At 38.7% G+C, this 57,671-nt stretch carries 46 protein-coding genes (1 of these 46 running past the window's edge); 20 read left to right on the top strand and 26 right to left on the bottom strand.

The window, feature by feature from the left end; translation table 11 throughout:
• The 7 genes from thrA to FJ218_00850 all read left to right on the top strand — a co-directional run.
• Positions 1-2,251, top strand: partial view of a bifunctional aspartate kinase/homoserine dehydrogenase I gene (thrA, locus tag FJ218_00880; GenBank protein ID MBM4165475.1) — the 3' portion only. Its footprint begins 203 nt before the window's first position; 2,251 of the gene's 2,454 nt are visible here — the last part of the coding sequence; the start codon falls outside the window, past its left edge; the stop codon is at positions 2,249-2,251.
• Positions 2,252-2,344: 93 nt separating this feature from the next.
• Entirely contained in the window at positions 2,345-3,277 is a 933-nt protein-coding gene (locus tag FJ218_00875) for a homoserine kinase (protein MBM4165474.1), read from the top strand.
• Between the two features lie 146 nt (positions 3,278-3,423).
• Complete coding sequence (gene thrC / locus FJ218_00870) at positions 3,424-4,743, top strand: threonine synthase (GenBank protein ID MBM4165473.1); 1,320 nt, start codon at positions 3,424-3,426, stop codon at positions 4,741-4,743.
• A gap of 83 nt (positions 4,744-4,826) precedes the next feature.
• Positions 4,827-6,926, top strand: a complete 2,100-nt coding sequence (locus FJ218_00865) for a hypothetical protein (GenBank protein MBM4165472.1) — start codon at positions 4,827-4,829, stop codon at positions 6,924-6,926.
• A gap of 3 nt (positions 6,927-6,929) precedes the next feature.
• Positions 6,930-7,580 (top strand): hypothetical protein, encoded by a 651-nt coding sequence (locus FJ218_00860; protein ID MBM4165471.1) that lies wholly within the window; start codon positions 6,930-6,932, stop codon positions 7,578-7,580.
• Positions 7,581-7,635: 55 nt separating this feature from the next.
• On the top strand, positions 7,636-7,971 hold the full coding sequence (locus tag FJ218_00855) for a DUF2200 domain-containing protein (GenBank protein ID MBM4165470.1): 336 nt from the start codon (positions 7,636-7,638) through the stop codon (positions 7,969-7,971).
• Positions 7,972-8,005: 34 nt separating this feature from the next.
• A complete protein-coding gene (locus tag FJ218_00850) occupies positions 8,006-8,563 on the top strand; it encodes a DUF4256 domain-containing protein (GenBank protein ID MBM4165469.1) in 558 nt (185 codons plus the stop codon).
• A gap of 25 nt (positions 8,564-8,588) precedes the next feature.
• Here FJ218_00850 and uvrA read toward each other — a convergent pair whose 3' ends face one another.
• From uvrA to FJ218_00785, 13 genes are all read right to left on the bottom strand, one after another.
• Positions 8,589-11,585, bottom strand: a complete 2,997-nt coding sequence (gene uvrA / locus FJ218_00845) for an excinuclease ABC subunit A (protein MBM4165468.1) — start codon at positions 11,583-11,585, stop codon at positions 8,589-8,591.
• 10 nt (positions 11,586-11,595) lie between these two features.
• Positions 11,596-12,765, bottom strand: coding sequence for a glycosyltransferase family 4 protein (locus FJ218_00840; GenBank protein MBM4165467.1), 1,170 nt, complete (start codon positions 12,763-12,765; stop codon positions 11,596-11,598).
• 16 nt (positions 12,766-12,781) lie between these two features.
• Positions 12,782-13,690: a DUF58 domain-containing protein gene (locus FJ218_00835; GenBank protein MBM4165466.1), complete on the bottom strand. Its 909-nt coding sequence runs from the start codon at positions 13,688-13,690 to the stop codon at positions 12,782-12,784.
• Complete coding sequence (gene bamD, locus FJ218_00830) at positions 13,687-14,223, bottom strand: outer membrane protein assembly factor BamD (GenBank protein ID MBM4165465.1); 537 nt, start codon at positions 14,221-14,223, stop codon at positions 13,687-13,689. Before bamD ends, FJ218_00835 begins: the two co-directional genes overlap by 4 nt.
• A gap of 49 nt (positions 14,224-14,272) precedes the next feature.
• Positions 14,273-15,610, bottom strand: coding sequence for an RsmB/NOP family class I SAM-dependent RNA methyltransferase (locus tag FJ218_00825; protein MBM4165464.1), 1,338 nt, complete (start codon positions 15,608-15,610; stop codon positions 14,273-14,275).
• A 2-nt stretch (positions 15,611-15,612) separates the two neighbouring features.
• Complete coding sequence (locus tag FJ218_00820) at positions 15,613-16,548, bottom strand: peptidase T (GenBank protein ID MBM4165463.1); 936 nt, start codon at positions 16,546-16,548, stop codon at positions 15,613-15,615.
• Positions 16,549-16,756: 208 nt separating this feature from the next.
• On the bottom strand, positions 16,757-17,605 hold the full coding sequence (gene htpX, locus FJ218_00815) for a zinc metalloprotease HtpX (GenBank protein ID MBM4165462.1): 849 nt from the start codon (positions 17,603-17,605) through the stop codon (positions 16,757-16,759).
• Between the two features lie 57 nt (positions 17,606-17,662).
• Positions 17,663-18,397, bottom strand: coding sequence for a bacillithiol biosynthesis deacetylase BshB1 (bshB1, locus tag FJ218_00810; protein ID MBM4165461.1), 735 nt, complete (start codon positions 18,395-18,397; stop codon positions 17,663-17,665).
• Positions 18,398-18,512: 115 nt separating this feature from the next.
• Positions 18,513-19,154 carry an endonuclease III gene (nth, locus tag FJ218_00805; GenBank protein MBM4165460.1) on the bottom strand — a complete coding sequence of 214 codons (642 nt, stop codon included), beginning with the start codon at positions 19,152-19,154 and terminating at the stop codon, positions 18,513-18,515.
• A gap of 88 nt (positions 19,155-19,242) precedes the next feature.
• Positions 19,243-19,884: a hypothetical protein gene (locus FJ218_00800; protein ID MBM4165459.1), complete on the bottom strand. Its 642-nt coding sequence runs from the start codon at positions 19,882-19,884 to the stop codon at positions 19,243-19,245.
• Positions 19,885-20,155: 271 nt separating this feature from the next.
• Positions 20,156-21,907, bottom strand: a complete 1,752-nt coding sequence (gene polX, locus FJ218_00795; GenBank protein ID MBM4165458.1) for a DNA polymerase/3'-5' exonuclease PolX — start codon at positions 21,905-21,907, stop codon at positions 20,156-20,158.
• Between the two features lie 144 nt (positions 21,908-22,051).
• Entirely contained in the window at positions 22,052-24,388 is a 2,337-nt protein-coding gene (locus FJ218_00790; GenBank protein MBM4165457.1) for a T9SS type A sorting domain-containing protein, read from the bottom strand.
• Between the two features lie 40 nt (positions 24,389-24,428).
• Complete coding sequence (locus FJ218_00785) at positions 24,429-24,767, bottom strand: STAS domain-containing protein (protein MBM4165456.1); 339 nt, start codon at positions 24,765-24,767, stop codon at positions 24,429-24,431.
• A gap of 233 nt (positions 24,768-25,000) precedes the next feature.
• Between FJ218_00785 and FJ218_00780 the strand changes: the two genes are divergently transcribed.
• The 11 genes from FJ218_00780 to FJ218_00730 all read left to right on the top strand — a co-directional run bounded on the left by FJ218_00780 (position 25,001) and on the right by FJ218_00730 (position 34,585).
• Positions 25,001-25,753: a MotA/TolQ/ExbB proton channel family protein gene (locus tag FJ218_00780; GenBank protein ID MBM4165455.1), complete on the top strand. Its 753-nt coding sequence runs from the start codon at positions 25,001-25,003 to the stop codon at positions 25,751-25,753.
• A gap of 9 nt (positions 25,754-25,762) precedes the next feature.
• Positions 25,763-26,293 carry a biopolymer transporter ExbD gene (locus tag FJ218_00775; protein MBM4165454.1) on the top strand — a complete coding sequence of 177 codons (531 nt, stop codon included), beginning with the start codon at positions 25,763-25,765 and terminating at the stop codon, positions 26,291-26,293.
• Between the two features lie 14 nt (positions 26,294-26,307).
• The gene (locus FJ218_00770; GenBank protein MBM4165453.1) at positions 26,308-26,802 is read left to right on the top strand and encodes a biopolymer transporter ExbD; all 495 of its coding nucleotides are present in this window, start codon (positions 26,308-26,310) and stop codon (positions 26,800-26,802) included.
• Positions 26,803-26,822: 20 nt separating this feature from the next.
• Entirely contained in the window at positions 26,823-27,560 is a 738-nt protein-coding gene (locus tag FJ218_00765) for an energy transducer TonB (protein ID MBM4165452.1), read from the top strand.
• Between the two features lie 4 nt (positions 27,561-27,564).
• Entirely contained in the window at positions 27,565-27,768 is a 204-nt protein-coding gene (locus FJ218_00760) for a hypothetical protein (GenBank protein ID MBM4165451.1), read from the top strand.
• Positions 27,761-28,702, top strand: coding sequence for a hypothetical protein (locus FJ218_00755; protein MBM4165450.1), 942 nt, complete (start codon positions 27,761-27,763; stop codon positions 28,700-28,702). The genes FJ218_00760 and FJ218_00755 overlap by 8 nt, the downstream gene beginning before the upstream one ends.
• Positions 28,699-30,213, top strand: coding sequence for a tetratricopeptide repeat protein (locus FJ218_00750; protein MBM4165449.1), 1,515 nt, complete (start codon positions 28,699-28,701; stop codon positions 30,211-30,213). Before FJ218_00755 ends, FJ218_00750 begins: the two co-directional genes overlap by 4 nt.
• A gap of 2 nt (positions 30,214-30,215) precedes the next feature.
• The gene (locus tag FJ218_00745) at positions 30,216-30,476 is read left to right on the top strand and encodes a hypothetical protein (protein MBM4165448.1); all 261 of its coding nucleotides are present in this window, start codon (positions 30,216-30,218) and stop codon (positions 30,474-30,476) included.
• 150 nt (positions 30,477-30,626) lie between these two features.
• Complete coding sequence (locus tag FJ218_00740; protein ID MBM4165447.1) at positions 30,627-32,264, top strand: sodium:calcium symporter; 1,638 nt, start codon at positions 30,627-30,629, stop codon at positions 32,262-32,264.
• Between the two features lie 373 nt (positions 32,265-32,637).
• Entirely contained in the window at positions 32,638-33,840 is a 1,203-nt protein-coding gene (locus FJ218_00735; GenBank protein MBM4165446.1) for an MFS transporter, read from the top strand.
• Positions 33,841-33,919: 79 nt separating this feature from the next.
• Positions 33,920-34,585: a DUF4159 domain-containing protein gene (locus FJ218_00730; GenBank protein MBM4165445.1), complete on the top strand. Its 666-nt coding sequence runs from the start codon at positions 33,920-33,922 to the stop codon at positions 34,583-34,585.
• Positions 34,586-34,726: 141 nt separating this feature from the next.
• Here the strand turns inward: FJ218_00730 and FJ218_00725 are convergent, their stop codons facing one another.
• Positions 34,727-36,610 carry a DNA primase gene (locus tag FJ218_00725; GenBank protein MBM4165444.1) on the bottom strand — a complete coding sequence of 628 codons (1,884 nt, stop codon included), beginning with the start codon at positions 36,608-36,610 and terminating at the stop codon, positions 34,727-34,729.
• 74 nt (positions 36,611-36,684) lie between these two features.
• Here FJ218_00725 and FJ218_00720 point away from each other — a divergent pair, with 74 nt between their 5' ends.
• Both FJ218_00720 and FJ218_00715 read left to right on the top strand, forming a co-directional pair.
• Positions 36,685-36,984, top strand: coding sequence for a zinc ribbon domain-containing protein (locus tag FJ218_00720; protein ID MBM4165443.1), 300 nt, complete (start codon positions 36,685-36,687; stop codon positions 36,982-36,984).
• A gap of 24 nt (positions 36,985-37,008) precedes the next feature.
• Entirely contained in the window at positions 37,009-37,965 is a 957-nt protein-coding gene (locus tag FJ218_00715) for a tetratricopeptide repeat protein (protein ID MBM4165442.1), read from the top strand.
• Positions 37,966-37,982: 17 nt separating this feature from the next.
• On the opposite strand, the gene scpB is transcribed toward FJ218_00715, so the two are convergent.
• The 12 genes from scpB to FJ218_00655 all read right to left on the bottom strand — a co-directional run.
• On the bottom strand, positions 37,983-38,594 hold the full coding sequence (scpB, locus tag FJ218_00710) for an SMC-Scp complex subunit ScpB (GenBank protein MBM4165441.1): 612 nt from the start codon (positions 38,592-38,594) through the stop codon (positions 37,983-37,985).
• Between the two features lie 32 nt (positions 38,595-38,626).
• Positions 38,627-39,385 carry a segregation/condensation protein A gene (locus FJ218_00705; GenBank protein MBM4165440.1) on the bottom strand — a complete coding sequence of 253 codons (759 nt, stop codon included), beginning with the start codon at positions 39,383-39,385 and terminating at the stop codon, positions 38,627-38,629.
• Positions 39,386-39,387: 2 nt separating this feature from the next.
• The gene (gene trpS, locus FJ218_00700; GenBank protein MBM4165439.1) at positions 39,388-40,341 is read right to left on the bottom strand and encodes a tryptophan--tRNA ligase; all 954 of its coding nucleotides are present in this window, start codon (positions 40,339-40,341) and stop codon (positions 39,388-39,390) included.
• 139 nt (positions 40,342-40,480) lie between these two features.
• Positions 40,481-41,026 (bottom strand): HNH endonuclease, encoded by a 546-nt coding sequence (locus FJ218_00695; GenBank protein ID MBM4165438.1) that lies wholly within the window; start codon positions 41,024-41,026, stop codon positions 40,481-40,483.
• Between the two features lie 144 nt (positions 41,027-41,170).
• Positions 41,171-42,040 (bottom strand): hypothetical protein, encoded by an 870-nt coding sequence (locus tag FJ218_00690; protein ID MBM4165437.1) that lies wholly within the window; start codon positions 42,038-42,040, stop codon positions 41,171-41,173.
• Positions 42,041-42,110: 70 nt separating this feature from the next.
• Positions 42,111-45,452: a biopolymer transporter Tol gene (locus tag FJ218_00685; GenBank protein MBM4165436.1), complete on the bottom strand. Its 3,342-nt coding sequence runs from the start codon at positions 45,450-45,452 to the stop codon at positions 42,111-42,113.
• Positions 45,453-45,487: 35 nt separating this feature from the next.
• Entirely contained in the window at positions 45,488-48,721 is a 3,234-nt protein-coding gene (locus tag FJ218_00680; GenBank protein ID MBM4165435.1) for a T9SS type A sorting domain-containing protein, read from the bottom strand.
• A 63-nt stretch (positions 48,722-48,784) separates the two neighbouring features.
• The gene (locus FJ218_00675) at positions 48,785-49,993 is read right to left on the bottom strand and encodes a PorV/PorQ family protein (GenBank protein ID MBM4165434.1); all 1,209 of its coding nucleotides are present in this window, start codon (positions 49,991-49,993) and stop codon (positions 48,785-48,787) included.
• Positions 49,994-50,041: 48 nt separating this feature from the next.
• Positions 50,042-54,121, bottom strand: a complete 4,080-nt coding sequence (porU, locus tag FJ218_00670; protein MBM4165433.1) for a type IX secretion system sortase PorU — start codon at positions 54,119-54,121, stop codon at positions 50,042-50,044.
• A gap of 258 nt (positions 54,122-54,379) precedes the next feature.
• On the bottom strand, positions 54,380-55,870 hold the full coding sequence (locus tag FJ218_00665; protein ID MBM4165432.1) for an NADH-quinone oxidoreductase subunit N: 1,491 nt from the start codon (positions 55,868-55,870) through the stop codon (positions 54,380-54,382).
• A gap of 40 nt (positions 55,871-55,910) precedes the next feature.
• Positions 55,911-56,237, bottom strand: coding sequence for a hypothetical protein (locus FJ218_00660; protein MBM4165431.1), 327 nt, complete (start codon positions 56,235-56,237; stop codon positions 55,911-55,913).
• Positions 56,238-56,302: 65 nt separating this feature from the next.
• The coding region (locus tag FJ218_00655) for an NADH-quinone oxidoreductase subunit M (protein MBM4165430.1) at positions 56,303-57,671 on the bottom strand (1,369 nt) is incomplete at its 5' end.

Raw genomic sequence — 57,671 nt, 5'->3', positions numbered from 1 at the left:
TTCAAAGCGACATCTAGATGCGTTCGATGCACTCGTCGGGAAAAAGAATTCCGCGCGAAAACTCATTGAGAAAATGCTCTTAGATTTGAAAGATATTTTACGTGGAATACATTTACTGCACGATTGTCCTCGGCGCTCTCTTGATTTGACAGCAAGTTTCGGCGAGCGTTTGTCTGCATTGATTATTTCAGAATTTCTCAAAACAAAAACTGCATCGTGTTGTGTTGATGCGCGAGAAATTATTGTTACCGATGACCAATTCACACACGCAAATATTTTATTCGAGCAAACGAATACAAAAACGAAACGATATTTTTCTCAACTTTTTTCAAACAAGAAAACAATCATTCCCATTGTCACAGGATTCATTGCGTCAACGGAAGATAGACGCACAACAACAATCGGACGAAACGGGAGCGATTACACTGCAGCTATTATCGGTGCAGCATTACAGGCGAATACGATTGAAATTTGGACAGATGTTGATGGCGTTCTTTCTGCTGACCCGCGCGCTGTTCAATCCGCTTTTGTTCTTTCGCAAATGTCGTACGAAGAAGCAATGGAACTTTCGTACTTTGGCGCAAAAGTATTACATCCTGCAACCATCGCTCCTGCGATTGCAAAAAATATTCCGATTGTTATCAAAAATACGTTCAATCCAAATGCGCCGGGAACAATGATTTCGCGAAAATCAAAACCGTTTGATGATGTTGCGAAAGGAATTACGTCTGTTGATGATTGTACGCTTTTCACGTTGCGCGGATTGAGTATGGTTGGAGTTCCGGGAACAGCAGAACGATTATTTCATTCGCTTGCAGCAAATTCCGTGAATGTGATTTTAATTTCGCAAGCATCGTCGGAACACACGATTTGTTTTGCAGTTGCAACGAACGATGCAATGAAAGTACGAAGAGCGATTGGAACAGAATTTCATCTCGAATTGCAAAACAAACTTACGATGCTTGATGAAAAACAACAGCAAACAATTGTTGCAGTTGTTGGTGAAGGAATGAAAGGAACTCCTGGCGTTTCGGGAAAAGTTTTTCAATCGCTCGGAATGAATAATATCAACATTTCTGCCATTGCGCAAGGAGCATCGGAAAGAAATATTTCGTTTGTGATTGATGAAAAAAATAAAACACGCGCGCTGAACGTTATTCACCAAGCATTTTTTGAAAAACGAAAACGGCTTTCTCTCGTTGTTTTTGGCGTTGGGAATATCGGGAAAGCGCTTCTTGAACAAGTACATCAGCAGCAACAATCATTATTCAACGAAGGATACGATATCCGAGTGATTGGTATTGCGAATAGCAGGAAATTTATTCTTCAGCGTGAAGGAATAAACCTTTCTCGATGGAAAGAAGAACTTGAAACTTCTGCAAACATTATGAATGTTCAACAGCTAGTTCATAAAATTTCTTCGCTTGAATTGGTGAATGTTGCGCTCGTTGATAATACGGCGAGCGATGATATTGTGAAAGAATACGCTGGTTTCGTCAACGCAAATATGCACATCGTAACGCCGAACAAACGAGCAAATGTTCTTCCGTTGAAACAATATACCGCATTCATTGAATTATTGAAGCGAAAACAAAAATATTTTCTCTTTGAAGCAAATGTCGGCGCGGGACTCCCGATTATTTCCACACTGCACGATTTAATTACAAGCGGTGATACAGTATTGAAAATCGAAGGAATGTTTTCGGGAACGTTGAGTTATTTATTCAATAATTACGATGGAAATATTCCGTTCAGTGAAATGTTGCAATCAGCATTTGAACACGGTTACACTGAACCAGATCCGCGCGATGATTTATCAGGACAAGACGTTGCACGAAAACTTCTCATTCTTGCGCGGCAAACAGGTCAAACGATGGAACTTCGCGATGTTCGTTACGAAAATCTTGTGCCGTTTCTACTGCGTAGAGAAAAATTCTCGAATGAATTATTGCAAAAATTTTCCCGATTCGATAGAGATTTTCAACAGAGATTTGAAAAAGCTACTCGAAAGAATTGTGTTCTTCGCTATATCGGAATTGTCGAAGGAAATAAAGCGTTTGCAATATTGAAAAACATTCCACGTGAACACGTGCTTGCATCAACCAAAGGAAGCGATAATGTGATTACCTTTTCCACAAAGCGATATTCCAAAACACCGCTGGTTATTCAGGGACCTGGTGCTGGAGCAGACGTAACTGCAATGGGAGTATTTTCGGATGTATTAAAACTGGTGCATTATTTGCCGTATTAATGAAAGCGTGACAATTTTTTCAATGTTTGGTTAATTAAAAGAATATTCTCTTATTAAAACCGTTTTTAAACAACAATAAGAAAAGTTCCACCTATGAACAAACGTTTAGTAAAATTTTTTGCTCCCGCTACAATTTCTAATCTTGGTTCAGGATTCGATGCGATTGGTCTTGCAATTGATAAACCCGGCGATATTGTCGTTGCAGAAAAAACAAAAGAATGCACACTTTCATTTTCGGTGAAGACCTCAGTGAAAGATGTTCCTATCAATCCATCGGATAATGTTGCCGCATACGTAGCGCAATTGATGTTGGACGAATTCAAACCCGATTTTGGCGTTAAAATGATGTTGAATAAACTCATGCCAATTGGTTCTGGATTAGGAAGTTCCGCATCAAGTAGTGTTGCATCGGTTCTGGCTATCAATTCTTTTCTCAAAAAACCGTTGAAGAAAGTAGATTTGTTGCGTTTCGCTGTCGAAGGAGAGCGAATGGCGAGCGGTGCTCCTCATGCGGATAATGCGGCTCCATCATTACTTGGCGGAGTGTGCCTTATTCGTAGTTATTATCCTCTCGATGTAGTGCAAATTCCGGTAAAAAATATTTTACATTGGGTTGTTGTTCATCCGCATATCGTCATTCGCACGGAAGAAGCGCGCAACATTTTATCACGCATTGTAGATTTGAAAGCGGCAGTAATTCAATGTGGAAATTTCGGCGGATTGATTTCAGGATTAATCGAAGGGAATGCAAACCTCGTCGGCAAATGCGTTGAAGATGTGTTGATTGAACCGGTGCGAAAAAAACTTATTCCTGCATTTGACGAAGTAAAACAATCTGCAATAGAAAGCGGAGCGTTGGGTTGTTCGATTTCCGGTTCTGGACCATCATTATTTGCAATTGCAGATTCACCTGCAAAAGCGAAAAAGATTGCAAACGAGATGATAAAAACATTTTCCAAAGTTGCAAAAATAAAATCCGAAGCGTATATCTCGAAAATAAATATGAGCGGAGCAAGAGAGGTTTGACAGTATTATTGTCATTACATTCATAATGAAATATCTCCTCTGTTTTACAGTAGTGAAGTGTTAGAGTTTTTTTTATCATTTCTCTAAAACTCCATTCCACTATCACTTTTTTCCACTCGTTTTATTTCACGTGAATATTTTATCCAGTGAAATTTCTTAGTGTAAACAAACAATCACCATCGGTATCATTTCGTGATGCATTATTATCCGGCATTGCAAGCGATGGAGGTTTGTTTGTTCCTGAAAATATACCTCGCATCTCTCCTGCTTTGCTTTCTCAATTAGAAAATCTTTCTCTGCATGAAATCAGTTTTGAAATTATATCAAAATTTATTGATGAAATTCCAAAAACCGATTTGCAAAGAATTATTTCTCGCGCGTTAAATTTTCCAATTCCGCTTGTACAATTAGAAGAACATTTGTTTCTGCTCGAATTATTTCACGGACCAACGCTCGCATTTAAAGATATCGGCGCGCGATTTATGGCAGAAGCGCTTTCGTATTTTTTACAACAAGAAAAAAAAGAAATCACTATCATAGTTGCAACGTCGGGTGATACGGGAAGTGCCGTCGCAAACGGATTTTACAACGTTCCGAATATTACTGTGTACGTTTTATATCCATCGGGCAAAATTTCTCCGTTACAAGAAAAACAAATCACAACGCTCGGCAAAAACATTCATGCAATCGAAGTGGAAGGAACATTCGATGATTGCCAGAAACTCGTGAAGCAAGCATTAGCAGATTTGGAACTTGTCGTGAAAAAAAATATGACAACTGCAAACTCGATTAATCTCGGAAGATTGATTCCGCAACTTGTGTATTTTGTTTGGGCTTATTCACAATTCAAGAAGCCACATCGTTCTACGCAGATTGACGCGAATATTAATATTGTTGTTCCAAGTGGAAATCTCGGAAATTTGACTGCAGCATTGTATGCAAAACATATGGGATTACCAATTCGATGTATTGCTGCAACGAATGCAAACAATGTTGTTCCCGAATATTTTTCTACAGAAATATATTCGCCGCGTTCATCTGTTCAAACATATTCCAACGCAATGGACGTGGGAAATCCAAGCAATGTAACGCGTATGCAATTTCTGTACGGAAATGATGTTCAGAAAATGAAAAGCGATATTGATGCGATGGCGATTTCCGATGAAGAAACACTGAATGAAATCAGAGAAACGTACCTGCGAAAGAATTATATTCTCGACCCGCATACTGCTGTTGGAGTTTGCGCAGCAAGAAAACGTTCAAAAAATTTAGCAGTCAGCAATCAGCAGTTTATCGTTGCCGCAACAGCGCATTATGGTAAATTTCCAGAAGTGGTTGAAAAAGCAATCGGGGAAAAAATTTCACTTCCTCCATCATTACAACGCATTTTTCCACAAGAAAAAAAGAACGTAGTTTCGCTTTGCGATTTCCATTCCCTAAAAAAATTATTCCTTTCTGCAGAATAAAAAAACTCTCTCTCATTTCGTTGGCGAATCATTGATTTTTCACTATTTTTTTCCTCAATTTTTTAAATAGAAAGTTTTTAAGTATGCCTTTAATGACAAAAATTCGCGATAGAATGACTACCGCTTTTGCCGTTTTTGCCGGTATTTTTATTATTTATATTGTTCTTGATTGGGGAATGGACATTACGGGACGCAAAGGTCGAAGCGGAAAGTACAGTGCGTTAGTAACGATTAACGATACGGAGATTTCGTATGAAGAATTCGCTGCAAAGCTGAACCAAGCAATTGAACAGCAGAAGCAACAAAACGAAGGAAAAGAACTCGATGAAAGCCAAGTAGAAAATGTACGCGAGCAATTGTTTAATAGCGTCGTGAACGAAGAACTACTCAAACAAGAAGCAGAACGTATTGGACTTTCAGTGAATGACGACGAAATCAGAGAATGGGTATTTGGAAATAATCCTCCGCAATTTCTTACGCAACAATTTATTGATTCTACTGGAAATTTAAACCGTGACCAATATGAAACTGCATTAAAAGACCCTCGAAATAAAACAATCATAATGCAAGTGGAACAAACACTACGACAAATGCGGCTGCAGGAAAAAGTGCAAAGCGCATTGATGTCATCTATTTTTGTTTCCGAAGGAGAAGTTGTTCAAAAATTTTCCGAGCAGAATATTCATCTTGATGCGGAATATATTTTGTTTGACCCAAATGTGCTGGTAAAAGATAGTATTGCAGTTAGCGACGATGACGTTCAAACGTTTTTTCGGGAACACAGTGATGAATACCGACAAGAGCCATCTCGTCGGTTAGCATATGTTCTTTTTAAAGAAGAGCCGACTCTTGAAGATACGAATGCAGTGTTGAGAGATTTTGAAGATATAAAACGAAAAGCAAACAACGGAGAAGATTTTATCGAATTACAGAAACACTATTCTGACGTTCCCGTATCCGATGTTTTTTTTAAACACGGTGAACTTAGTAAAGACCGTGAAGATGCAATTTTCAGTGCAGCAATTGGCGATGTCGTTGGTCCCATAAAAGATTTCGATGGATTTCATCTTATCAAAATTGTAGAAGAAAAAAATGATACGACAGAATTTATCCGCGCAAGTCATATCCTTCTCAAATTCGGTGAAGATTCACTTGCAACTAAAAAACTTGCTCAAGAGGTGTATCAGCGTGCAAAGAAAGGTGAAGATTTTGCAAAACTTGCTTCGCAATATTCAGCTGATGGTTCAGCAAGTAGCGGCGGTGATTTAGGATGGTTCGGAAAAGGAAGAATGGTAAAACCATTTGAAGACGCAGCGTTCAAGGCAAAACGGAATGAAATTGTCGGTCCTGTTCGCACACAATTCGGTTTGCATATCATCAAAGTAACCGGCAATGATAACAGAGCATTAAAAATTTCTGACATCGTGATGAAAATTGAACCGAGCGCAAAAACCAGAAATGACGTAGAGAAAGAAGTGCAAAACTTTCACAAAAGTGCTTTGGAAATAGGTTTTGACAGCGTCGCAAAAATGATGAACAGAGAAGTTCGTAAAACTGCTTCCTTCAATAAGAAAAGTACATTTGTTCCCGGTATTGGACAACATTCGAGATTAGTGCGATTCGCATTCGAGAATGATTCTACAGTTATTTCTGATATTATTTCAACGCAACAAGGAAACGGTGTTTTCAAGGTTATAGATATTCGCGAAGAAGGAACAAAACCGTTCAATGAAATTGAAGCAAGTTTAAAAGCGCGAACATTACGTGCGAAAAAGATGGAACGATTGAAACCTACGGTAGAACAATTTCGCGCAAAACTTTCAGCAGGAGATTCATTAGGAAAATTGAAAACGTTTGATACAACGCTCAATGTACTCAAAGCAAATGCGTTCACACTCAACGGTTCGGTTACGGGCATCGGGCGCGATTTGTATTTTCTCGGAGCAGTTTCACCAATGAACAAAGGAGATATTTCTTCTATCGTTGAAAGTCCCAACCGTGGATTTTTTATTATTCACGTTCTCAACAGAACTCCGTTTGATTCCGCATCGTTCGCTGCAGAAAAAGAAACTCTGCGAAAGCAATTATATGATTCTAAGCGTAGCAAATTTATGAACGAATGGCTTCAAAATCTGAAAACGGAAGCGACTATTATTGATAACAGAGATACATTTTTCCGTTAATCAATGAAAAAAATTCTTGCAGTTCTTTTTACTGCAACATTACTGAATTTCTTACGAAGTGAAGCACAAACAATTACTGTTTGTGCTTTTTCTTCTTATACAAACGAGGCAAAGTTCTATCCGTCAATCCCGTTTGATGATGCAACATTCCGCACGTTTGAAAACATTGTAGGTTTTGGAATAGACGCACGAAAGAATTTCATCGATAAAAATTTTATTGCCGGAATAACTATTGAGCACCTTGTTCTTGAAAAAAAATATTCATTATCTTCGTACACCATTCGCGACGGATTTACGATAGTTCCAATCGAATTTAGCAGTTATTTTTCTATTCCCATCAGTAGCGAAAAATTTTTCTGGAATGTCGGCGGCGGCGTTGGAGTTTATTGGGGAAAAAGAAATTTCAGCGTCAACGACTTTCCGTCAGTACGTTCATCTTCCATCGGAATCGGAATTCACGTTACGAACAGCGTAGAATATTTTTTTACCGAGATGATTGGGGTTCGTTCCGAAATTAAATTCCGCGATGCACAATTTGAAGCAATAAATACGTTTTCCACTTCTCCATCCTCAGATTTTCCTGCTGGAAAATACATATCAGATATTCACGTAGATGGCATTACGTTATCGAGTGGATTTGTTGTACGATGGTAATTCGCTTTCATTGGAATTCTGATTGTTGAAATAGGTTTTAGGTTTTAGGTTTTAGATTTTTTGGTACGTGCAAAACATTTTTCCACTGATTGAAAATTTTCCTAAGGAGAAAAAAGGACGCAAAAAAGCAGAGTTTGATGACGTTCTCTTCTGGCTTACGGGATATAACAAGCAAATGCTGCAACAGGTAATAAACAAGAAAACTGATTTGGAAAAATTTTTTGCTCAGGCTCCGCAAATTCATCCCAATGTTCCAAAAATAACAGGTGTAATTTGTGGCTATCGAGTGGAAGAAACCGAAGACAAACTGATGCGACTAATTCGCTCTATGGATAAACTGGTGGATGAACTTGCAAAAGGAAGAGCAATGGAAAAGATTTTAAGGAAGTAAGGAGAATCGGTTAATAAGAAACAACACCATTAGAATGAAAAAACAATTATCTGCAAAACAATGCGAGGAACTCCTCAATACATTGAAATCCCGTTTTGAGAAAAATATAAACCGCCATAAAGGAATTGAATGGAATAAAGTTGAAGCAAAATTAGAAGCGAATCCCGAAAAACTGTGGTCGCTGAATGAAATGGAAAGAACCGGCGGCGAACCCGATGTTATTGGTTATGACAAAAAAACAGATGAGTATATTTTGTGCGATTGTTCTTCGGAAAGTCCGAAAGAACGAAGAAGTCTTTGCTACGACCGAGAAGCGTTGGAATCAAGAAAGGAACATAAACCCAAAAATAATGTGACGGATATGGCTGCTGCAATGGGGATTGAAATTTTCACAGAAGTACAATACCGCGTATTGCAAACACTTGGATCGTTCGATACAAAAACTTCGAGTTGGGTGAAAACACCTGCCAATATCAGAGAACTCGGTGGCGCACTATTCTGCGACCGTCGCTACGATACAGTCTTTGTATATCACAACGGCGCGGAATCGTATTATGCTTCGAGAGGATTTCGCGGTTCGATACGAATATAATTTGTTCTGTATGTATGAATGTTTATCAGTTCAATTCCTCTTTCAAAAACTTTCCCGTATAACTTTCTTTCACAGTTATAATTTCTTCGGGAGTTCCTTTGGCTATAATTCTTCCTCCACCATTGCCTCCTTCGGGACCTAAATCAATAATATAATCGGCGGTTTTTATGACATCGAGATTGTGTTCGATGACGATAATCGTGTTTCCTTTATCCACAAGTTTATTCAAAACGGAAAGCAGAACGCGAATATCTTCAAAGTGTAATCCCGTTGTTGGTTCGTCGAGAATGTACAACGTTTTTCCCGTTCCGATTTTGGAAAGTTCGGAAGAAAGTTTTACACGTTGCGCTTCACCGCCGGAAAGTGTTGTTGCTTGCTGTCCCAAACGAATATAGCCAAGTCCAACATTGTCGAGCGTTTGTAATTTGCGTTTCATCGGCAAATGTTCATCGAAAAACGCAAGCGCATCTTCCACTGTCATTTCCAGAACTTCGGCGATGGATTTACTTTTGTAAAGAACTTCGAGCGTTTCTCTGTTGTAGCGTTTGCCGTTGCAGACTTCACAGGTAACATATACATCAGGAAGAAAATTCATTTCAATTTTTTTAATGCCATCTCCTTCACAGTTTTCACATCGTCCACCTTTCACGTTGAAACTAAACCTTCCGGGTTTGTATCCGCGAATTTTCGATTCGGGAAGTTGAGCAAATAAATCGCGAATGAATGTGAACAATCCCGTGTATGTTGCAGGATTGGAGCGCGGCGTTCTTCCGATTGGCGATTGGTCAATTTCAATTACTTTATCAATGTTATCAATTCCGGAAACTTTTTTATACGGAAGCGGAACTTCTTTCGATTGATAAATCTCGCGTGATAAAATTCTGAACAACGTTTCGGAAACAAGCGTAGATTTTCCGGAACCGCTGACTCCTGTTACACATATAAATGTTCCCAAAGGAAATCTTACATCAATCTTTTTCAAATTGTTTCCAGAACATTCTTTTAACGAAAAAAATTTTCCGTTTCCTTTGCGTCGCACTTTTGGAACGTCAATGAGTCGGGAGTTTGCTAAATATTCAAACGTTAGAGAGTGATGGTTTGTTGCTTGTGGCTTGTGGTTTATGGATGGAGAATCGAAATCTGTAAATCGTACATCGTAAGTTGTTTCTCTGCTTTCTACTCTCTGCACTCTACTTGAAACTTGTAACTCGTAACTCGCAACTTGTAACGCATTTGGTTTTCCGAGTGCAACAATTTTCCCTCCGTGTTCGCCCGCGCCGGGGCCTAAATCAATAATGTAATCCGCGCGTTCCATAATCTCTTTATCGTGTTCTACTACGATGATCGTATTACCTAATTCGCACAATGATTGCAACGATTGAATCAATTGTAAATTGTCGCGTTGATGCAAACCGATACTCGGTTCATCGAGGACATAGAGCACTCCACGCAATTGCGCTCCGATTTGCGTTGCAAGACGAATACGCTGCGATTCACCGCCGGAAAGTGTTCGAGCTGTTCTATCGAGTGAAAGATAATTGAGACCAAGATTGAGCAAAAAATCCAAACGCTCATTGATTTCTTTCAACAGTAATTCTGCAATCAATTTTTTACGCTTGGAAAGTTGAAGCGTTCGCAATAATTCTCTTGCATCGCTGAGAGAAATTTTTACAACATCGTCAATGGTATATCGCTGTTCAGTTTTCACATCAACGAGTTTTATTGCAAGACTTTCTCCTTTCAACCGTCCGCCGTTACATTCGCTGCACATCGTTGTTTGCATATACGCTTCAGCACGTTCGCGCATTCGAATAGTTGGAGAATTTGAATATTGATGTTTGAGAATGGTAAAAATTCCATCAAAGCGATGTGAGTATGTTACTTGTCTTCCCGAAGAAAATACGTACGGAACTTCAAACTTCTCTTTTGAGCCGAAGAATACAACTTCGCGGCACTTACTCAATATTTTATGCAACGGCGTATCGAAAGTGAAACCATAATGGGCAACCACCGCTTTTAATTGACTGAAAATCCACGTTGAGCGCGGCTTTCCGAATGGAGCAATTCCACCTTCATTGATAGAACGTTTGACGTTTGGAATAATCAACCGTTCATCAAAATCCTTATGCTCCCCAAGTCCATCGCACGAAGCACATGCGCCGTACGGTGAATTAAACGAAAATGTATTCGGGGCAGGTTCTTCGTAACTTTTTCCACACGTTGCACACGAAAGCAGTTTCGAGAACAGCATATCGAGGCCGTGAACTTCTGCAAAGAGTATCCCTTCGCCGATTCGTAATGCAAGTTCAACTGCATCAGCGATACGAGAACGAATATCGTATTTCATGACAATTCTATCAATCACAACTTCGATGTTATGAATTTTGTATCGGTCAACTTGTAAAACTTTTTCGAGTTCACGAATTTCGCCGTCAACACGAATACGTGCAAATCCGTTTTTCGTCAAACTTTCAAACAATTCCCGATAATGTCCTTTTCTTCCGCGAACAACAGGCGCAAGAATTGTCAATTTTGTTCCTACATTGTGCTGCATCAACTTATCAATAATTTCATCGGACGTTTGTTTTGAAACTTCTTTATCGCAGTTCACACAAAATTGCGTCCCTGCGCGAGCAAACAACACACGAAGAAAATCGTAAATCCCAGTAACAGTTCCAACAGTTGAACGTGGGTTCTGACTAACTATTTTTTGCTCAATCGCAATTGATGGTGATAAACCTTGAATATCATCAACATCAGGTCGCTCAAATGTTCCGAGAAATTGACGCGCATAAGCGGAAAGCGTTTCGACATAACGACGTTGTCCTTCTGCATAAATTGTATCAAACGCGAGTGATGATTTTCCGGAACCGGAAAGCCCTGTAATTACTGTAAGTTGATTGCGCGGAATTGCGACATCTATGTTTTTTAAGTTATGAACACGCGCACCTTTGACGAGAATGGTTTCATTGCGTTCGATGTTTGAAGGTTCAAGTGTTGAGGGTAGAAATTGGAGATTCACGACTCACGACTCACGGTTTACGATACACGTTGATTGTTTTCTCTGCAATCATTTCCCACGAACATTCATTGGTTACTTTATGAAAAGCATTTTTTTCAAACATTTCTTTTTTTTCTTTTGAAAAAATTATTTCCTGCAATGCAGAAATAAATTGTTCCGTGTTTCCATATTCTATTAATTTCCCATTGATATTATTTTCAATCAGTTCAGCAAATCCACCAACGTCTGTCGCAATTACTGCTTTCTTAAAACTCATCGCAGTAAATAACGCACCGCTTTGATAAATATGCTCATAGGGAAAAACAACGACATCTGCAGAGGCGTAATATATAGGAATTTGATTCGGAGTTACGTACTGAAACGGAGCAAGAATATTGGTTTCAGGAATAGATAAACGGGAAATAGATTTTTTCACATCCAGAACATAATCCGATTTTCCCATTCCGGCAAGCACGAGTATCGAATTGGGATGCAATTGGAGAAACCGAGAAAATGTTTCCAATAAAAAATCAATTCCTTTGTACGCACGCAAAAAACCCTGAAACAGAATAACGTTCATCCGTACATCAATATTGAGTTTCTGCTTTGATTGTGTTTGAGAAAGTCGTATAAAGTCGTGAAAAATTGGACCGTGTGGAATGATTTCGACGTTTGTCGTTGCCAGTGAAAATTCGTTGCTCAATATCGTTTTGCTATACGTATTCATTACCGTTATGGTATGAAACGTTGAATAAATCTTTTGCAGTTCTTTTTTAAATTGATACGGTGTTGAATGAGGAAATACATTGTGAGCCGTAAAAACAAGTCGAATGTCAAAATTTTTCAAGAGCGAATATACATATCGCTCTACATACAACATCGGAGGAGGAGAGAACCACTGAATATGTACAACATCGCTCCGCAAACATTTTATGAAGTAGAAAAAAAAATCTATCGTCAATAACTCAAGGTATTTGAAGAATTTTCCAAATGACGACTCGCCGAATAATGCTCGAGAAAATCTTGTTAGTTTCCGAACGCGAAACGCAGTATGCGAAAAATAATCTTTTAAAAATTTCGGTTCACGCGTCCATAGTTCTACATCCATTCCTGCACGTTGTAGCGCAGAACACAAATAGTAATCGTAATAAGGACCTTGACACAATGGGTCAACTACGACAACTTTTAAACGTTTACTCAAAGTATTTTAAAAAAAATTATAGGAGACGCTGACGTTTGTGAAGATATTCGAGAAGTGCAGTATCAAACGGTGTCGCGGTATCGAGCAATACATAGTCAATCATATTTTCCCTACATTCTTTTCTATAGAAAGCAATAAAATCGTTCAACGCTTCTTGATATGCTTTGCGAATATGATGCGGTCGCGTAATCATTTCTTCCCTTGTTTCCATATCTTTGAACAGTGCATCATTTTCAAACGAAAATGTTCGTTCCATCGGATTAAGAATATGGAAAAGTATGACTTCATTTTTTTTGTGACGAAAATGTTTTAACGCGGAAAGAACGTCATTCGATACATCGAATAAATCGCTAAAGATGATAACAAGACCACGACGTTTTATTTGTTCAGCAATGCTATGCAACGATTTCGCTGTGTTCGTTCTATTACTCGGTTGAAGTCGGGAAAGCGCTTTAAATATTTCTACAAGAAAAACAGATGTTGCATGCGGGGGTAATGTAGTGCGAATAGTTTCATCAAAAATCGTAAGACCTACTGCATCCTGCTGACGAACCATTAAATATGCAAGTGCGCTCGCTAGAAATGAAACATACTCGAGTTTCGTAATTCTGTTATCTCCTCGAAATGCCATCGATGAACTCGCATCAACAATCAGATACGATTTTAAATTCGTTTCTTCTTCATATTGTTTCACGTAATACCTATCTGTTTTTCCGAATACTTTCCAATCAATATTTCTGATTTCGTCGCCGGGCATATATTGACGATGTTCAGCAAATTCAACACTAAATCCGTGATACGGTGAATGATGAAGTCCAGTAATAAATCCTTCAACAACAAGTCGAGCGCGAAGTTCCATATTCGAAATTTTAGAAAGAACGTTCGGGTCAAAGTATTTCCGATAATCGGAATGGGATTGCGTCATTCCTTTGTTGGTTCCGTTTTTTGTTGCACAACAAACGGTTCTTTTTTTGTTGTATCAAGGAGTTGAGAACGGAAAATATCGTTGACATCTTTCCCGAGATTTTTCAGTTCAAACTCGGCAGATTTTGCCATTTCAGAATTTGGAAAACGCAAGAGAAATTCTTCATACGCAATTCTCGCGCTGTCGGTTTGTTTCAATTCATTGTTGAAAATAAATCCTATCATAAAATACACACTCGCATTTTTTCCCGATTCAGGAAATAATTGAATGTATTTTCTCGATTCCTGAATTGCTAACGCGGGATTCTGCAATTCGGTTTGATATAACGAAATCAACGCATACTGCGATTTTTCTGCATATTCTCCGTTCGGTTTTTTATCGACGATCTCTTTCAGAGTCTCCACCGCTTCATTATATCTTTTTTCGCTAAGCATTTGTTGCACTTGTTGAAACATTTCTGCATCGTTAATACTACAAGAAACTATAGTTAGCGAAAAAAAGACGACGACAAATATGTAATGGAGTTTTTTCATACTAGAAGATTAGTTTTAGTTCTTTAATTATGGAAAATGTTTTCGTTGATCATTCTTCAACTTTCTTCAGTACGGCGCCAAAGAAACCATCGGTACCGTGAAGATGAGGTAAACACTGGAAATATTTTTTCCCTTCCGTTAATGGTTTCAAAAATTTTTCTGACCATGTTGAAACAGAAACGCTCTGAAAATTCTTATTCAATCGTAAAAAATTTTCTACAATATTTTCATTTTCTTCTTTCAAAAGTGAACACGTTGAATAAATCAAACGACCTCCGCTTTTAACATACGAAGAATAAAAGTTCAGAAGGTTTTGTTGTTCTCCGCAATATGTACGAATCATTTCTTCATTCAACAGAGTTTTCAAAAATGGGTCTCGACGAATTCTTCCTGTTCCGGAACATGGGACATCAACCAGCACTGCATCTGCACTTGAAATTTGAGGTTTTCGTTTCAACTGCTCAACAGTACTAAACTTCAGTATTGTTGCACCCGCACGCAGTCGGCGTTTTTTCAATCGCGCTATTTTAGTCTTGGAAATATCTACTGCTAAAACTCTTCCATTATTTCTCATCCCCATCACCATCGCAAGAGATTTTCCACCTGCTCCGGAGCAAGCGTCAATAATCAGTTCGTGCGGTTGAGCGTTCACAAGTGCGCTAATCAATTGACTGCCTTCATCCTGAATTTCAAACCATCCTTTTTTGAACAAACTGATTTCAAAAATATTTAATCGCTTCGTGAACGTTAATCCGTACGGAGAATATTTCGTTTCCGTCGTTTGAATTCCTTCCTCCAGTAATTTTTGTTTACACTCTTCGCGAGAGCATTTGATTGTATTAATACGAATGGTTATTGGCGCTTGCGTATTGAGCGAATATAACAATTGCCGAATTTGTTCGTTTCCATATTGCAGAAAAAATTTTTCCACTAACCATGGCGGAAACGAATATTCCATTCCAAGCATTTCCGTAACAGAAACATCGCTGTGTTCATTCAAGAAATCGAGAGAGACCGTGTCGAGAAATTCTCCGAGTGGCTTTTGAGGAGAGAACGAATTCCATACATCGGCAAATTCGGTTATTAATTTTTCACGCGAAGTTGAAGTGAAAAGCGCTTGATACAGGATATAATATGCGATAAAACGCTGCTCGTGTGTTGTATAAATTTCACGCTCTACAACAGAAGCAAGAAACGATTCCAACATCTTGAGATTACGAATAATTCCATAAACACAATCAGAAATTGCAGCACGGTCGTGCGAACCAAGATACTTTCGTTGATGGAAAAAATTTCCAACGACTTTGTCTGCCGGAAACGCATTGGAGAATAACTGATGGAGCAATTCATTGGTATGTCTTGCAAGAAATTTAAGATGTTGAGACACAACTACACTTCAATTATTGGTTTTTTCATTCCTGCTGTAATATACCCACGCGCCATTCTCGGCGTATTAAAAGCGATCCCAATTTCACCGTAGATATTTAACGTTATTGCTCCTCCGTACCCACTTGCTTTTTTCTGCAAAAGTTCGATTCCTTTTTCTGCGGCAACATTTCCGTTTCCATTACTTTGTTCCATAATATCAATAATCGTTTTCGCCATCACTACTTTTATCATCGCTTCTCCCCAACCAGTTGTCGAAACTCCACCAATATCATTATCCGCATAGGTTCCGCAACCAATAAGCGGCGAATCACCAACTCGACCGGGATATTTATTCGGGGTGCCGCCCGTAGAAGTTCCAGCACAAATATTCCTGTTGCAATCCATTGCGACAACTCCAACTGTTCCCGATGGAATATTTTTTTTCTTTTGTGAACGAAATACATCTTTTGTCGAAGAAAGCGGCTCTTTTTGTAATTCCAACCACCGTTGCAATTCACGTCCGATTAATAAATCTTCCATTGCGCACGGTGTTATGCCGTGCTCTTTCGCAAATCGAATTGCACCAATGCCAACAAGCAAAATATGTTCGCTCTTGTCCATAATCATTCGCGCAAGCGAAATTGGATTGCGAATATTTTTTACCGCGGCAACAGCACCAGCGCGAAACGTTTTCCCATTCATTATACTTGCATCAAGCTCAATTTCACCGAGCGCATTAAGAAACGAACCCTTTCCTGCATCAAACGTCGGATTGTCTTCCATATTTGTAATCGTTTTTTCCACTGCATCTACCGACGAGCCGCCGTTCTTTAAAATTTTCCATCCAATGTGCAACGCTTTTCGGATACCCACGAAATGCGCTTCTACTAAATCATCGGGAATATCCCACGCACCTCCGTGAAGAACTAGTGCAGGATAATTTGATTTTCTTTTCATAAAATTTGGATGCAAAATTTACTAAAAATGAATGATGTGCAAAAGAGATTCCGATTGAACAACTGAATATGAAATATGATGGAACTGCTGTTTTTTTTCTCCAATGATATTCTTCAATAACTGTTGTTTTCATTGCAACAATAAAAGAATGGCGATAGAAATTTTTCCCATCGCCATAAATTTTCAGATAACGATTAACGAATAATTTTTAACGAACTCCCATCGCTTCCAATCGAGCAATACGCTCTTCCATTGGCGGATGAGTGGAAAACAGTTTCATAAAACTTTGCGCGCCGGAAAGCGGAGAAACGATGAACAGATGCGCTGTTGACGGTGTTGCATTCATCGGAATAAGTTGCGACTTTGCATCGAGTTTTCGTAATGCATTAGAAAGATAAAACGGATTTCCGGAAAGTTGCGCTCCACCTTCATCGGCAAGAAATTCTCTCGAACGCGAAATTGCCATTTGAATTAACATTGCGGCAATCGGTGCAAGTATCAACATCAATATCGAACCAATTGGACTTCCTACTTCTCTATCGTCGCGTCTACCCCCGCCAAAAATCATTGCCCATTGCGCCATATTTGCAAGCATTGATATTGCTCCGGCAACAGTTGCAGCAATTGTTCCAATTAAAATATCGCGATGAATAATATGCGCAAGTTCGTGCCCGAGAACGCCTTTCAATTCTTCGTTGCTGAGTGTGTTCATTATTCCTCTTGTTACTGCAACTGCTGCGTGTTGCGGATTTCTTCCTGTTGCAAATGCGTTCGGTTGTTCGGAATCAATAATGTAAACGCGCGGCATTGGAATATTCGCTTTCATTGTCATTTCTTGCAACATTGAAAATAATTTCGGATTTTCCTCACGTTGAATTTCTTTCGCACGGTACATCATCAGCACAATTTTATCGCTGAAAAAGTACGAGCCGAAATTCATTACGATTGCAAACATAAATGCGAGCATCATTCCGCCTTGTCCTCCCAATGCGTTTCCGACAAGAATGAAAAGTACGGTGAGTAATGCCATTAAAAAAGTTGTTTTGAGTGTATTCATAAATATTTGAGAATGTTATTAAACTTGTAATTTTATTTTGTGCAAATAGAACATTCATTACCCCACAAAAAGTTTCAGTGAAAATAAATCATCAACGCCAAGCGGTTGATGATAATAAAATGGTTCGCCATACTTCACACCGATTTGACTTCCATAAAACTTTGCTCGTATTTCCAATAGTTCTTTGAACGTTGGCTTGCTTAATAAAGTTTGCGGTTCGTTCGATTTATACGTTTTGCTGTGAACTTGTGATTCAAACGCTTCAATCGCTTTCACACGAATTTCATACACATCAGAAATATCAACAATAAATGTTGGTTGAAATTCGTAACGCAACATAAATTGAAAATATGTATCGGGACGAAATGGTTCTTGAGTTTTTCCATTTTCCTTTGTGATAATATTTTTTAAGCCGGAATAAAACCACGATTCTTTCGCTAACTGATGTGCGTGTTCGTGGTCGGGATGTCGCTCGTGGTACGGAGGAATAAGCAAAATCTTCGGACGATATTTGCGAATTACAGAAATTACTTTCAGAATATTTTTTTGATTCACTTCGAAACTTCCGTCGGCGAGTTTCAAGTTTTCCCGAAATGCAACGCCAAGAATTTTTCCCGCATTTGTTGCTTCACTATTGCGAATGTTTTTATTACCGCGCGTTCCGAGTTCTCCTTGCGTTAAGTCGAGAATGCCGACATTCTTTTTTTGCTTTACTAATTTTGCAATCGTTCCGCAGCACGAAAATTCAATATCGTCGGGATGTGCGCCGATTGCGAGTACGTCAATTGCCATTTTAGATTTTAGAATTTAGATTTAAGATTCGGGTTCAAGGATTCAAGTGGTCGAGGATTCGAGTAATATAATTTAAATTCACTTGACCGCTTGAATCCTCGAGTCCTTAACTATTTTAAGAAAATTTATTTACACTCGGACAAACATCATTCAACACGCAAGCATTACATTTTGGTTTTCTTGCATCGCACGTTTTTCTTCCGTGGAGAATGAGCCAATGCGAAAACATAATCCAATGTTTCTTCGGAATAAGTTTCATTAAATCTTCTTCGATTTTTTCTGCGTTGGTTTGTTTAGTAAAACCAAGTCGCTGCGATAAACGCGAAACGTGTGTATCAACAACTATTCCCGTTGCGATATTGAATGCAGTTCCCAGCACGACGTTTGCAGTTTTTCTTCCAACGCCGGGAAGCGAAGTCAATTCTTCGACTGTGTTCGGAATGTTGCCGTGAAATTTTTTGAGCAATGTTTTTGAAGACGCGATAATTGCTTTTGCTTTGTTCTTGTAAAATCCCGTTGAGTAAATTTCTTTTTCCAATTCGCTTTGATTCGCCGAAGCAAAATCTTTCACCGTTTTGTATTTCTCGAACAACGACGGCGTTACCATATTCACCCGCGCATCGGTGCATTGCGCAGAAAGAATTGTCGAAACCAAAAGTTGATGCGGCGTTTCGTGTTCCAATGCGCATTTCGCATCGGGAAATTCTTTTTGGAGACGAGAAATTATTGTGCTCACTATTTTCGATTTGTCTTTCATTTACGCTAAACTTTCAAAAAGTTATTCGTTAGTTGATAATTGTTATTTGGAAAAATGAGAAAAGAAAACGCTAATAACGAATAATAAATTACCAAACCTTACATTCACCAAACACTGACGACGTAACAATGTGCAATCGTTTCGGCGAAGAATCTAAGTTTGCAGTTTTGTAATTGAGTTTGCAAAATAATCCATCGCGTTTCATATCGAACACACGAATATCACCAACCGAAACATTCGCTTGGATTGAAAATGCCATTTCACGCGGAACTAACAATACGATATCGCCAAAAACCGCTGATATATCAATAACGGAATCGCCGTCGGCAAGAATTGTTTTCGTCAAATCAATCCGCACTTCGCCGAACACGTTGGAAACTCTTCCTCCGCGAAAATTTTGTGAAACAATATCGAGCCGCAGTTCGCCAAACACTTCCGAAACATTGAGCATATCAACATTCGACGTTGCATACGATGGTTGCGAATACGTTTGATGCGTTTGCGGTTGCGGCGGTGGAATAGTTGCGCTTTGATACGATGGTTGTTGCGCTTGCTGCGTAACATCGTGCGGTTTGTTGCGGCTTCGGAAAATCAAACTCAATCCGATGAGAATGAGAATGAGGGGCCAAAAGCGATGCATAAAATCACCGAACTCAATCATTCCCAAATTGTCGAGAAGAAAAAGAAATCCGAATGTTACAAGTAAAATTCCGAAAAGGTTTGGTCGCATAAAATTATTTATTTTTTTTTCTCACGCAAAGACGCTAAAATGCAAAGAAATTATTTTGCGTTACTCTGCGCTAACTCTGTGTTCCTTTGCGGTAAAAAAACACTTTCATTTAACCGCAGAGTTTCGCAAAGGTCAATGCAAAGTTACGCTAAGAAATTTTATAAATTAGCGGCTTTAAAAAACTTTATCTTAAAAATCTAATTTTACATTTTCATCAAGCATAAATCTTTCACAAAACATCTTTTGCGACTCTGCGTCTTTGCGTGAGATATTACTTCCGAGTTGATAAAAAAAATTTTTCTACTTCTTTCACATTCCACGCATTCACGACATCTTTCTTTTCGAGCCAACCTTTGCGCGCAACGTTCACTCCGTATTTCACAAGCAAAATTTCTTCCGTTGAATGTGCGTCGGGATTGATGGGAATCTTCACGCCTTTTTCTTTCGCATATCTGCACCAACGCCAATCCAAATCCAAGCGCACGGGATGAGCGTTGATTTCAATTCCTTTTCCGTAATCGCTCGCAACGTCAATCACTTCTTTCGTGTTCAACGGATAACCATCGCGCTGCATTAACAATCGTCCCGTCGAATGTCCGAGAAACGTAACGTATTTGTTCTTCAATGCTTTGACTATGCGTTTCGTCATTTCTTCTTCACTCATTTTGAAAACGGAATGTACCGACGCGACAACGTAATCGAACGTTGCAAGCGTTTTGTCATCGAAATCGAGCGAGCCATCTTTTAAAATATCAACTTCCGTTCCTTTGAAAATTTTTATTTCGGAAAATTTCTTTTGCACTTCGTCAATATGTTTGTGCTGTTGTTTTACACGTTGTGGCGTTAATCCATTTGCATACGCGGCAACTTTGGAATGGTCAGCAATTCCGAAATATTCAAAGCCAAGTTTGCGAGCGGCTTCAATCATTTCTTCGAGAGAATTTTTTCCGTCGCTGTACGTCGTGTGGCAATGAAACGTTCCGCGCAAATCTTTTTCTTCAAGCAATGTCGGAATATTATTTTTCACTGCAAATTCAATTTCATTGTTGTTCTCGCGTAACTCTGGAGGAATGTATTGCAACTCAAGCGCGTTGAAAATATCCTCTTCGTTTTTGCATTTGATTACCTGTTTTGCTTTGCCGCGGTGTTCATCGCTTTCTAATTTTGAAAAACCGTATTCATTCAAACTCCAACCGAATTGTTTTGCGCGTGTTCGCATTTCAACGTTGTGTTCTTTGCTTCCGGTAAAATACGCAAGCGCAAACGGAAATTCCGAATCGTCAACCACACGCACATCGCATTGGATATTGCTCTTCAACAACACACTCGATTTCGTTTCGCCTTTTCCCAACACTTGCTGAACGTTTTCGTGCGAGGTAAACGCCTCCATAATTATTTCAACATTTGATTTTTTTGCGCTCACGAGAATATCAATATCACCGATGATTTCTTTTTTCCTCCGCAAACTTCCGGCAACTTCTGCGCGCGAAACACCTTTTTGAGTTTTCAAAAATTCCAACACGGGTTCAGCAGATTGCAACGCATCGCTGTATAAATGTTTGTCCGCAACTTTATCGAGCATTGCAAGTCCGTTCAAAATATTTTCTTCCGTCTTCGCGCCAAAACCTTCGAGCGTTGCAAGTTTATGCTGCTCGCACGCTTCTTTCAGTTGTTGGAGCGATGCAATGCCAAGTTTCTCCCAGAGAATTTTTACTTTCTTCGGTCCCATTCCTTGAATGCGAAGCAAGTCGGTAATTCCCGGAGGAAAAAAATTTTTCAACTCTTCGTAGAATTTCAATTTTCCCGTTGTAACGAGTTCGGTAATGTCTTGCGCGATGGATTTTCCCACACCTTTTATTTCGGTGAGTTTTCCTTCGGAGACGAGCGTGTTCAAATCTAACGTGAGAGCGGAAATTGTTCGCGCAACATTATGAAAAGCAATGCACTTGAATTTATTTTCGCCTTTCAGTTCAAACAGCGTTCCGATTTCATCGAGAATATTTGCAACGTCGGTTTTGGTCATATTAGTAAATGGACACCACTTTCAAAGTGGTGTTCATTTTTCGGTTTTAAAAAATGCGTGGTAAAAGTAGAAATTCTTTCAGTCAATTTAAAAACAAAAACGGCTCGATGAAATTTTCATAGAGCCGTTTCATCATTAATAACTCTACTTCAATAAAACCATCTTCTTCGTTTCGGAATATATTTTTCCGTTATTACCAACAACATTTAAACGATAAAAATATACTCCTGAAGGAATTTGCGACGCATCAAATTTTGTTTCGTAGACTCCTAGTTCAAGATTATTATTCACAAGAGTAATCATTTCTTGTCCGATTATATTATATACTTTTAAAGTAACTGAGCCGGAGGATTGTAATTCAAATCGAATGGATGTAATCGGGTTAAATGGATTCGGATAGTTTTGATACAAATGATACGCTTCAGGAATTGCATTGGTAAAATCCAACGTTCTGTTAATTTTCAACGTATCCGGAATGTATAACACTTCATTCGTATTCAACTGAACTCCATTGGCAAATCCTCCAATCGCCCAAACAGAATCGAAACCGTTTGTTGCAAGCGACGTTCCCATATTGGTTCTTCGAGTTGGCATTGAATTAAGCGGAAACCATTTTCGTACGTTGCCTTCTTCGTTGAACAAACTCAGAAATGTAGAGCCGCGATAATTACTGCTAAATCCTGAATCACCTCCAACAAAAATAATTCCTAATTTTGTAGAAGCCGCGCTTGGTCGCGCAATCGCTCCATCAGGGAAAAACGAATGTGTCCATGTAATTTCCGAAGGATTGGAAGGATTGATGATTCCTTTAAAAATTGTATCCGTAGTCATAAAACGACTTCGGTCATAACTTCCAACGACAAGAATGGTGTTGTTATAGATTCCTGCGGCGCACATTGCTCGCGCAATAGGGAGCGGTGTTGCATCCGTCCACGTATCTTCGTCGGGATTATAAATACGAACATTGTTGACCGGTTTCGAACCGTTAAACGTTCCCGTATCGCCGCCAAAAATATAAATGAGACTATCGTTATAAACGGAAATTCCAAAATCCGCTTTTACCGGTTCAGGCATTGGCGCTCCTTCTGTCCATTCATCGGTTGAAGGTCTGTAAATCTGCACTTTATTTAAAGTAAAATTCACATTGTTGTATCCGCCTATAACATAGATTTTACTATCAACGGTAACTGCCCCTCCTGAAGATGCTTTGATAGGCATTGGAGTTTTCTGTTCCCACGTACCTGTAACAGGTGTAAAGCGTTGATTTAAATTAGAACCGGCATTCTCTCCTCCACCAAAACAATAGACGAATCCCGTATCGTGAAGTTCAAAATATGTTGACATTAACCGACCTTGAGGAGTTGTAATTGGTTTTCGGATATTCCAATTCGGTGGTGGCTGCAAGGTAATATAAAAAGGAAAACTATTTTGTGAATATAAACCGGGACTTTCTACATCGGAAATTCGTATAAAAGCGGATGTATCAACTGTAGGAACGGTCCATTGATAATTTCCCCAAAAATTTCCTGTTTCATCTAATTCGATTCGAACATTTCCGTTTTCGTCTTTTTGATAAGCAGGAACGGAATCTGCAATCAACGTCCAATCTGCTTCTCCGCGTAATTTATATTCAAGTTTAACGTGTGTAATTTTGTTTTTAGCCCAGCGAATAATTTGCGAAGTTCCCGCTTGCCAAATTTCTTCATCACGCGGATTCATCAAAAGAACTTGAGGAGTATTATCCAAAGTAAGTAAAAACATTCCAATGTTCTGTATAAGATTTTTGGCAATAAGAGAATCTTCAATTGCATTAAAACTGAACGAAGTAAAAAGCGTATGCGAAGTCGCCGGATTCGGACTTGATGACCAAGTGTTTATTGCCATCTGCAATGTATCTGCAGTAAATCCGCCGACTTTTTTTCTTCCTTCATCGTTAGGAATAAGTCGTAATAAATCTCGATCTGTTGTAGCAGCAGGAGTTTTGAATATTATCGGCTGTGTTAAAACGTACGGCGTATTGTAAATTCGATGATTAGCAATAGTGAATAAGAGTGGATTGTTCGTTGCATCATTCACCCATCCTCCGTCTCTGATGTGTAAAACTTTTCTTCGGAAATTTGAATCGGGATGAAGTTGGTATCGTGAACCAACTTCGCCGCCTTCAACCCAAACTTTTTTTTCGGAAAGTGCGCGTTGAAGCAATGCGTTCCGTTTATTGCCATCATTGAAAATTGTTCCCGCTCCATTACTTCCTGCAGACCAAATTACCAACTTGTAATCGTTGTAGATTGCTGAATTATGAGATGAAAACGAAACAAGGTCAACTGAAATTCCTAAATCGAGCAATGCTCGTTTTATTAATTGCGCAGAAGCGGAATTCGCATTGTCATTGACAATCAAAATATCGTTGACTTGTGCTAATGATGAAAAATGCACGAGTATGAATAAAAACAAAAGAGAAAGACAGAATTTTTTCTGCATTTTAGTTATCCTTAATATATAATAGTTGAGAAAACTGCAATTACTTAAAACTTGCAACAGCGCGTTCTGTTGATTCAAACACTTTAAAAACTTTAAGAAGTTTCGTGATAACAAAAAGGTTATGCACTTTTTCAGAAAGATTGGCAAGGCGTAAATCCGCTCCTTGATTTGTTGAAGAAGTGTACGCGGAGATGAGCGCACCAAGTCCGGAACTGTTCATCCAGTTGGTTCCTTTTAAATCAATTACTATTTTTTTCATTCCGTCGGCTAATAAACTTCGGATTTTTTCTTGAAGTTGGAGCGTTTCTTCGCCACCGATTAGATTTCCTTTCAATGAAATCATGGCAATATCATCAAAAAATTTTTCTTTAATCTGCATTGTTATGATGCTTCGTTGTTAGTGTTTTTGAAAAACTGTGCGCAAAAGATAAAAAAAAACTCTGAAAGAAAATTATCGTATAAGTTTTTCAAAAACGTTTGTTTGTTGTTTTCATTTTATTTCATATTTTTTCGCCGAAAAAAATTACCGCATTAAAATCTTGCGGTATTTTTTTCTTTTTATACATAACATTAATAATATTTTGTAACTTATCTTTCGGAGAAATCATTCAGATGAAACAATCGTTGTTTATTATAATTTTACTTGTCGTATCCTGCGGCGCTTCTTCATACATCTATTTTGGAATTATGGGAGCGGCTGAAGAAAAAACAATGCTTCATAATATCTATCAAGGAGGACTTCTTGTTATTATGCTGATGACATTGACAATAATGGTTATCACTTATATTTTTGAAAGATTATTTTCGCTTTCGAAGGCACAAGGAAAAGGTTCACTTGTTGATTACTTAAAGCAAACCCAAACAGAATTATCGAACGGAAATATAGATGCCGCAATCGAACTCTGTAACAAACAACGCGGCGTAATGGCAAACATCATTCGTGCAGGTTTAGAACGCTACCAATTCATTTCAATTTCTGATAAGCACGACGCGGAAAAGAAAATGCAAGAAGTTCAACGTGCAATTGAAGAAGCCACGATGTTAGAAATGCCGCTCTTGGAAAAAAATTTGTTGGCAATTTCTACGATTGCTTCCATAGCGACAATGGTAGGTTTGCTCGGAACAACTATCGGAATGATTCGCTCGTTCGCTGCAATGGCTCGTTCCGGCGCACCGGATGCAATACAGTTATCCATTGGAATTTCTGAAGCATTGATTAACACTGCTGGAGGGCTCATTTGTGCCATAGCAGCAATCATTGCTTACAATTTCTTTGTTAATAAAGTTGATAACTTTACGTATATGCTTGACGAAGCAAGTTACAATGTTACGCAAACATTAAATTCAAAATCCACGTCTAATTAACCGTACTGTATGCCAAAAATCAAGAAAGCACGCATTGGCGTAAAACTTGATATGACTCCAATGGTGGATGTTGCATTTTTACTATTAACTTTTTTTATGTTGACCACACAATTTCGTCCTCCGGAAGATATTCAAGTTGATATTCCAACGTCCCATTCTGTCATTAAACTTCCTGAAATAGATGTTATGACTGTTTCCATTGACAAAGACAGCAGAATTTTTTTAGGTGTTGACGCTCAACGTGTACGACAAAAAGTTTTTTCTGAATTTGTAAATAATCGTTGGAATAATTTCCCGAATGAATTAAAAAAACGTTATCTCACCCCGGAAAATATGGCGACACTTGCTCCAAGTTTTGAAGTTACAAAAGATGAACTCCCGAACCTTCTGATAAAAGCACGAACTGCCAATCCTAAACTTCGCACGATTATTAAAGGAGACCAAGATGCTGAATACGGTGTTACTCAAGACGTTATGGATATTTTACAAAAAACAAATATCACGCGCTTTAATTTAGTAACTGATTTAGAAAAGAATTAACAAAGTAAAACATAATGGCAGCAGTTGACACTCCTTCACCGCGAGGACACGATAAGAAAAAGAAAAAACATAAAAAGAAACATCGTCTTGGTGTTCGATTAGATATGACACCGATGGTGGATGTTGCGTTTTTGTTGTTGACGTTTTTTATGCTCACAACAACAATGTCGAAACCTCAAACGATGGAAATCAATCTTCCTCCAGGAGAAGCAAAAATAGAAGTTGCACAAAGCAATTTACTGACAATTCGAGTAAAAGACGACGGAACTATATTCAAGAATTTCGGTGTTGATATTCCTGAAAAAATTGTTTTCAATGAACTCAATAAATTTCTTCGCCAATCGTCAAAAGCAAATCCGAAACTTATCACGCTCATAAAAGTTGATAGAAAAGGAAAATTTAAAATGATGGTTGACCTTATTGATGAACTCAATGTAGCAGAAATTACCCGTTTCAGCATTGCGCCGTTACTCGAAGAAGATTTGAAAGCGCTCAGTCAAGTACAATAATAGTCTGAAAGGAAATTTATATGTCAGCAGAAACACTTGCCATAGATTTTGCACCACGAGGACACGCAGCATTTCAAAAATTATATCGGAAATATGCTTCGTGGGCGTTAGCAATTTCTCTCTTACTTCATTTTGCGCTTATTGGACTGTACTTCTTCGTTCTGTATTTACAAGAAGAAGAAGAACCGATTTACACCGTACGCATAATGAAATACAGCGATTTAGGTCCACCGCCTTCCATCGCAAATGCTGATGCTGCACCACAAGTTGCTATTTCTGCACCCGCTGCTCGTCCATCCGTTGGAATCCCCGTGCCAGTTCCCGATGCCGAAGTAAGTCCCGAACAAACAATTGCAACGCAAACAGAATTAAGCACTTTACAAAGCCCTGTGCTGGGAAATGAAGGAGATGGAAACGGTTCGCAATTACAAATAGAACCGGAAGAAATAACTATTCAGGAAGATATAGAACCTGCTGATTTCGTTGCATACGAAAAAGGACCAGAACCAGTCAATAAACCACAGCCAACGTATCCGGAAATTGCTTTGAAAGCAGGAATGGAAGGAACAGTATGGGTTAAAGTTTGGGTTGATAAAGAGGGAAAACCGAAAAAAGTTACTGTTTTAAAAAGCGACGCTGAAATTTTTAACGAAGCCGCTGTCGAAGCCGCATGGAAATGGGTTTTTACTCCTGCAATGATGAATAACGGTCCCGTTGCGGTGAACGTAACCATTCCTTTTCGTTTTAAACTCAAATAAAAATGTGTCGCTTTCACTGCTCCTGCAAATCGTCGGATACAGCACTGCGTCTCTTATTTCGTTGTGTGGAATTGCTATTCTGATTGAATTTATTCCCTTAGTTCTTCCAACACATTTTCGCATCACGTTCGGAATTGTTTTGCTCTTATACGGTATTTACCGCATCGTAACTCTTTGGTCGAAATCAAAACAGAACGCAAATGAATAAATTATACGATGTGTTTCTGCCATTCTGTTTTTTTTTCTTTTTTCTCGGATGCACACAAGAGCAAAAAGAATCACCTACAAAAGGAACATTAACGTTCTATTCTTCTGATGCAATTGCTCCGTTAGTAAATGGAGAAGTAACTAAATTTCACAATTTATATTCCGAAGCGTTCATCTCCAATATTCCAACTTCCGACCGGGAAGCAATAGCGCAATTACTCAACGATTCCACAAACTGCATCGTCATTGCTCGCTCATTGAATGAAGAGGAACGAGACGTTGCAAAAAAAAAATCTTTTGAAATAACAGAACATCTTTTTGCGTATGATGCGACCGCATTTATCGTCAATAAAAAAAATCCGATTGAACAATTACGAAAATCGCAACTCGACAGCATTTTTTCCGGAACGATTACTCATTGGAATACTTTGTCAACGACAACAACTCTGCAACAAATTCGCATCGCATTACTCAATAGGAATTTCGGTTTATATCAAATTCTTTCAAAACAACTCTTGCACGGAAAAGAATTTACACAACCGGATATCCTTGCACAATCAACTTCCGATGTAATTGATTTTGTCGGGAAAAATATTGACGCAATCGGATTTATGAGCGTGAGTTGGAAAAATGTTGACACGACAAACATTCAAATTCTTCGAATCCAACATTCAACGCCTCCGGATTCACTGAAAAAAATTGCAGAGAAATTTTATTTCCCGTATCAATATTATATTTGGAATAACTATTACCCGTTTGTTCATTCAGTTTATATTTATACACACAATATCGGTTTTGGCGTCGGCGCAGGATTCGTTACGTTTTTACTTTCTGCTCATCCAGGAGAAGGGCAAAAAATTGTTGGAGATTACGGATTAGTACCCGCTCGTATGCCCATTCGAATTGTTCAAACTCAAAAGAAACCGCTTCAATGACTTATTCAAAGATATTTTTTATCGCACTTTCAATCTTCAGTTTATCCACTCTTGTTCTGTGTGAAAGAGACCCGGTTGCAGATGCCAAGCAGGCAATTTCCAAAGGTGATTATGAAACTGCTCTTTCCAAACTGCGCGAAGCGTACGAAGAAAAGGAGCACCGGAAAAAATTTGAAGTGAATTTTCTTCTTGCATCTACGCATTATCACCTCAACGCTCCCGATTCTGCAATTTTTTATTATATCAAAGCAAGAGAAATTTCTCCCGAAAGCACAAGCGTGTATATCGGATTAGGAAATTCGTACGTAAAAAATAATTTATCAATTCCGGCAATCGAACAATTTAAGAAAGCAATTTCGATTGATTCAACACTCGTTGCAATTCATTTTCAGTTAGGAAAACTTTATCGCCAACAACGCGATTACAACAATGCGGCGGCATCGTATCAACAAGTCATATCGCGCGATACAACGAATATTGACGCATACAGAGAACTAGCGGAAATTTTTTCCAAAGCAAAACAACACACAAATGCCGCGCGTATGTTCAAGCGATTAACGACGTTACTTCCGGAAGATGTGGACCTCAAAATTTCATTGATGCGTTCGCTCATCAGTGCAAGAAGTATTCAGGAAGCGATTCCGGTTGCAGAACAAATCATCGAAAAAAATTCTTCCAACTACGAAGCGCGGCACATTCTGGCAAAAGGATATTATGAAACTCGAAATTACGTTTCCGCAGAGAAAGAATTATTGTTTATTCAACAATACGATACACTGAGTTCTGATGAAATTTTACGACTCGCACGTTCGCAAGTTCGATTGCAAAAACACTTAGATGCCATTGCTACGTTTGAAACATATCTTGCAACAACATCTCCCGATTCTTCGTTCATAGATGTGTACACAACTTTAGGCGAACTGTATATGACAAATCAGCGATACGACAGCGCAATTGCAACGTTTAATAAACGCATCAGTTATGACTCGAATGCCATCAGCGCCTATATGAACGCAGGGATTTGTAAAATGCAGTTGAAGGATTACAAGAGTGCGGTTACATTTTTTCAACAAGTAACAACACGAAAATCGGAATACGTCAAAGGACATTTATATCTTGCGCGCACGTACGCATTGATGGAAGAATATAAACAAGAAGGCATCGTGTATAAAAAAATGTTGGAGGTCATCGCTGATTCAACTGAAAAATATAAAACCGAAGTAGCCGAAGCGTACGGTTTCGAAGGGTTCTACAACTTCTTTCTTGGACAACAAATCTGGAAAGACAATAAAGAAGAAGGAGACCGATTGTACACGCAAGCTGCAGTATCGTTGCGGAAAGCGATTACCTTTGATTCGGCTAGCGTTCAAAATAATTTGCTCCTTGCTCAACTGTTGCAAAATATGAACAAGAAAGAAGAAGCAATAAAACACTACCGCATCGTTTTGAAATTAGACCCAAAAAATAAAGAAGCAAAAACAGGACTTGATGTACTGTTAGAAAAAAAATAACATTGTATTTTCCAAACAAAATCTCTCAACAAACTTTTGTCAGAATCGCAAGAACCGGAAAACATAGTTTAAAACCTGCGCTTGGCAGACTAAATCTGGTAACACTCAGAATCGGCGCAATCATCGGCGTAGGAATTTTTATGCTTACGGGAAACGCAGCGTCAAATTATGCAGAACCTGCTGTTGTCATTTCTTTTATCTACACAAAAAAACGTACGCAGAAAATACCCGAAGAAACAAACAACGAAACTACTGAACATTGAATTTAAACTCTGTCTCCCCTTTTATCATCGGCGCACAAACAGATGATAATATTTTTAAAAAAATTAATTGAACTGTGTTTCGCGTTTCATTTTTTTTTGTAACTTCTCCCCGTTTTTATAACTCATTTTGTAATCTAATCTCTGTACTCTATGTCGCATAAAGAATCTTGGGGTTCACGCGTTGGACTTGTGCTTGCAATGGCGGGAAATGCCGTCGGACTCGGAAATTTTCTCCGCTTTCCTGCGCAAGCAGTTGCTAACGGTGGTGGCGCATTTATCATTCCTTATCTTGTTTCATTTCTCTTAATGGGTATTCCCCTGCTGTGGGTTGAGTGGGCTATTGGCAGACACGGAGGAAAATACGGCTATCATTCCACTCCCGGTATGATGGACGTTCTCGGAAAATCCAAACTCTGGAAGTATGTCGGAGTCTTCGGCATCTTCACCAATCTTACAGTTGCCGCCTATTATTGTTATCTCGAATCGTGGACTCTTGCGTATGTGTGGCATTCGCTTTCGGGAACGTTTATTGGAAAGAACGCGCAAGAAGTTTCCGAATTCTTCAATCACTACGTGGGAACAACATCCAATTCGTGGTTTAACTTTCCTACGGAAGCATTATTCTTTTTCTTTGTTACGCTCAGTTTGAATTTGTGGATTCTTTCGCGCGGGTTAAGTAAAGGCGTAGAAATTGCAAGTAAAATCGGAATGCCTCTCCTCATCGTGTTCGGAGTTTTTCTTGCTATCCGTTCTCTCACACTCGATGCAGGTGAACAGGGCGCAATCAACGACGCTGTTAAGGGTTTAAATTTTCTTTGGGAACCGCAATTCGATTCGCTTTCAAACCCGAAAGTGTGGCTTGCGGCGGCGGGACAAATCTTCTTCACGCTGTCAGTTGGTATAGGTTCCATTCATTGTTATGCTGCGTATGTCCGCGAAAAAGATGATATAGCATTAAACGCTTCCTCAGCAGGTTGGATGAATGAGTTTGTCGAAGTGTTACTCGGCGGTTCAATCGTGATTCCTATCGCTGTAGCGTATCTTGGACTTGAATGGATTTTGACACCTGGAAACACAGGACTAATGATGGGCTTTCGTGTTATGCCGACTTTATTTCAAAACTGGGGACCACTACTTGCCGCATTTGCAGGATTAGCGTGGTTCGGACTTCTTTTCTTTGCGGGTATTACAAGTTCACTTGCAATGGGACAACCCGTAATGGCATTTCTCCAAGATGAATTTAAAATAGAACGTTCGCGCTCCGCTTTGATATTTGGAATATTTACACTCATCCTTGGATTGTGGACAATATTCTTTTTCGGATATGGCGCGTTCGGTGAGTTTGACGATTGGTCGGGAACGTTTGCTCTCGTTGTATTTGCGATGCTCGAATCCATTGCTTTTGCTTACGTCTTCGGTATTGATAAAGGATGGGAAGAAATAAATCGCGGTGCTGATATTGTTATTCACCCTATTTTCAAATACGTAATCAAATACGTTACTCCGTTATTTTTGGTTTCCGTGTTCATCGGCTCGCTGATTGCTCCCGCCGGTGGAAATTGGAACGCCGCATTTTCAAGTTTAACAAGTGGTAATGGATGGACACTCGATGGCGGAAGTATTATTGGAAAAATATTTCACGTAGGTTTTACCGATACAAGTTGGTTTGTTAATGGCGCTCCCACACAATTGTTTGTTGTTGATATGACCCGCATCTTACTCTTGAGTGTATTTATCATTATTGCGTTTCTAATCCATAAAGCGTGGAAAAATAAGAACGCGAAGTAAGTTTCATTTCTTTATCTATTAAATATTATGTCATCATCCGCTTTATTTATTATGTTATCGGCGTGGGCGATAATCGCTTACTTTACAACAAAGTTTTTTTATAAAGTGCTCACCACTCCCCACAAGGAACAATAACAACGCTTTATAGAGATAAAGTTGTCATTCCCGCAAAAGCGGAATCCAAAAAACGTTGATTCTATTATGGATTCTGTTTTTCGACGGAATGACAATTAGAAGGAAATCGAATTATCACACAGATTCTATAGTGAAATACTTAAAATTTGTTTTTACGTTTCTTCTCTTTACAACCGTATCGTTTTCTCAAACTGATACACACATCGAATCATTTCAATGGATGACAGGATGTTAGAGTATGGAAAACGATTCAGGAAAGTATTACATTGCGCGCCCGCGTGGAAATCCACCAACGCATTTTAAACTCATTTCCTCCACCGAGAATGAAGCCATCTTTGAAAACAAAGCCCACGATTTTCCGCAGCGCATTATTACCGGAACCGTCGCACGCACAACAACCGAAGAAAATTCCGGATTAGGTTTTGGCGTGTACTACTGGATGATAAACCTCGGCGCTTTTCTTGCTCCTTTACTTGTCAGTTATCTCAAAGGATTTTCGTGGAGTTACGTATTTATTGCCTCTTCTGCATATTGCGCATTAATGCTTATTCCAACATTATTTATTTTCAAAGCCCCACCGAAACCAGTGAATACAAAAACATTGAAAGATGTTCCGAGCAGCGCTGCAATGGTTCTCGGCGATGCGCGATTTATGCTAATGATTGTTGTGTATTCGGGATTTTGGATTCTCTACTTCCAAAACTTTGGTTCCGTACTGTGGTTCCTTCGCGATTTTATTGATGCAACGCCTTTCGACAATTTTTTTGCTTCTCTCGGAATCCCTGCAAAGTTCGATGCTGAATATGTTACCATCATAAATGCCGGAACAATCATTCTCTTACAAGTTATCGTCAGTAAAATTGTAAAAAATACGAACGCCGTACTTACGATAGTTACGGGAATATTTTTCGGCGTTCTCGGTTTTCTCTGTCTCGCATTTGCATCCAACGTGTGGATATTTGTGCTGGGTATTGTTATTTTTTCCATCGGCGAAATGACGGCGCATCCGAAATATTACAGCTATGTTGGACTCGTTGCACCACACGATAAGAAAGCAGTGTATGATATGCATTTCCCTACGGAGTTATCGGTAGTTTGGTCGGTTCCAATCTTGGAGGAACACTGTACGAAGTTATGCTCAAACCACTCGTTGGAACACCAGGAATCGAAAACGAACAGGAACTTCTGGCTCATCTTTGCTGCACTCGGAATCTTTGCTTCCTTCGGATTGCTTCTTTACAACAAAATGTTTTCTGCCGATACTCCCGAAACCAACTCACGTGAACGCATTATGATGATTGCCGTATACGCTTCGATATTCATTATCGGCATTGGATTTTTCTATACTTCCGTTTTCCTCAAAGAAACTATTGCCTACAAAACAATGGTGCAATCGCTCATAATGTTGCTCATCGGCGGCGGTGGATTATTCACCAGTTAAAAAAAATAACGATGCAATACAGAGCAGCAACAATAGATAGTTTTCATTTCAACAACAATACGTTCTTTCAAAACAACAAATGATTCTCTTTCGAACATTGTTTGCGTTCATACTTCTTATTACGCACTTCGCAACATCGCAACCGACAAACTCTTCATTTCGCATTGGACGATTGAAATACAACGGCGGCGGTGATTGGTACAACGACCCTTCTGCCGAAGCGAATCTCCTCCGTTTTGTTCAACAACATACGTTACTCGATGTTGAACCCAAATACGAATTTGTCGAACTCGCATCAGAAAAACTTTACACCTATCCGATGCTTTTTTTAACGGGACACGGCACCATTAAGTTTTCCGAATTAGACACCGAACGATTGCGGTTGTATTTGGAGCATGGCGGATTTCTCTACGCCGACGACGACTACGGAATGGATAAATCGTTTCGCACCGAAATTAAAAAAATATTTCCCGAAAACGAACTGATCGAACTTCCCTATTCATTCGGCATATTTCATTCCCACTTCGACTTTCCAACGGGTGCCCCAAAAACACATAAACACGATGATAAACCTCCGCAATCGTTTGGAATATTTCACAACGGTAGATTAGTTGTCCTCTACACATACGAATCCAATCCCAGCGACGGTTGGGCTGATGCACAAGTCCATAATGACCCAGAAATAAAACGCGAAGAAGCATTAAAATTCGGAACAAATATTATCATTTGGGTAACTACGCATTAAGATAACGTTTCACAAAAGGTAAGCATCTCGAAAAACAAGGTTAAAGAACCTTCAAGTTTTTTTCATTCGGAATACCAAGTAAAATTTTTGTATTTCAAATTTTACTCAAAGCAAACCTTGAAGGTTTCTCTTTGAGCGTTGTTAGAAGATTCCTTGTCTATAATTATTCAACTGAGCATCGAGATTTTTCATTTGTTCACGAAGAACCTGTAATTGATGAATCGCTTGGGATTGTTCATCGGCATTTCCATATTTCAAAACTTCCTGATTCTTCTCATAAGCGTTTTGCAAAAAACTTTTCTGCAAAGAAATTATTGCCGCAAATGCGCGATACCCTAAGTCGGCAACAGGAATATTGTTCCCTGCATCGAACCACGATTTGCTCAATGTATATCTATCGAAGAATATTTCATTGATTAATGTTTTTACTTCTTCCGCTTGTTCTTTGCTGATGGTAGTAAGCGTATCGAGTAACGCAGCAACATTTAACGTTCCGACGTCCGTAAATTGCTGCTCAAACAATTGAAACAGTTTCGTGGCATTTTCTCCTAACGCTTCGATAGGTGTATGTTCGAAAATATAATGTACCAAATCGTTATCACCTTCTATCAGGAGAGCAATAATTTCTTTCTCTGCTGGTGTAACTAGTTTTCGCTGCGCAGGGAAAATAGTTTCTTCATTTTCCCGAATAGATTCCGTTGGTCTCGCACGGATTTGAGGAGAAGGCGAAAAAACGTGAAGTTTTTTTTCGAGTTCGAGCAATAGTACAGATTCGCGCAAGGCAAATTGTTTGGCAATAGACTTTACAAAAGATGTACGTTTCAATTCATCCGGTATTTTTGCGATATATTGTACGATGGTGCGAATAGCAGACGTCAATCCTTCCGGCGTTGAGAGTGTTCCTTTCTCTTGAAACGATGTTGTAAGAAATTCGATAAACGAAACGGCGTTGATGATTCGTTGTACCGTTTCGTCTTTTCCGAATGTTCGCACATACGAATCGGGGTCGTGTCCTTTCGAAAGTTGCGCTACGCGAACATCCAAATTTTTTTGTAATACAACATCAATTCCTCGCAGCGCCGCAACAGAACCTGCAGAATCCGCATCGTATAAAATGACAATGGATTTCGTATATCGTGAAAGCAACTGGACTTGTTCTTCTGTCAATGCCGTTCCGCTGGAGGCAACAACGTTTTCTATTCCCGCTTGGAACAACGAAAGAAAATCGGCATATCCCTCAACAAGAATGGCGTATTCTTTTTCGCGGATAGCATCCTTCGAAAAATTCAAACCATATAAAATTTTGCTTTTATTATACACGAACGATTCGGAGGAATTGATGTATTTACCGAGCGTATCATCGTCGTACAGTTTTCTTGCGCCAAAGCCAACAACTTTTCCCATCGGAGAAAAAATCGGAAACATTGCGCGCCCTCGAAATGCGCTATAGATAGAAGTATCTTCACGTTTGCGCAACACTCCTACTTTTTCTCCAATTTCCAATGAGATATTTTCATCGAGAAACTTTTGTGTTAAAAAATCCCACGAACGCGGAGCATATCCTAATCCGAATTTTCGTATTGTATCGTCCGTGAATCCGCGATGGCGAAAATATTCCAATGCAAATTTTCCTTCATTCGAATGCACTAACTGGTCGTGAAATATTTTAGCGGTTCGTTTCAAAACTTCATACGCCTCTTCAATTTCAGAAATGACGTTTTCGTGAACAGTATATTGCGGAAGAACGATACCTGCGCGCTCCGCAAGTTTTTGTACCGCTTCGATGAACGATAGTTTTTCATACTCTTCGACAAAATTATATATCGTCCCGCCTTTTGCACAGCCAAAGCAATAATACAATTGTTTATCCGCAGAAACATGAAACGATGGCGTTTTTTCTTGATGGAAAGGACACAATCCGATATGACTTTTCCCGCGTTTCTTGAGCATGACAAATTGTGCAATGTAATCTACGATATCAACGGAAGCGCGAACTTGTTCGATTAATTCTGGAGAATATTTCATCGGGGATAAATTGATTTTTGAGGTGAAACTTATTAAATTTTACCGTAAAAATTTTCATTCAAAAATAATAATCAATGCCCACATATCATTATCGCTGCAAAAAGTGTTCGCACGAGTTTGAAGAACTCCAAAAAATGTCCGACGATGCGCTAACGTATTGTCCCGAATGTGAAACAAATTCCTTATCACGCATCATCGGAAGCGGTGCGGGATTGCTATTCAAAGGGAATGGATATTATCAAACGGATTACAAAAAAAATTCAACATCAGAAAGCGTAAAAAAAAAATCCGATACAGGAACGTCGCTTCCAACATCGGATACAACAACAACGACACCATCGAATGATAAGGGGAAAAAAAATGCGACAACATAATCACACGGTTTATTCAATTCTCCTATGAAAAAATACATACGCTTTGTTGTGTTGGGAATGTTGTTCTATGCAATTCATTCCTATGCACAAGTTACGCTTGAAAATGGAATTCAATTGTTTCAAACTAAACAGTACGCGAAAGCAAAACCTGTCTTCGAACAATTGCAGAAGCAACATTCAACCAATGCAGAAGTGCTGTATTATTTGGGAATGATTCGATATGTACACGAACGACATATTGACGATGCAATTGATTACTTTGAAGAAGCGATTGAACTTGACGAAAAGAATGCGACGTATCATTATTGGCTTGGAAGTGCGTACGGTTCGAAAGCAAGCAAGAGTAATGTTTTCAAACAAATGTATCTCGCACCAAAAATAAAATCGGAATTTGAACGCGCAGTTGAGTTAGATCCGAAGTACATCGAAGCAAGACAAGGATTGGCGCAGTATTATTTGCTTGCTCCGGGCATTGCAGGCGGAAGTGTGGAAAAGGCAAAATCGCAAGCGGATGCGATTGTCAAACTGCAACCATATCGCGGCTACATTTCCTATGCAACAATATATGCGTACGAGAAAGATTTTTCGCGAGCGGAGGAATATTATAAAAAAGCAATCGCCGTTGATACCAAGAAAGGAGCAGGGTACAATGTGCTTGGATATTTTTATCTTCGTCAGAAACGTATTGATGACGCAATTGCACAATTTAAAAAATATGTCGAAGTGGAACCTGATACTGCAAATTCGTATGACAGTTTGGGTGATGGATTGTTGGAGAAAGGAATGATTGATGATGCGATTGCAAATTACAGGAACGCAATTGCACTTGATTCTGTATTTTCATCGTCCATCTTTAATCTTGCAAAATGTTACGAAAAAAAAGGGATGAAAAACGATGCAAAAAAAATGTACGAACGCTACCTCTCGTTGGAAGCATCGGGAACGCGAGCGGATGAAGCAAAAGAAAAACTCAAGAAATGAAACGTCTCGGTAGTTTGCTACTGCTTTTCTGATTGCAGCGCATCGGTAAGAATTTTTTTCTCGACTTCCATTTCACTTTCCTTCATCAAATCCTCAATCTCCCGTAATCGCGGCAAATCTTTTAAGTTCTTCAACCCGAAGTGATGGAGAAACTGCTCCGTTGTTCCATATAACAGCGGACGACCTATTGTAGAAGCGCGACCAACAATAGTAATAATATTTCGTTCGAGAAGCGAACTGAGAACGTAATCTGCGTTGACGCCGCGAATAGACTCAATCTCCGGTTTTGAGACAGGTTGCTTATAGGCAATAATGGCAAGTGTTTCCAGCGCCGATGATGAAAGACGTCGTTTGATACGTTCTTTGAAAAGTTCGCCTAACCAATGAGCGTATTGCGGGCGCGTTGCAAATTGAAATCCTTCGACAATGGGAATTATATGAAACGCGCGCTGTTGCACATCATATTCTCGATTCAATGCAGCAACAAATTCAAGAATGTGTTCTACTGTAAACGCTGTTGTTTCGATGGAAGCGTATGATTGATTCAGCACTTCGAGCAGTTGTTTTGCTGAAAGAGGTTCATCGGAAGCAAATAACATCGCTTCGATGATGTGTTTCGCTGTTGTCATTGCGGCTTCAGTTTGTGGTTCGCTCATAAACATTAGTTGAGTGAAAATTGTTCAGAAATAATTCCGGTAAATGATGGTTCAATGTTTTGTGAAATCCATAAATCGCGTTCGTGTTCGGTACATCGCAATACAATAATTCCGTTCTTTGCCATTTCCAGCATTGCAAGAATTGTTACAATAATGCGAAGTTTTTCTCGCATAGAAGAAATTAGTTCAGAAAATGTTCTCTGTTTCTTTTCCGAAAGAAATTGTTGAATAAAGTCAATTTGTTCATCAATGGTTACATTAAACCGTTCTATCGTATGAAAAGTTTGTTTTGGCGTGTTCTCTATTGCATGCTTAAATGCGGCGATAAGATGAAAGAGCGTAACATTTTTCAATGCATCGTTTTTTTCGACAATGTTTTCCATCTCATCGTGCAAGAAATTTTGACGGAAAAAAAGTTTTCGGCGCTCATCTTCCATCAGCGCCATTTCTTCTGTGGCTTCTTTATACCGTTTATATTCGTACAGTTGACGAATAAGTTCGGCGCGGGGGTCTTCTTCTTCGCCTTCTTCTGTAAACGGCTTCGGCAATAACATTTTCACTTTTATTTGCATCAATGTTGATGCCATTACAATAAATTCGCTTGCAATATCCAAATCGAGCATTTCTATATAATGCAAGTAGTCAAGAAACTCATCGGTAATGCGTGCAATCGGAATATCTTTGATTTCCAGTTCATCCCGCTTGATAAAAAAAAGTAATAAGTCAAGAGGACCTTCAAATTGTTCAAGTTTTATTCTGTACATCGTTATCCAAACTTCATCGCTTCGCGAACTTCCATCATCGTTTGTTGTGCAACTTCTCTTGCCTTTGATTCCCCTTCTACAAGAATTTCTTTCACATCATCCAAATGCTGTTCGAAATAATTCCTTTTTTCACGAATCCCAGAAAGCGCATTGGAAATTTTTACTGCGCACTTCGCTTTGCAATCAACACATCCTAATATACCACTTCGACAATCGGATTCAATTTGCAGAACTTCCGTTTCGTTAAATTTTTTATGATACGTGAATACCAAACACACTTCTGGATGACCAACATCATTTCGTCTGATTTTTCGAGGATCTGTTACCGCGGTTTTCATTCTTTTCAAAATTACTTCAGCAGTATCTGAAAGTAAAATTGTGTTATTCAGTGATTTACTCATTTTGGCATCACCGTTCAAACCGGGAAGTCGCGCAAAAGTCGTTAACTTTGGTTCGGGAATGGGAAATACTTCTCCGTACTGACGATTGAAATCCCGCGCAATTTCACGAGTTATCTCAACGTGGGGAACTTGGTCATCTCCAACAGGAATAATTTCACCTTTGTATAATAAAATATCTGCTGCTTGCAATACCGGGTAACCAAGATGACCGTATATAACATTTTCAATATGCAAATCACGAACTTGGTCTTTCAGCGTTGGATTTCGTTCGAGTCGAGCGGTCGTAATGAGCATCGAAAATATGAGAAACAGTTCCGTATGTTCCTTAATTTGTGATTGACGAAATATCAAACTTCGGTTGTTGTCAATTCCCGCCGCAAGCCAATCAATCATCATATCAAGTGAATTTTTTTCGATTTCATTCGAATCAAGATTTGTGGTGAGTGCATGATAATCGGCAATGAGGTGATAATTTTCAAAATCCTGTTGAAGTTGCACCCAATTTTCTAACGCACCTGCCCAATGCCCGATATGTAATTTCCCTGTGGGACGCATTCCGCTAAGTATGCGTTTTTGTTTTGTAGTTTGTATCAATCGAAAATGTAAGTAGAAAGAAATGTTATCTCAATTATTGAAGAACGATGAAGAGATTGTTGTTACAAAGTATTCAATCAAAATCTTAAATCTGAATTCATCAATGCATAAACAAATATGGTTTCCATCGGTCATCAAAGTTTCCCATAAAATGCCGAATAAACGTAACGTGATTGGGACGTAACGGTTTTCTTCCTAATGGCATTTGCGCTTCCTCTGGAGTGCGGTCGCCTTTTTTGTTATTGCACGAAACACACGCGCACACAAGATTTTCCCATGTTTCTTCTCCGCCGCGCGCTTTTGGAATTACGTGGTCAAGCGTAACAGTCATTTCCAATCTACCGCAATATTGACAACGATGTCCGTCTCGACGAAGAATATTTTTACGCGAAAGAATTATTTTTTTGTACGGAATATGCACGTATGAAGAAAGGCGAACAATACTCGGATACGGCATAGCGTTGCTCACTGAACGAACAAGTTTTCCATCGAATGCTTCGATGAGTTCTGCTTTTTTCAAAAAAAGTAAGATAATCGCTTTTTGAATATTGCAGACGCTTGCCGGTTCATAATTCTGATTAAGAACAAGAACTTTGCCGCTTAATTTGTTCTGCGAACGAAATGAATGTAATGATGAACTAAGTATGCTGAAAACACAACCCTCCTGAAATGAGGTTGTTGAAAAATAGTAAAAATGTAAAGAGAATATAAGTTATTTGTCTGTAATTTTTCAGCGTTTCTTCATTGAAATGAATTAAACTTTCCTCATCAGGATTCCTGAGTGGATAATTCAGAAAACTATTTTCATTTTCATTACGGGAAGTTCATACACCCCAAGTAAATCTCTGTGCTGTTCAAAACGCAGTGATGTTGAAAACTGCGCATTGAACAAACTCGCGCTCCACGCAGCATCGAACGAACTTAACAAATGATTTAACAAAATGAGATTCACTGCGCGTTTTGATACGGAATAAAGATCATTTGCTTTCCCGCGTTCTTTACTGTACGATAAAAACTTGGGAGATACTGTTAAATCATAAATTTTATTATACCCGGAAAACGTTGAATCAAAATCGCTCCATCCAGCGCGAAATTGTTGATACTTACCGATGAGTTCAAAATATTGCTGTTCTCCATAGCGAGGCAACGTATGCGAAAACCCTCCGCCTACTGCGCGCTCAAAAGCATTTAACTTTTGCCAATCAATTCGCTGCCATGGAGGAAGAGAAACATTATTGCTGGTAATAATTTCATCAACCAAATCTTCCGCAATAATTCTATCATTGACATCCCACCCGGAAAGATTCTCTTTACACCATTCAACATATTTTATGACACTCCATTCTTTGTTTGCAATACTTTGATAATACTTTGTTTGGTCAACTCCTTTTTGATTGTAAATCAAACCGAATGTAATTCCTGTAACTTCAGCCACAAAAAATATTCCGCTTTTCCAATAACTCTCGGAATAATATTCTCCAACTCCAGGAAGTAAAAACGATAATCCTGCGGCAAGTAATGGAGATTTTCGTTCGCTGTATATTTCTTTGCGATTTTGTTTCGAAACAATAATTACTGATTGTTCGGCAAACAAATCTATTCTTGCATTACCCGAAAAAAAATATTTCTCCTCCACCGATGTTTGTGAATTTGATTCCAAAATCAAAATCAATTGCAAAACACATATCCCAAGTACATACTTACACTTCAACATCATTGCTATTTTTTTCTTAGTCAAAATCAAAACCAAATAATATTCCGAAATAAAACCGCCACTCTTTTCCGTACGTAACAAGTTTATTATTACGTGTCATTCGTTGAAATTCATCAAGACCATACGCCGCCGTAAAAAAAATACGAGTCGGAAATGCATACCACGAAAATGCATCGAGTCGAAGTTCTCCTCCTATATCCCTTTGAAATTTTTGCTGTTTGATAGAACCTGTTGTCCACGCATTTCCTGCATCAAAAAATACAGCACCATAGAGTTTATCGAAATACAAATGCGCCACTCGAATATCCATATTCTCCCACATTGGAAAGCGATACGTAGCGTTAATAGCGGCAATGCTATTCCCACCAATGGCATAATACGGATATCCTTTCATTCCGACTAAACCGCCAAGATAAAAATCGAAAAAATCATCTTGCACTCCGCCGATAATTTTTCCTGCACGAATCAAAGTTGCTAACGTATGTTTCCAACCGGGAAGTGATGTGTACTCATTCCACTTCAATTCGACACGTTGAAATTTTGGCTCTTCAAAAACACGTACAAGTTCGCCTTTTTCGATGACATATTCTGGATTGAATTTTGAAAATTCGTAATCGTATTGAAGAAAAATTTTTCTTCCGCTCGGATTAATTTCCATAAACCGAGAAAGTGCAATCGCTTTGTAATCCCATCGCAGCGAAAGAACATTTCCAACATAATATTCTTCTCGCGAACCGGGAATAGAAATTGGGTCAAAAACGCCGTCATCAGGATCGTCAAAAAGGAAAGTTTCAATTCCGCTCGCATATCTACTATGTGTGTAGCGCAATTCACAACCCAAATTTTCTGAAAATAATTTTTGTTTCAGCACAACATCAAATTCAATAAGATTAAACGACACATCCAAGTCAAGCGGAATCGGATTATCGGGACGAAGTATCGCCGTGAATTCTGTTGTACGGGAAATGTTGTATGCCTCAAGCGAAAGAATTGGATCCATTCCCAACTGAAAGAAGAGAGGAATTTTATCACGATACTCAAAAATGAAAAACAAATCACGTTCCAATCGCGTATTAATAGCCGCTCCGCCAAACAATCCATATTTATCCAGCACATCATTGGAAACAAAATACACTCCCGGCTTTATCAAACTTATTCCGCTCGCTTTTTCACTGTAATTATCGAAACGGAAAAAAGGATAAAACGTCATTGAAGTAAAAATATTTTTATACGTGCGCGATTTCGGTTCCGATAAATTCGCATCATCAAATGAACGAATTTTTTCCCAATCAATGTTCGCCGATTTTTCTTTTAATGCAAGAAGAAACGATGATGATTTATTTTCTTCTTTCACATAAGAATTATTTTCTGCAGAAATATTTTGCAACGAATCGAACCAAGAAATTTTATATCCGCTGGAAGTATAAGAAGCAAATGCAAGTTGATTTTTTTCATTCACCGAAGGCATAAATGCGCCGCCGAGAACATTCGTCAATTGCGTTGTGGATTTTGTTTCGAAATTGTATTCATACAAATTGAAAATTCCAGTTTTATCGCACGCAAAAATAATTTTATGACCATCGGGAGAAAACACAGCATTGCGTTCATCAAAACTTGTTGCAAACAAAAACTCGAGGGAATCATTTTCAACGTTCAACACCGCAACATCTCTTCCATCTTTAATTGAATAATCGAAAAGAATTTTTTTTCCATCGGGAGACCATTTGGGATTATACACTTGTTCACCGTTGGAATAATTTGTTCTACGTTTAAAATTTTTTCCGTCGCTATCACTTGTGTATAAATTTATTGTTCCATCACTTCCTGCAACAAACGCAATCATTTTTCCATCGGGAGAAACAGACGGAGAATTTGCTCGCCAACCGTACGAGAAACGTGTTTCATCTTCCTTCTCAATATCGTACACATATAAATCATGCTGCTTCGACCAATGTTTATTATCAGAAGTTGTTTTCGAGTAAATAATTTTCTTTCCATCGGGAAACCATGAAAAGTTTGAACGAACTCCGCTGACTAATAATTTTTCTTCCTTCTTATCGACATCGTAAAGATAGAACGATGACAAACCAAAATAATCTGCTTCTTTGTTGGAAATGTACGCGAGCATTCCACCATCAGGAGAAAATTGTGGATAGAAATTTCCAAAACCGACATCGGTAATAATTTTTCCTTCCACCAACTGTTGACGGAGTGCTTCTGTTCGTTCACCGTATGAAGATTGTAAATGTTGTTTCCATTCATTATACACTTCTTCCCCATTTTTTCCCGTTGCATCTTCAATCGCTTTGTCAATCGTAATTGTCGAAAATTTCGAAAGCGAGCGAGAAATTCTTTCTACAACATCTTGCCCGTACTTCTCGCTGATGTATCGCACGAAATTAAATCCTGCATTGTACGATGATTCGTTTCCCAAACTCGTTTTTCCGAACACCGACATTTCATTCCACGTAAGCATATTGCTATCGAGAGCATACATTCGCAAAATCATATCGCGATGCGCATCCCATTTATCATACGAAAGTTCGGGACGATTATATTGCGCAACTCCTTCTGCAAACCAACTCGGCACAATAAATCCCGAAATCGGATACGATGCAATCACATTCGGAAAACCGTACAACACATCGTTGCGGCGTTCTTCTTCGTAACCGAGCCATTGAAAATAAAACGCCGGAACTTTTCTTCCGAACTTCATCGCCGTTTGAATTTGAATGATATGCGTGAACTCGTGCGTTACAACATTGCGCAGCCAATTATGCGAACCGCGTAAATCAAAATCAAGCGATGTTGCCCAGATTTCTATTTTGTTATCATAAAAATAAGCGGCGCCATTTGCATAATCATCGAAGTCTTTTACTACAAAAGAAATTTTTTGGTCGGGTTCGTGATGGTAGAGCGACGTAATGGGAACATAAATCTCTTCTGCGATTTTTGCAATGGTTTTTGCAGTTCGTTCTGTTCCCGTATGATAATGAACGAAAAAATGTTTTGTTTCAATTGTTTTCCATTCGAGTTCGGGATGATAGAAATCGTCGAATTGAGAATAGAGATTAGAGGATGAAAGTAAAAGCAAAGAGCATAGAGCATAGAGCAAAATATTGTTTGCTCGTTTGTTTGCCCGATTGTTAAAAATGAAAAGAAGCAGTAAAAAAATATTACTAATGAACACTCCAAAAAAAAATTTCCGCGAACATCTGCGTAATCTGCGGGAGACTGTTTCCCGTAGATTGCGCAAATTATCGCTGATGTTAAATGATAAACTTTTAGTTTTTAAAGATGCCAAAATAACAAACAACCAATAACAGATAACAGTTATCTGTAATTTGTCATTGGTCATTCGTAACTCGCAACTCGCAACTCGTAACTTGAAACTCATTTAACAACCGCAATCTTAATTATCGTTTCGCCCGTTTGCGCTGCGCCTTTTGCTTCAATATGCGCAAAATATACACCACTTTGAATGTTTGCAACGTTCCATACCACTTCATTATCGAAGCCGCCAACGCCGGGAGGATTTTTTATTTCTTCCACCAAATCGCCGGCAAGGTCGAAAATTTTTATGCTCACTGTTGCATTGTCTTTCAAATAGTAACGAATCGTTGTCGTGTTATCGTACGCGGGATTGGGATAATTGTATGCACGTTCTTTCGGAAAAAAGGAATTGGAAATCGGATGAGACACGAGCGGCGCATCAATATATCCTGAGCCCTGCGCGTCGTGTTGAAATTGCGTCCATTCGGATTTCCACAAACCTGGCTTAACAGTTCCGGTTTTCCACGCATACACATTGCCATCATCGGAAGCAACGACAAGCGCAATCGTATCTTGGTATAAAGAAATTGCCGGTGTTGCGCCATTATTTTTTCCGCTCAACAACGGAAATCCGCTCAACATTTTTCCGCGACTATCATACGCAAATACCAATCCTTCTTGCGAAACACACACAATATCAATCTTTCCGTTTCCATCAACATCGGCGGCAAGCGGTTGTGCAAGAAATCGTGTTGTCGAAGTTGTTTGAATCGGAAAATAATCGAGCAACGAACCATTTGCATTGAACGCAAATATTTTTGTTCCGCTTACAACAACAATGTCGCGTTGACCATCGTTGTTGATGTCGGCAAAGATGGGAGAAGAAGAAATTGAATCGTTGGTTGAGATTGGAAAACCATCTACAATTCCTCGATAACCGGGTAAAACAACATCAACAAATCCTTTATAGAAATAAATTGTTCCATCATCTGACGCAACAATTAACTTTCCATTTTGATTTCCTACAACAATAGGGTTTGATAGAATTTTATTTACCTGAATTGAACCGGCAGTAGTGTGAAAGCCAATTCCGTCATTATTCACATTAAACTCGAATAGCAATCCTTTATATGTAGAAAAGAAAAACGTATTTGATTCTTTATAAATTGAATAAAAACCAGTATAGTTATCGGTTGTATCATTAAGTAATCTCGTTGAATCAACAGTATTTTGTCTCAATCTAATTGCATAAACATCCCCATTTGCAGCAGGTAAAGCAATTACAGAATCTGAAACCGAAGGCGAAGCAACAATATTTCTTGAAAAAGTTTTGGTAAATAACGTATCTGCAAATCCATCGCTATTGTTGTCTTCATTGTTGAAAACTTGTAAAGTATTTCTGCTTGCAACAATAATTTTATTTGAAGTTGTATGTAAAGAACATATTACCGAAGTAACAAATGACGGAGAAGGAAGTTGAGTAAACAAACCATTTATATTTCCCGTAGCAAGAACTTTTGTTCCGTCAAAATTCCACGCATAAACTTTTGATTTTGATGTAGTTTTTCCCCAATCTACTGTATCAATTGCTTGAGCGGAAATAACTCCATTCGTTACAACAACAATTTCATTTTCTCCGTCATTATCCAAATCGGCAACACGCACAGAATTTTTACCAAACTGTTCGCCAACATATTTCGGAAATCCTGCAAGCGGTTGTATTTCGTCATCACCAATTTTTACATCGAATGTCATAACCGAATCGCGTAAAGAAAAATTCGTCAATGAAATATGCGAGTTCGCTCCATCGTTGCTTTTGGAATTGGGAAACGATGTCGGCGTAAAATCATCGGAGAATTTTTTCTTCATACGCAACGGATTATTTTCGAACCAAAAATCAAACGCGCTTCCGCTTCCGATTACTGCGCCAAACACGGTATTCAACACTTCGCCAATATCCTGCGCTCCATTTGCTTGTTCCAAATCCACACCGCGATGATTTACATCCGCATTAATTTCATTCGTCGCGTATTTTTCTTCTATCACGTTTTCATCAATATGCCATACGAGGATGCCGCCGTTATACCAGTTGTGGTCTTCATCAAAACCGCCGGGCAAACTAAAATCGAATTCATCCACGTCGAGAATTGTTCCGTAAAGTGAATCTTGATTTGTCGAAGAAAATCCTGTTGTGTCGCGCCAAAATGCTTTACGAACTATGTCTCTATTTGGCCCTTGCCGCATCCAAACAATCGTGCTGTCTTTCTTCGCATCACGAATTCTATTTTCCACAAGAAAATATTCTTTCCCTGAAATCGGAATTCGTAGTACTGAATCTTTTTCTTCATTCAACGAAACTGCGGGAAGTGAAATTTCATTGCGCGATGCTAGAATTGTTTTCGGTTCGAGCCATCCAAGAAAATATTTCTCCCACGCCATTGGTTCGGGAGGAAAATATCCGTTCCACGCAAAAATTCCTTCGCCATCCATCAAACCGAAACGACCAATTCCGGAACGCCCGTTTTTCGTGTTGAACAAATCCGGCAAACCGAGGTGACTTCCGATATTCGAGCATAACATTCCGTTCAAACCGAATTGTACAAACACATCACCGCCAAACGATGAAGGCAAATATCTGCTTTCGGTTTCGGGAAGAATGAGAGAATTTTTTATATGATACGTTCCGTTCTCGACAGGTATGCCAAGATAATCATCGCCGAAATTTTTCTGCAAACTTTTCAAACTGCGATAAATCGTAGGAATGTCGAACGGTCGTGGATCATAACCGAATGTGCTTGCCAAATCAATATCGCGACCAACTCCGGCGTGAAAAAGAATAAATGCTGTGTTGTTGGAATCATACTGCAAAAAATTGATGAACGAATCTGCTCGACTCCACGCTTCAAGCATTAATGTATCGAGTTGAAAATATCTCTCACTCGACTTCAAAGGTGAATATCTTCGCATCGGTTTTTGCAAACGTATTACCGAATCGCACAACTGATATTCGATAAAGAGTTTATTGTTTGACACTTTCCAAAAATAATTTTTAGCAAACAGTAAATGGTCGTCAAAATATATTGAGTCGTGCGGAGGAGCATCAATTATTTTTTTTGTTGAATGAGAGGTATCAAAAAGTCCGTTTCCTGTCGTTGTTTCGATAGAATCCGGTTGAAACTCCACCATAATCGCAATGATATGCAGTGTTTCTGGAAATGAAGTGGAAGAAAGATTCCTCTTTAAAAAAGAATCATCCCGTTCGTGTGCGATGGGATGATTCAGTTGTAATGAGATTCTTTCCTGCTGCGAAAAAATATTTTCTGCAAAGAGAAAGAAAAGAAAAATTAAAAACATCAATGCGGACTTCCCATAGTTTGGGAAATTCAGAAGTAAAATGCTATGTATGTTCGGATAAAGTTAGTTTTGTAGTTCTGGTTCTTGTTCTGTACTTGCATTAATCGCTTCGAGACCGCCCCATTTCATTAACAATGTAAATCGAAGCGTTTCGGCAAGTGGGCTAAATTCACCTTTTACAACGCTAATGTAACTGAAATCAAATCCGTACATATCATACCGAAGTCCTGCACCGAATGTTAAGAAATTTCGATTGCCATAACTTGGGTCTTCATAAAACCAACCGAACCGAAGCGCAATGAGACGTGGACTTCCGTACCAATATTCAAGCCCCATTCCTGTCGTTACTTTTTGGAGAGCGTTTCCATCGGACCACGCGGTTATGAGAGACTTCGGTAAACCATCGGTAGGCAAAACTCTATCATCGGAATCTGGAGTATATTTGCCATCGCCATCTGCATCGAAAAAGTTCCTGCGGACAAGCACTCTGCTGAAATCTACATTGTATGTTAAACTATTGAATTCATCAGGAATAATATGAAATGCAAATGCTAAACGTACATTCGTTGGAAGCGGATCTGATTGGTCTTCGTCAATGTATGTAACTTTCGGACCTAAATTAGAAAGATTGATTCCTCCGCTGAATTTTATACGCACATCATCAAACGTCATTAACGCATCTTGAGGTTTATAAAACGTGCCAATATCAAAACTTACAGTATTAGCAACTCCTGTTCCTTGTTCTTCTTCAGTTCCAAACGGTGAGAGTGCGCTACGTATATATCGTAGATTAACGCCTACGCCAAGTTCGTCTAATACTTTCCATCCACCTCCAACGGTAAATGCTCCTTCGTATGCTTTCCAACGACCAAGTTCATCAGGTCCTCCGGAACCAGTTCGAATAAATTCTCCTAAATTCAAATACGTAATACTTGATGCGATAGTACCGCCCCAATCTTCAACATATGCTTTGTAATTTGCATATTCATAAAACAAATCGGAAAAACCAAACTGGGGAAGCCAATTCGAATGAGTTATGCTAATTTCTTCACCGTCTTGAAACGCAAGACCGGCAGGATTCCAATATATAGCGGATACGTCGTCGGATAAGCCGCCGCCCGATTCGCCCATTCCGCTCGCTCGCGCATTTGGTGAGATGAGTAGAAACGGAACTGCTGATTCACCTTGCGAAAAAATCGTAGGTGAATAAAGTGTTACGAAAACGAAGAGGGTAAATATTTCTATTATAGGTTTTCTTAATTGGTTGTACATTAGAGTTTTTCCATTTTTTGTAGTAAAAAATAATACTTTTTTTGTTAATTACCGAATAATGCTAAGTTTCCCTAACGATTCGGTTGAAAATTTTTTGTCCGTAGTTTTTGCGATGACTTTAAAGAGATATAAACCATTTGCTACTTCATCGCCATCACTGTCATTTCCATCCCAACGAATTTTGACAAAGTTATTGCTGTAACTATTACTCTTGAGCGATTGAATTTGCCTTCCACCCACTGTAAAAATTTTTATTTCTATGTCAAGAGGCGACGATTGATTATGGTGAAACGTAAAATATGTTTCTTTTGAAAAAGGATTGGGATAATTATATACATTTTCCAAAAACAGTTTAGTATTTGTTCTTACACGAAATTGTATCATAGCGTCCGCTGCGTTATTGTATGTATCCCATGCACGAATAGTAAGTTGATGTTCTCCTTCTTTAATATTTGAAAACTTGTATGTAACTTTTCCGCGCGTATAATCGTTCACTTCGCTTCGATAATATGTAGAAAGATTGATACTTTGTGGCTCATTATCAATTCTTGCTTCTAATTGATGTCCTATACCAACATCCGACGTATTGATACCATTACTATCAGATAACTCAATAATGAGCGTTGGATTATTGCTTACAATATCTCCGCTCCGAAACGACGTCGTATTGAAATATCCGATTATGGAAGGTCCTTGATTATCAGCAATTGCAGTAGGTTCAGTTTCTCCAACACGCACAAATTCTGTAATACCAAAACCATCTATCACTTGATTCCAAAAGTAAAGTGTAATACGCGCATTCATTGACGTGTCATAGGTAATATCTTTGGGAATTATACATCGCACTGTTGATACACCGTTTTGCACAGAAATAGTACCATTGAATAACAAACTTCCTTTTTTTATATAACTATATGCAACAGTTGAAGTATCAGGACCCTCGTCCACTATAATCATCTTTCTATATGCATCGTAAAGCGATAATAAACCACTTCCGGAAAACTGACTATTGAGCACCCCAGCACTATCTTTCACTCCAATGTGTATAAGCGGTTTCGACAATGCTTTTAAGAGTGGAGGATTAGTATTTTTTTTAGAAGTAGTACTAATACTATCAAACTGACCGTACGATTGTGGAAAACCGATTGTAAGCGCCGGATCTCCCATCAGAAAAAATCTGTTTTGGTTTTCATCTTGCCATGTTGTGCTTTTCAATGCAAATTTTGCAGCATACACAGCATCTCCAAAGCGTTTATATTTGAGTTTTCCATTCGTGCCTTCATCAAACATTTTTTGATATAACGTTTGATTCAATACTGCATTGGAAAACGCATATACTGCACGAGTTGCAGCGAACACTGCTATTGCTCCGCTCTCTTTTTTATTCACTAAAATCTCTGCGCTGCTTTGTGCACCGATGTTGTCAAATTGTCCAAAGTTGCAAGTTGCCGCAACAACAAACGGATATTTACCTTTGTTGGATAATAAAGGAATTGTTGTTTCGCGCGTAAATATTTGTTCGTGTGTCCAAACGCGCGGATTTCCATGTCCAGTAAAATTGATGACAAGCGCGCCATTATTCCATTCGGTAATTATTGCATCATTTGCAGTAGGCTTTCTTCTCCCTAATGACGAAGCAACCGTTGAAAATTCGGCAGAATAAATCTTCACTTTATCAAAAAGATTTGGCGTGTAATATTGCGCCAAATCATCCGCTTGATCATTATGTAACGTTCCTTCCTGCTTAAAATCATCGGCAACAAAAATTATTCTTGTATTCCATGCATCGCGAATTTCATTTGTTTCATATTCTATGATTTTATCTACAACGATTTTTGCTTCTTCTTTCGTTCTGACATTAAGTCTTCCTACTGCAATGTCAACATCCAATGGTGTAACGAATGCTCCAAAAAAATCGTCACTCGAATATGAATCAATCGGACTTCCGAAAGAATCCATTGTTTCCCAGGGAAGAATGAAATTTGTTCCCGTTGTTGTTACACGCTTGTAATCGAAATCTCCATCGCCAAAGAGTAACAAATATTTTGGGCGTTGCGATGCAACTGCCGTTTCGTACAGATATTTGATATAATTTCGAACTGCTCCTGCATCTTCCATCCCGGAAGAAAATTCATTGTAGATTTGTTGTGTCGTTACTACAACTGCGTTGAGTTTGTTCTTTGCAATGTTGCGACGGAAATTTTTCAACCGAGTTGCTTGGTCAAGAAATTCTAAATGTGTAACTAGTACATATTCAATTGCAGTTGTATCGCCATGCAAATTCTGATTTGAAATACGCTGAAATTGTGTAAGCGATTTGAATTCACTTGTTTCGTAAAGAAGAAATTCCGATATCGCGCCAATACTCTGTTGTGTTTGGAATGTGAATGTTCCATTTGCAATTTGCAAAGGAGTAACACGTCGTACATTAGAAAAATCTGTTACGTCAAATCCCATAACTGCGTTGGAGGAAAAATTCCCAACAGCATATTCAATGATTGCCGATGTATCGAATGCGTGAAACTGAAAAATATTATTATGCGCCTGCAATTTTCGTTGATAAAATATTTCCACCCAATCAATAAATCCTGTTCCCCCGGGCGAAGATGCATAACGAAATTTCAACCGAGATTGCTCTTCTGAAAAAACAGAACCAACATTCACTTGCGATGGATACCCGAAGGTGCAAAATATTCCGTAATAATTATTGACATTTACTCCGTTGATGTACGAAGTGAGAATTAAATTTTGATGCTCAAAAACTGAGAATAAAGACTGCGAAATCGAACGACCGGCAAGTGAAAAATTATACCGAAGCGCGCTTTGTGCAAAATATCCAGGCAACGAAAATGATTGCTCAACTTCATCCCCGGAATTTACGAGTTCACCGAGCCATTGTCTTCCCGATTGCTGAACATTGATTTTCTCTTCTTCGCGAAAGACTTTTCCTACCACTGATGTTGCCACGATTGCATTCTGCAAAGAAAGCAAAGGAATTGTATCCATTCGCTTTCCAGGCATATTACCATACGTTAAAAAATACGTATTTGTTTCGTCGTAGTAATGAATATAATGCGAAAACGTTTTCGTCGTAGTATCATAGTTCCATCCCTTGTTTCCTTTTCCAAAGAATACAATGTAATCGTTATCTTCAAAATTTCCGTTGTTGTTATTGTCCACAACAAGAATTGCATTCTCAATCAAATCACCGTAATCGGTAACATCAGCCGGATCTTCGGGAATTTCTTGGCCACCGTTGTTGTAAATTTTTATTGTTGAAACACTATTACGTGGAATTCCATTTGCTGAAAGTGTTGCGCCGGTAATTTTATACATTCCATCGTTTTCAATGGGAATCGTCCACCAATTTCCCGTTGCGAGAACACTATTAAATCTTGTTGTAGATTTCAATTTAGTTTGCGGATTCATTGTCCAATTTTTTGCTACATCGAAATTGATGAGATTGGTTTTCAAATTTTCAGAAACTTGTTTTCCATTTGCTATAAATTTTGGTGAAGGAAACTCAACACGCACGACAATACGAGAAAATTTTCTCAACTTTTTTGAAACAGGATTGTATTGATACGCCGAAAGATGAATTGTTGATTTTGCAATTCCTCCAAACTTCTTTGTTTCATCAGTAGAAAAAATTTGTTGGGGAAGAAAACTATTTTGCGAATAAAATTCTGATTTTGCTTCATACTTTGCTAATGGAAGATCTTCACCTTTTTCCCAAAGCGGAATCGGAACGAGATTTATATTTGCTACATCTTCATAATCGGTAGCAACAATTTCTACTTTAGCATTTTCAAGAGAAGGGACACCAAACGAAATGGCTCGTTCAAGAATTTTTGGAAAACCGCTTTCAAGACTTTTTGGTCGTATTGTATTTTCAACATTTACAACATCGAATGTTCCATTTTCTGTTTGTTGAGTTGAATTGGAAAGAAATTGAGGACGATATTCGAAAATTAAAACTTTTGCGTTTGATTCTTTCACTATAACATCACTTACTTTTCTCTCAACAGAGGAAAACGTGAAATTCAAAAAAAGAAAATATATTCCCGCAAACAATAGAGTAATTGTTTTACGAGAATTGGAAATATTTTTTCTGGAGTATGAAATCACGGACTAAATTTAAAATGAAAAACCGAATGTTTGATTTTTAACATTCGGCTTTTAAAATGCGAAAGCACGAAAATGTTAAAGGTAAAAATTTGCTTAAACTAAAATGCTTTTTCTTTATTATAAAACGAGTGAAAAAGCAAAAACCTTTAACAATATATCGTGCTGAAAAATTCCTAGTTTGTTTTTGTGATTAAATTATTGGTAAAAAATTACGGGTTTAATATATAAATTTTTTAATACGTAGCAAGTAGAAAATTCTCATTGAAATATTTTGACGCTTGCTTGTGCAAATTCTACAATTGGTGTAAAGTATAATCCGAAAAGAAGTGTTGGAATTCCGAGAATCATCAACCACACAATTTGCGGAACGGAAAGCGTAATGGGAAGTGAATCGCCTTCCGGTTGTTTCAAAAACATATTGCGAAAAACTTTTACATAATAGTACAGCGAAACAACACTGTTCAATGCGCCAATGATTGCAAGCACGTACCACTTTCCCGTAATGACGGAAGAAAAAATAAATAACTTTCCGATAAATCCAGCAGTCGGCGGAAGTCCCGTAAGCGAAACGAGAAACAACGCCATCATTACACAAACAAGCGGTGAACGATACGCAAGTCCTTTGTAATCTTCAACATCTTCACTGCCAAGTTTTTCTGCAAGAATCATAACGACATAAAACGCGCCGAGATTCATAAACAAATAGACGATGAAGTAAATCATAATCGCAGAAATTCCGCTGTTGCTCATCACGGTAAACGCCATCAACATATATCCCGCGTGCGCAATACTGGAATACGCGAGAAGTCGTTTCATATTGTTTTGCCACAGAGCAACGAGATTTCCTAACGACATTGTCAGAACGGAAACGCCGGCAATTATTGTTTGCCAATCAAAACCTTGCAATGCGCTTGTAAATCCTTCAGGAATTGCGTGAGAAAATGCAATCGCAAAAAATCGAATCATCATTGCAAATCCGCCGGCTTTTGATGCAACGGCAAGTAATGCAGTAATCGTTATCGGCGAACCTTGATACACATCGGGAGTCCAGAAATGAAATGGTGCGGCTGAAATTTTGTAACCGAAACCGACGAGTATTAAAATTCCGGAAAATAAAAGTGTAATAGAATTGTAACTTCCGCTTGCTAAAATTTTTTGAATTCCGTACACATCGAGCGAACCGGTTAATCCGTAGAGAATGGAAATTCCATACAACATTGCTCCCGATGCTGCAGCGCCAAACAAAATATATTTCAACGATGCTTCAGAAGAATCTTCTTGTTCGCGTAAGTATCCGGCAAGAATGTATGACGCTATGGAAGAAAGTTCGAGCGATAAATACATCATCAACAAATTACTTGCGCTTGTCATTAAAAACATTCCAAGCGTAAGCGCAACAAGCAATGAATAATATTCGCCAAGTTTTCTTCCCTTGGAATTTAACTCTTCCGATTGAAATGAAAAGCCGATGACGATTAGCGAACTAACACCTATAATCACTTTGAAGAATACAGAAAAAGAATCCACAGCATACATATTGCTGAATATTGATATTCCATTTCCAAATTCACAACGTAAAGCAGTCATTATGGAAAACAGAATTCCAAGAAAAGCAGAAAGTGCAGTAACGTTTTTTTGTTTGACTGTATCTCTAAAAATCAAACTTGCAATGAGCACGACGCAAAACGTAATCGTGAGAATCGTTTCTGCTTGAAAATATTTTAGACTATCGAGAATTTGTTGAGACATTGAAGTCAGTTAAAAGTTCAAAATTCAAAATAAAAAATTTTTACGCGGCTTTCGCTACAACTCCACTTACGCGAGGATTTCCCTCAACAATAATTCTATCTCCCCAATGAACAACACGAGTTTCTAACAAGTCAGCAATTTTCATCAAATCTCTATCGTGTTGATTCAGGATAATGCGAATTTTTCCGAGTTCATTTTCAACTTTATCGAACTTTTCTGAATGGCGATTTAAAATTTGTGTGTGTTCGCTAAGAATTTTTGTGTGCTCTTTTAAAATTGAGTTGGTTTCTGATTGCTGCTTCTTCATATCGCGAAGTTCATCGAGCATCATCGAAACAAGTTTTATGAGTTCACCATTTTCTTGCATAGAAATTTACACTTGAAATTATTGCAATACAATATGAAATGTTCAATATAAAATGTAAAATGATTTTAGTTTCCCAACATTGCAGAAGTTACGCCGCTTCCAGTTTTCACAACTTCAACAAGAGCATTGATGGAAGTTGTCATCATATCAATCATCGGCGAAGGATAAATTCCTAAAAAGATGACGATGATTGCAAGCGGAATAAGCATCACAAGTTCCCTCGTATCAATGTCAGTAAGTTCATTCCATTTTTCGGGAAGTGTTCCGAGAAAAACTCGTTGCAATGTCCATAGCATATAACCCGCAGTAAGTACAATTCCAATTGTGCTTACAATGGTAATTATCCGGATTGCATCACGTTCAAACGTACTTTGAAATGCGCCAAGAAATGAAAATGCTTCTGAAATAAATCCACTCAATCCCGGCAAACCAAGCGCGGCAAAGAATGCAATCGTCATAATACCGGAATACTTCGGCATTTTGTTCATCAATCCGCCAAACTCGTACAAACCGCGTGTATGCGCTCTATCGTAAATTACGCCGACAATCAAAAAGAGCATTGCTGTAACTGTTCCGTGATTAAACATTTGCATCACTGCGCCGGTAATTCCTTGTGTGTTCATCGCCGCCATTCCGAGTAACACAACTCCCATATGCGAGATAGAAGAATATGCAATCAGTTTTTTGAAATCTTCCTGCGCCATTGCAACAAGCGCGCCGTACACAATATTTATCGCGGCAAAAATTCCCAACGGAACGGCAAACCACGCAGTTGCATCGGGAAAAATCGGATAACATATACGCAACATTCCATACGTTCCGAGTTTGAGAAGAACTCCGGCAAGAATTACAGAAATTGCAGTCGGCGCTTCAACGTGTGCATCGGGTAACCACGTGTGAAATGGAAACATCGGAACTTTAATTGCAAAACCGACAAACATAGCAAGAAACGCAACATACCGCCACCACGTATGAATTCCTGCAAGCAATGAACCCGCCTCATAATTAGCAGGATTCATCATCAATAACATATTGAATGTGTGAACTTTTTCTCCGGTTGCTGGGTCAACATACGAAACACTGAAATACAACGCGATAATTGCAAGTAACATAAAAATGCTTCCTGCAAGTGTATAAAGGAAAAATTTTATTGCGGCATATTCTCGTCGCGGACCGCCCCAAATTCCGATTAAGAAATACATCGGCAATAACATCACTTCCCAGAAAACGTAGAAGAGGAAAAAATCGAGAGCGACGAACGTTCCCATCATTCCCGTATCGAGAAGAAGTAATAACGCATAATATCCTTTTACGGATTTTTCAATCGTGAAAGAAGATATCGCTCCGATGAGAGAGATTAGCGCAGTGAGAAACACCATCATCACGCTTAATCCATCAATGCCGATGAAATAATCAATGTCAATAGTTCCGAAC

The sequence above is a fragment of the Ignavibacteria bacterium genome, from assembly GCA_016873775.1.
Lineage (GTDB): Bacteria > Bacteroidota > Ignavibacteria > UBA10030 > F1-140-MAGs086 > JAGXRH01.
The sequence above is the reverse complement of the archived record's forward strand: the minus strand, read 5'-3'. Positions and strand labels throughout refer to the sequence as shown.

Excerpts from the sequence above, each read along its gene's own strand:
- FJ218_00875 (MBM4165474.1), top strand. The coding sequence starts at position 2,345 with ATGAACAAACGTTTAGTAAAATTTTTTGCTCCCGCTACAATTTCTAAT.
- FJ218_00865 (MBM4165472.1), top strand. The coding sequence starts at position 4,827 with ATGCCTTTAATGACAAAAATTCGCGATAGAATGACTACCGCTTTTGCC.
- FJ218_00860 (MBM4165471.1), top strand. The coding sequence starts at position 6,930 with ATGAAAAAAATTCTTGCAGTTCTTTTTACTGCAACATTACTGAATTTC.
- FJ218_00850 (MBM4165469.1), top strand. The coding sequence starts at position 8,006 with ATGAAAAAACAATTATCTGCAAAACAATGCGAGGAACTCCTCAATACA.
- FJ218_00835 (MBM4165466.1), bottom strand. The coding sequence starts at position 13,690 with ATGACGCAATCCCATTCCGATTATCGGAAATACTTTGACCCGAACGTT.
- bamD (MBM4165465.1), bottom strand. The coding sequence starts at position 14,223 with ATGAAAAAACTCCATTACATATTTGTCGTCGTCTTTTTTTCGCTAACT.
- FJ218_00820 (MBM4165463.1), bottom strand. The coding sequence starts at position 16,548 with ATGAAAAGAAAATCAAATTATCCTGCACTAGTTCTTCACGGAGGTGCG.
- htpX (MBM4165462.1), bottom strand. The coding sequence starts at position 17,605 with ATGAATACACTCAAAACAACTTTTTTAATGGCATTACTCACCGTACTT.
- bshB1 (MBM4165461.1), bottom strand. The coding sequence starts at position 18,397 with ATGGCAATTGACGTACTCGCAATCGGCGCACATCCCGACGATATTGAA.
- nth (MBM4165460.1), bottom strand. The coding sequence starts at position 19,154 with ATGAAAGACAAATCGAAAATAGTGAGCACAATAATTTCTCGTCTCCAA.
- FJ218_00800 (MBM4165459.1), bottom strand. The coding sequence starts at position 19,884 with ATGCGACCAAACCTTTTCGGAATTTTACTTGTAACATTCGGATTTCTT.
- polX (MBM4165458.1), bottom strand. The coding sequence starts at position 21,907 with ATGACCAAAACCGACGTTGCAAATATTCTCGATGAAATCGGAACGCTG.
- FJ218_00790 (MBM4165457.1), bottom strand. The coding sequence starts at position 24,388 with ATGCAGAAAAAATTCTGTCTTTCTCTTTTGTTTTTATTCATACTCGTG.
- FJ218_00785 (MBM4165456.1), bottom strand. The coding sequence starts at position 24,767 with ATGCAGATTAAAGAAAAATTTTTTGATGATATTGCCATGATTTCATTG.
- FJ218_00780 (MBM4165455.1), top strand. The coding sequence starts at position 25,001 with ATGAAACAATCGTTGTTTATTATAATTTTACTTGTCGTATCCTGCGGC.
- FJ218_00775 (MBM4165454.1), top strand. The coding sequence starts at position 25,763 with ATGCCAAAAATCAAGAAAGCACGCATTGGCGTAAAACTTGATATGACT.
- FJ218_00770 (MBM4165453.1), top strand. The coding sequence starts at position 26,308 with ATGGCAGCAGTTGACACTCCTTCACCGCGAGGACACGATAAGAAAAAG.
- FJ218_00765 (MBM4165452.1), top strand. The coding sequence starts at position 26,823 with ATGTCAGCAGAAACACTTGCCATAGATTTTGCACCACGAGGACACGCA.
- FJ218_00755 (MBM4165450.1), top strand. The coding sequence starts at position 27,761 with ATGAATAAATTATACGATGTGTTTCTGCCATTCTGTTTTTTTTTCTTT.
- FJ218_00750 (MBM4165449.1), top strand. The coding sequence starts at position 28,699 with ATGACTTATTCAAAGATATTTTTTATCGCACTTTCAATCTTCAGTTTA.
- FJ218_00740 (MBM4165447.1), top strand. The coding sequence starts at position 30,627 with ATGTCGCATAAAGAATCTTGGGGTTCACGCGTTGGACTTGTGCTTGCA.
- FJ218_00735 (MBM4165446.1), top strand. The coding sequence starts at position 32,638 with ATGGAAAACGATTCAGGAAAGTATTACATTGCGCGCCCGCGTGGAAAT.
- FJ218_00730 (MBM4165445.1), top strand. The coding sequence starts at position 33,920 with ATGATTCTCTTTCGAACATTGTTTGCGTTCATACTTCTTATTACGCAC.
- FJ218_00725 (MBM4165444.1), bottom strand. The coding sequence starts at position 36,610 with ATGAAATATTCTCCAGAATTAATCGAACAAGTTCGCGCTTCCGTTGAT.
- FJ218_00720 (MBM4165443.1), top strand. The coding sequence starts at position 36,685 with ATGCCCACATATCATTATCGCTGCAAAAAGTGTTCGCACGAGTTTGAA.
- FJ218_00715 (MBM4165442.1), top strand. The coding sequence starts at position 37,009 with ATGAAAAAATACATACGCTTTGTTGTGTTGGGAATGTTGTTCTATGCA.
- scpB (MBM4165441.1), bottom strand. The coding sequence starts at position 38,594 with ATGACAACAGCGAAACACATCATCGAAGCGATGTTATTTGCTTCCGAT.
- FJ218_00705 (MBM4165440.1), bottom strand. The coding sequence starts at position 39,385 with ATGTACAGAATAAAACTTGAACAATTTGAAGGTCCTCTTGACTTATTA.
- trpS (MBM4165439.1), bottom strand. The coding sequence starts at position 40,341 with ATGCGTCCCACAGGGAAATTACATATCGGGCATTGGGCAGGTGCGTTA.
- FJ218_00685 (MBM4165436.1), bottom strand. The coding sequence starts at position 45,452 with ATGACCAATGACAAATTACAGATAACTGTTATCTGTTATTGGTTGTTT.
- FJ218_00680 (MBM4165435.1), bottom strand. The coding sequence starts at position 48,721 with ATGTTTTTAATTTTTCTTTTCTTTCTCTTTGCAGAAAATATTTTTTCG.
- FJ218_00675 (MBM4165434.1), bottom strand. The coding sequence starts at position 49,993 with ATGTACAACCAATTAAGAAAACCTATAATAGAAATATTTACCCTCTTC.
- FJ218_00665 (MBM4165432.1), bottom strand. The coding sequence starts at position 55,870 with ATGTCTCAACAAATTCTCGATAGTCTAAAATATTTTCAAGCAGAAACG.
- FJ218_00660 (MBM4165431.1), bottom strand. The coding sequence starts at position 56,237 with ATGCAAGAAAATGGTGAACTCATAAAACTTGTTTCGATGATGCTCGAT.